The sequence below is a fragment of the Enterobacter cloacae complex sp. IR5384 genome, from assembly GCF_049237265.1.
GTDB lineage: Bacteria > Pseudomonadota > Gammaproteobacteria > Enterobacterales > Enterobacteriaceae > Enterobacter > Enterobacter cloacae.
Genome location: NZ_JBMKHJ010000026.1, coordinates 3,907 through 60,194 on the forward strand (window position 1 = coordinate 3,907; position 56,288 = coordinate 60,194).

Consider the following 56,288-nt stretch of genomic DNA (forward strand, 5'->3'; position numbering starts at 1 on the left):
CCTCACCCTAACCCTCTCCCCATAGGGGAGAGGGGATAAAACAAACCAACCTTACTTCTGGAGAACTCTGTGATGAATAACGATATTTGTCAGCAGATAGAGAATAGTGCGCACTACAGGGAGCTCGTTGATAAACGGCAACGGTTTGCCTTCTTACTTTCCATCATCATGCTGATTATCTACGTCGGCTTTATTCTGCTTATCGCCTTTGCCCCGCACTGGCTGGGTACGCCGCTGCATGAGGGCACCAGCGTCACACGGGGCATCCCGATTGGCATTGGCGTGATTGTGATTTCGTTTGTGCTGACCGGCGTCTACGTCTGGCGCGCGAACGGCGAATTCGATCGTCTTAATAAAGCGGTACTGCGTGAGGTAAAAGCATCATGAAGAGAGTCCTGACGGCGCTTGCCGCCACACTTCCCTTTGCGGCACACGCCGCAGATGCCATTACCGGCGAGGTTCAGCGCCAGCCAACCAACTGGCAGGCGATTATCATGTTCCTGATTTTCGTGGTGCTGACGCTGTATATCACCTGGTGGGCGTCGAAACGCGTCCGTTCCCGTAATGATTACTACACTGCGGGTGGTAATATTACCGGTTTCCAGAACGGGCTGGCGATTGCGGGCGACTTTATGTCTGCCGCGTCTTTCCTTGGGATCTCCGCGCTGGTGTACACCTCCGGCTACGATGGTCTGATCTACTCTCTCGGCTTCCTGGTGGGCTGGCCGATCATTCTGTTCCTGATCGCCGAACGCTTGCGCAACCTGGGGCGTTTCACCTTTGCTGACGTGGCTTCGTATCGCCTGAAGCAGGGTCCGATTCGTATTCTCTCCGCCTGCGGTTCGCTGGTGGTGGTGGCGCTGTATCTGATCGCCCAGATGGTTGGCGCAGGCAAACTGATCGAACTTCTGTTCGGCCTGAACTACCACGTCGCGGTGGTGCTGGTGGGTGTGCTGATGGTGATGTACGTCCTGTTTGGCGGCATGCTGGCAACCACCTGGGTGCAAATTATCAAAGCGGTTCTGCTGCTGTTCGGTGCGAGCTTCATGGCCTTTATGGTGATGAAACACGTCGGCTTTAGCTTCAACAACCTGTTTACCGAAGCGATGGCGGTCCACCCGAAAGGGGAAGCGATCATGAGCCCGGGCGGGCTGGTGAAAGACCCGATATCCGCGCTTTCACTCGGTCTGGGTCTGATGTTTGGTACCGCAGGCTTGCCACATATCCTGATGCGTTTCTTCACCGTGAGCGATGCCCGCGAAGCGCGCAAGAGCGTCTTCTACGCCACCGGGTTTATGGGTTACTTCTACATACTGACCTTTATCATCGGTTTTGGCGCCATCATGCTGGTGGGAGCGAACCCGGCATTTAAAGACGCGGCGGGCGCGCTGATTGGCGGGAATAACATGGCGGCAGTGCATCTGGCGGATGCGGTAGGCGGCAATCTGTTCCTCGGCTTTATCTCAGCCGTGGCCTTTGCCACCATTCTTGCCGTGGTTGCCGGGCTTACGCTTGCCGGAGCATCTGCGGTGTCGCATGACCTGTATGCGAACGTGTTTCGCAAAGGCGCAACCGAGCGTGAAGAGCTCAAAGTCTCCAAAATCACCGTACTGGTTCTGGGTGTGGTGGCGATCCTGCTGGGGATCCTCTTCGAGAAGCAGAACATTGCCTTCATGGTGGGGCTGGCCTTCTCGATTGCGGCGAGCTGTAACTTCCCTATCATCCTGCTCTCCATGTACTGGTCTAAACTGACCACCCGTGGCGCAATGGTAGGCGGCTGGCTGGGGCTGCTGACCGCGGTGATCCTGATGATCCTCGGCCCGACGATTTGGGTGCAGATCCTCGGTCACGAAAAGGCGCTCTTCCCGTATGAGTACCCGGCGCTGTTCTCAATCGCCGTGGCGTTTATCGGTATCTGGATCTTCTCTGCAACCGACAACTCGCCGGAGGGGAACCTGGAGCGTGAGAAATTCCGCGCCCAGTTTATCCGCTCGCAAACCGGCCTGGGCGTGGAACAAGGCCGCGCGCACTGAGTCTTGATCCCCGGCCTTCGGGCCGGGGAGTTCAGAACATCACCCACGCCACCAGCGGCGCAATCAGCACCATCAACACGCCGGAAAGCATCATCACCAGGCTTGCTACAACCCCCTCCTGCTGACCCAACTCATAAGAGCGTGCCGTTCCCGCGCCGTGTGACGCCGCGCCAAATCCCGCCCCTTTTGCCAACCCTTCACGGATAGAAAGCCGCAGAAATAGCATGTCGCCTACCGCCATACCGAAGACACCGGTGACAACCACGAACAGCGCCACCAGATCCGGCTGTCCGCCGAGCGGTTTAGCGGCTGCCAGCGCAAATGGCGTCGTTACCGAGCGCACGGCCAGGCTACGCTGAATTTCATCGGGCAGCGTAAACAGCCGCGCCAGCCAGACGGAGCTACAGACCGCCACCACCGTGGCGGTAATCACCCCAGCGCTGAGCGACATCCAGTGACGTTTAATGATATTCAGGTTGTCGTACACCGGCACCGCAAAGGCGATGGTGGCCGGCCCCAGTAGCCACAGCAACCAGTGGGATTCACCAATGTAGTTTTGCCAGGAGATATGGCCAAAAACCAGCATCAGCACCAGCAGGATCGGCGTGAAGACCAGCGGCATCAGCGGCAGCGCGTGAAAGCGACGATACAGGCGTTTGTTGGCAAAGTAGATAACCAGCGTGGCAATCAGGCACAGCACGCTTATCTGGAAGTTAGTCATATTTTTGCCTGCGGATCTCGAAGCGATAAACCTTGTCCACCACCCAAGCGGTGGCGCCCAGCACCATCAACGTGCTCAGGGCGATGACCGCGAAGATCCGCCAGCCGTCCACCATCAGCAGTTGCGCATAGTTCACCACTGCCACCACGGCAGGAACAAAGAACAGCAACATCTCTGCCAGCAGCCAGCGCGCGCCGGCACGCACCCAACTAAGGGGGATAACGCGGCAGAGAATGAGCGTCAGCATCAACACCATCCCCACCAGGTTGGCAGGCAGCGGCAGATGCAGCCAGCCGACAAGATATTCCGCAAAAACAAACAGTCCCGCGTAGAGCAGTACCTGAACCGGTACCTGGAGTCGTTGCACAACGGCAGGCGTAACACGGCTTAACGCCACGGCCATGGGGGTTTTCCTCAAAAATGAGACGAGGCGCCAGTATAGTGAGCGCACGGTATGGACTGAAATGAATTAAAATCATCGAAGGTATAGTTTCGAGGAATAATCATGGACATAAGAACGCTGCGCTATTTTGTCGAAGTGGTTCGCCAGCAGAGTTTTACCCGCGCAGCGGAGAAGTTATTTGTTACCCAGCCCACCATCAGCAAAATGCTGAAAAACCTCGAAGATGAACTCAACTGCACCCTGCTGATCCGCGACGGACGCAAGCTGTTGCTTACCGATACCGGACGCGTGGTGTTTGAACGTGGTCTGGCGATCCTGGCCGAGTTTCGTCAGCTGGAAGCGGAGCTAGACGATATTAACCACCTGACCAAAGGGGTGCTGCGCCTTGGTATTCCGCCGATGGTCGGGATGATGATGGCCGGGCCGATTAGCCTGTTTCGCCAGCGTTACCCCGGCGTTGAACTCAAAATTTCGGAGTTTGGTGGATTAACCGTCCAGCAGGCCGTAACCAACGGCGAGCTGGACGTCGCCATGACAGCCCTCCCCGTTGAGGAAGAGAGCGGTCTGGCGACGCTTCCGCTCTTTAGCCATCCGCTGTGCGTGCTGGTTCCCCGCTCCGGCGACTGGTTGAAGCGAGATTCAGTGAAACCTGAACTGCTCGGTGAATACCCTCTGCTGATCTACAACGAAGATTTCGCCCTCAGCCGCCAGCTGATGACGCTGTTTAATCAACATAGCGTGAAGCCGCGCATTGCGGTGCGCAGCGGCCAGTGGGATTTCCTGGCAGCGATGGTGCAGGCAGGCGTGGGGATTGCCATTCTGCCGCAGCCGATTTGCGAGCGTCTGGATAAAAACACGCTGCGCTGGATCCCACTCGAAAGCGATTTGCACTGGCAGTTGGGGATGATCTGGCGAGAAGGGATATATTTGTCGCACAGCGCCCAGGCGTGGCTGCAATGTTGTGAGGGATTTTGGGTGCCCTCACCCTAACCCTCTCCCACAGGGAGAGGGAACCGATCGAGCACGTAGGCCCGGTAAGCGCAGCGCCACCGGGCAAAAACAGCGTTACTGATTCTCTATCAACAACGCTTCCAGCAGATCCAGATCGTGCAGCAGCTTTTGCAGCGTCTCGTTGCTGATCTGCCGCGTGGCGCGCAGGTGGTACAGCTCGGCACGCTCGGAGCGCAGCGCCGCCAGACGGAACCGGCGCTCAAGGTTCTCCTCCTGCAGCGAGCTTTCCACATCGTTACGGCCGTCAGCCCGGCGACGCAGATTACCAATCACGCGTGAGCTCACTTCCGTCAGCAGCTGATTGTCGATGTTCTCTTCGGCATCGGCGGCCAGGCGCTCTTCCATTTTCTGAATAGCGACAATCGCCACTTCGGCAGTGGCAGCGCGGGCAATCCGCTCCTCTTTATGCTGCTGCGTGGCGTCCCCGGCGTCGATATGCTGCAGCAAAATCGGCAGCATAATCACACCGACAAACAGTGAGAACAGGATCACGCCCGCCGCCAGGAAGACCAGTTCATAACGCGCCGGGAAGACATCGCCCGTCGGCAACAGCAACGGAATGGAGAGCACACCGGCCAGGGTAATCGCCCCGCGTACCCCCGCAAAGGAGGCAATCAGCAGCTCACGCGTGGTCCACGAACCAAACTCCATCGGCTTTTTCTTCAGGAAGCGCACGCTGAAGTTTTTCATCGTCCACAGCCAGCCGAAGCGCACCAGCATCAGCGCCATGTAGATCAGCACGATGTCGGTAAAGAGCATCCAGACTTCAACGTTCGGATCGGCCTCCGCCGCCACCAGAGAGGATTCCATAATGCCCGGCAGCTGCAGACCCAACAGCAGGAAGACCATGCCGTTGAAGACAAATTCCAGCATTGCCCAGGTACTGTTTGCACGCAGACGCATGGCCAGCGGCGCGCGGCGCATTACGCCGGAGCGGGTAATGGTCATCCCTGCCGCTACCGCTGCCAGAATGCCCGACACGCCAATATGTTCGGCAATCAGATAGGAGGCAAACGGCAGCAGGAACAGCAGTACGATCTGCGTTGCGGGTTCATCACCGCCCCAGCGGCTGAGGAAGCGCAGCGAGCGGCCATACAGCCAGCTCACCACGAAGCCCGCCAGGATACCGCCAATAGCAACCTTGAAGAATTCCAGGGTCGCGCCACCCACGGTAAAGATCATCGTTCCCATTGCGACGGCCACGGCGAACTTCAGGGCAACCAGACCGGAGGCGTCGTTCATCAGCGCCTCTCCCTGTAAGATGCCCATGATTTTCTTCGGAATCCGCCCTTCACCCACAATGCCGGACAGCGCCACGGCATCGGTTGGCGACAGGACTGCGGCCAGCGCAAAAGCGGGTATTAACGGGATCCCCGGAACCACCCAATAGATCAGGAAACCAATCCCGACCACGGTCACGACGACCAGCGCCAATGCCAGACCGAAGATCTCGCGCCCATGTTCCAGAAACTCGCGCGTGGGTGTTTTCCAGCCATCGGCAAACAGCAGTGGCGGGATAAACAGCACGAGGAACAGTTCCGGGTCGAACTCAACGTGCAGGCCAAACGTCGGCCACGCCAGCAGCGCGCCGATGGCAATTTGCATTAATGGCAGGGGGACCTGAAAGGGCAGTACGCGTGTAACCACCCCGGATAATGAGACCACAAGGGTCATGATGAGTATTGTGAAAAAGATTTCCATGCGTTCCCTGTTTGCTGTGTTACTTATGTACTACGGAAGGCGTCGTGCCTTTTATTCTATCTTCCCCAGAGTAACGCAAAAGGCAACGGGATGAGTCCTGAAAATAAAAACGGGCGGCCTGAGCCACCCGTTTTCGCATCAAAGGACAATTTAGATTGCCCAGCCGCCCGCGTAGAACACCACCAGCGCAACGGCGATAACCACGGTACCGATGTTCAGCTTGCGCCACTCACCGGAGACCAGGCGACCAATCACCAGCGACGCGAAGCCGATCATGATGCCGGTCACGATGTTACAGGTCAGCACGATAAATACCGCAGTGATCAGGCCTGACATCGCGTCCACAAAGTCCGCAAAGTCAATTTTCGCCACATTGCTCAACATCAGCAGGCCGACGTACATCAGTGCCGGAGCCGTAGCGTAGGCTGGCACCAGATAAGAGAGCGGCGAGAGGAACAGGATCAGCAGGAACAGCACACCAACGGTAATGGCGGTCAGGCCAGTTTTACCGCCTGCCGCGGTGCCCGCAGCGGACTCGATATAGACCGCAGCCGGAGAAGCGCCTACCAGACCCGAGAAGACGCTGCTCAGGGAGTCGGTGGTCAGCGCTTTGCCACCGTCGATAATCTGACCGTCTTTATCCAGCAGGTTCGCCTGACCGGCCACCGCACGGATGGTACCGGTGGCATCAAACACCGCCGTCATCACCAGCGCCAGCACGCTTGGCAGGATCACCGGGTTCAGCGCGCCGACAATATCCAGGCTGCCAATCAGGGAGTTACCGTTGTCATCGCTCAGCGACGGCATGGCAAAAATACCGGAGAAATGCACGGTCGGATCGAAAATCAGGCCAACAATGGACACACCGATAATGGTCAGCAGAATGCCGCCTGGGACTTTCAATTTTTCCAGACCAATAATCACCGCCAGGCCAATCAGGGACATGATCACCGGGAAGCTGGCGAAGTGACCCAGCGCCACCGGCAGACCGTCCAGCGGGTTCTTAATGACCAGACCCACGCCGTTGGCGGCAATCAGCAGCAGAAACAGCCCGATACCGATACCGGTGCCGTGTGCTACGCCGTGCGGCAGGTTGCGCAAAATCCAGCTACGAATGCCGGTTGCCGAGATAATGGTGAACAGCACGCCCATCAGGAAGACGGCGCCCAGGGCAACCGGTACGCTGATGTGTTGGCCCAGCACCAGGCTAAACGCGGTGAAGGCGGTCAAGGAAATGGCACAGCCAATCGCCATCGGCAGATTCGCCCACAGCCCCATTACGATGGAGCCAACACCGGCGACAAGACAGGTTGCAACAAAGACCGCTGCCGGTGGGAAGCCTGCTTTACCGAGCATGCCCGGCACAACGATGACGGAGTACACCATTGCCAGAAACGTTGTCAGACCGGCAACGATTTCCTGGCGCACGGTGCTGCCGCGAGCAGAAATTTTAAAGATGGCGTCAAGTGAACCGCCGGTACGCGCGGATGGCGTAGACATAGAAAACATCCCCTGAGAGTTTTTATAGAAAGTCCGTAAGCGTGGTGGAGACTCCACTGCCAGCAAAACGTCAAATCCTTGTGCTGCGTTTGCGACGAAAAGGGGCGTTACAAAAAAAGCAAACGTTTAGCTCCGCGCTTACAAAACGGGTGGTCAAATTTAGGCAAACGATTATCCAGCCTAATCACCGCCCTTTTCAACTGAACTTTCTCGTTTTTCGCTAAATTTCCCTTATGACGATGAAGAAATAAGCAGAGGATGCGCAAACGTTATCGTTTATGCGCAATGGAGTTACAAATTACGCCTCGCCAGGGATCGTTAACGGCCCACCTTGTTCCAGGGTTCTCTGCCAGGCAGGACGATTTTCGACCTTTTTCTTCCAGGCATGGGTGTGCGGAAGATCCTCGATACCGCCGCGTGCCAGCAGGGCAAAAATCGGGAAACTCATCTGAATATCGGCCATGCTGAGAGTCTCTCCGGCAAACCAGCTATTTTCAGCCAGGTGAGATTCAATAAAACGCGCGTGGGTTTCGAGCTGCAGGTTGAGATAGGCCTTTTGCACGCCCTGACCCAGCGCTTTCCCCAGCGTTCGTATTCCAAACGGCACGGGCGGTTTACCGAGGCTGCTAAATACCAGCTTCATTAACAGCAGCGGCATAAGAGAACCTTCTGCATAGTGTAGCCAGAAGCGGTATTGCACCTTATGGGCAGGATCCAGCGGCTTAAGCTGCGATTCTGCGTCGTAGGTTTCCTGCAGATACTCCAGAATGGCACCGGATTCAGCAAGGATCAGCCCGTTGTCTTCAATGACCGGAGACTTGCCCAACGGATGCACGCGTTTAAGGGACTCGGGAGCCAGCATCGTTTTTTCGCGCTGGTAGTGAACAATCTCATAGGGCAGAGAAAGTTCTTCCAGAGCCCAGATCACGCGGTGTGAGCGCGACTGGTTAAGGTGATGTACCGTGAGCATAGTGGTCTCCTGTTATTCATACTTTTTAACTATAGAAAATTGAACAACATCGCGAAAAATATTCGCCAAAAAAGCGGCCCCGGTGACTGGCGAAAAAGCGGCCCTTACATAGAATTAAAGTGTCAGCACAAACCGGAACCTCCTCAACCAGCTCGACATGAGGGGTGCTGATGTCGGGGGAAACCCTCCCGTGAGCCAGCGGGATAGAGAGAAAGACAAAGACCGGAAAAAACTAAAGCGCCCTTATGTGGCGCTTTAGTTCTTTATTATGCTTTTTGCTGGATGGCGCAGCCGCCACCCGGCAAACAGATCTCAATCTTCTTCCAGCAGCCGCGCCCCCGTCCCCTGTTCGCCCAGTTTGTCACCGGGGTTGCGTAACGGGCAATCGCTGCGCGACAAACAGCCGCAACCGATGCACCCGTCCAGTTCGTCACGCAGCGCCACCAGCGTATGAATACGCCGGTCCAGCTCCTCTCGCCACTGGGATGACAGCTCTTTCCACTCTTTCGGGCTCAGCGTGTGGCCTTCCGGTAACACGCCGAACGCCTCACCGATGGTGGCCAGGGGAATTCCGATTCGTTGCGCAATTTTAATAATCGCCACATAGCGGAGCACGTCACGGGTGTAGCGCCGCTGGTTTCCGGCGTTACGAATGCTTTTGATTAACCCTTTACTTTCATAGAAGTGGAGCGCCGATACTGCCACACCGCTTCGCTTAGCCACTTCACCCGGGGTCAAAAGCGCTTTTATTCTCGGCAATCTCTTTTCCATAAAACCTCTTTACCTCAAGTTAACTTGAGGAATTATACTCCCCCACAGAGAAAACGACGAATCAACCAGGAAAGTTGTATCTACAGAGGGCAACCTTATGTCGCATCAGCAAATTATTCAGACACTTATTGAATGGATTGATGAACATATCGACCAACCGTTGAACATTGATGTGGTCGCGAAAAAGTCGGGCTATTCGAAATGGTATTTACAGAGAATGTTCCGGACCGTAATGCACCAGACGCTGGGTGAGTACATTCGTCAGCGCAGGTTACTGCTGGCGGCGCAGGCGTTACGCTCTACGCAGCGGCCTATTTTTGATATCGCGATGGATCTGGGGTATGTGTCGCAACAAACCTTTTCCCGCGTGTTTCGCCGCGAGTTTGACCGCACGCCAAGCGATTACCGTCACCAGTTGAATTAAGGTTTATCAGTGCAAAGGTTGCTGCTGCCAGGTCATAAACTCCTGGGGCGGCATCGCTTTCGCGAAGTGCCATCCCTGACAGAACTGTACGCCGCGCTTCAACAACCAGCTTACCTGCTCGGCAGTTTCTACCCCTTCCGCAATGGTTTTGAGCCGCAGGCTCTGCGCCATCTCGATAATATGCTCGGCGATAAGATGGCTGGTGCTGTTGGTGGTTAGGGTGTCGATAAAGGATTTGTCGATTTTCAGAATATCGACATTCAGCGAGTAGAGATTATGCAGGTTCGAGTAACCTGTACCAAAATCGTCGATTGCCACTTCATAACCCGCCTGACGAAAAGCCTGGATAACCGGCGTAGTTTTCGGCACATCAATAAAACCGCGCTCCGTCACTTCGATTTTGATCTGCTGCGCACGTACGGCATAGTGCCGCGCCTTGTCGGAAATCATGGCGATCAGCCGCGAAGAGTGAAAATCCGTCGCCGACAGGTTGATCGAAATATAGAGGTCAGGATGCGCGGCCAGGAAATGGCCCAGATCGCTGAAGACCTCTTCTACAACATAATCCGTAATGCGTTCGCTCATCCCCTCTTTTTCCGCCAGCGGGATGAATTCCGCCGGGCTCATGACAGGCCCGTTAAAACCAGGCCAGCGTAACAACGCCTCTGCCCCCACGCACTGATTATTCTTGATATCGATGATTGGCTGATAATGGACACAAAGCTGACGTTTATTCAGCGCCCGATGCAGCAATCGTCCTGGGGAGTTCAGCTCACGGTGGGTGCGCGACCAGACCAGCAAAATAATGATGCTACAGATCATTCCCAGCGGCAGCGTCAACGTCGCCTGATGGTAGAGCGTTTCATAGAAGCGTTTATTCGACGTTGAAACGATGGCGGCAATCGGACGTTTATCCGATTTTACCACCGTATAAAAACGGTCATCATTTTGAAATACCACGTCCTTATCCCGAATCATCGAGTTTAATAAAGAAACGTTGGCTTTCTGACTGACGGAAAAGAAGGCATTCGTTACCGTATCGTACACGCCCCATGAGAGAGAGTGATCGGTGGACATCACTTCACTGTACGAGAGCGGATTAACCACCACGACATAATTCCCGCGCTGCATATATGTCATTTTATAGCCAGTGAAAAATGGCGTATCACGGTAATAATAGATAGCGATATCGGGTTTTCGGATGTAATTAGCGGGGGAGATCGCGTAAGGCCGATCCGGGGTAAAAATGGATGAACAACGAAAATTCTGGCCTTCGGCATAAATTAAATCAGCGATGAACAGACGGCCGCGAACCACGTTCAACATATATTGCCGATGTGACGGCGTACAAACTTTACCCTGATATTTTTCCGCTTCGGCCCGGGCCAGATCAACCTGTTCAATAACCAGTTCAGTTTTGTCTAAAGCCAGTTCAGCAAATGTGCGTAACTGCGCGCTTGTTTCCGACACCGCTCTTAGCTGGGCAAACCATAGCGCAAGCATCACCGGCAGCATAACTACCATGATGATCCCTACCACTCTGAGCATCTTGCGCCGCGCGCTACGATTCATTTCCCGCCCTATATCCCTGCATGTTGTACGCCTGTAGTAATGAAGGCCGGATGCTTTGATAAACAGGTGATTACGTTGCATGAATCATGCGAAGTTAGCAACTGACTTTTAGTATTAAAAATCTTAAATTTCGTTATGACGATAATATTTGTCCGTAAGCTAAACTAAAAGTATTCGTTCCGTTTCTATTAAGGGAAATATTTATCCAGCCTGAACGGGTGTAATTTGATCAATGTTTTATAAACGTTCTGCTATTACCACATTATTTCCAGGATCAGCAGAGAATAAGGCTTCATTTATAAAAAGGCATCGCTGGGAACGCCGTTGCCCTCCTCTACTCGGCCAAAGGAGGTTGCTCCCGGCACGTGGTGGGTTCGCATCCGCCGATGTCGAAGGCAACCCCATCCTGCCGCCTCTCTTTTTCAGCGTAATAAAATCCCCAATCTGCTCGCACAGGCACTGGCGAATAAATCAACAAATGTGATATAGTTCACACATATCATGTAACGAGAAACACTGTTTCATTCAGTTCGTCTGTTTTGGAGAGGATGGGTTTTATGGCAACCATTACGACCAGCATGGTTCTCCTGCGCTGGCCTTTGTTGAGTGCGGTACTGATGTTTTTAGCCAGCACGCTGAACATTCAGTTTCGTAAATCTGACTACGCGGGTCTTGCGGTCATCAGTACGCTGTTAGGACTGGGCGCGGCTTGCTGGTTTGCAACGGGTCTGCTTGGTATCACCCTGCTGGATATTGCCGCCGTCTGGGAAAATATTAAAGTAGTGATGGTTGAGGCAATGAGCCATACGCCACCAGACTGGCCGATGGTGATTACCTGATACCTGACTGAATAAAAAACCCAGACCGATGTCTGGGTTTTTTTATTTTGCATATCCGTGAATCAGAACGGAATATCGTCGTCGAAGTCCATTGGCGGTTCGTTAGACGGTGCCGGTGCGGACTGCTGCTGCGGGCGAGACTGCGCGCCGCCGCTGAACTGGTTGCCGCCCTGTGGCTGCTGAGGCTGGCCCCAACCGCCCTGCTGCTTGCCGCCACCTGCTGGAGCGCCACCGCCCTGACGGCCACCCAGCATCTGCATGGTGCCGCCAACGTTTACCACCACTTCAGTGGTGTACTTTTCCTGACCGGATTGATCGGTCCATTTGCGGGTACGCAGCTGGCCTTCAATATACACCTGAGAGCCTTTACGCAGATACTCACCGGCCACTTCTGCCAGTTTGCCAAACAGCACAACGCGGTGCCATTCGGTCTGCTCTTTCATCTCACCGGTTGCTTTGTCACGCCAGGATTCGGAAGTAGCCAGCGTAATGTTGGCAACTGCGCCACCACTCGGCATGTAGCGTACTTCCGGGTCCTGGCCCAGATTACCGACGAGAATCACCTTGTTTACGCCTCTGCTGGCCATGTTCGTGTCTCCTGAATACGTTTCTTAATAGTGTAAACGCGCGAGTGTACCATTTCCACGCGTCAATTTGCATAGTTGCGTGGCGGGTTCAGAAATCTCTCGCGAACTCGGCATTGTTACACAGCTAATCAGAAAATGCATTCCAATACTGTATATTCAAACAGGTTAAATTGTGTCATAATTAGCCGTTTCTGACAGCCGTTTGTCCTTCAAACAAACCAGGCAATCCGTGTTCCAACCGGGAAAGGTGAATGGATAAGATCGAAGTTCGGGGCGCCCGCACCCACAATCTCAAGAATATCAACCTCATAATCCCTCGCGACAAACTCATCGTCGTGACCGGGCTTTCGGGGTCTGGCAAATCCTCACTGGCTTTCGACACTCTGTATGCCGAAGGACAGCGCCGTTACGTTGAATCACTCTCTGCGTATGCGCGCCAGTTCCTGTCATTGATGGAAAAACCGGATGTAGACCATATCGAGGGGCTTTCGCCTGCTATCTCTATTGAGCAGAAGTCCACCTCCCACAACCCGCGTTCAACGGTCGGTACCATTACCGAAATTCATGACTACCTGCGTCTGCTGTATGCCCGCGTAGGTGAGCCGCGCTGCCCGGATCACGACGTGCCGCTGGCGGCGCAGACCGTGAGCCAGATGGTGGATAACGTGCTGTCGCAGCCAGAAGGCAAACGCCTGATGCTGCTTGCCCCAATCATTAAAGAGCGTAAGGGCGAGCACACCAAAACGCTGGAAAACCTGGCAAGCCAGGGGTATATCCGCGCCCGTATCGACGGCGAGGTATGTGACCTGTCCGATCCCCCGAAGCTGGAGCTGCAGAAAAAACACACCATCGAAGTGGTGATTGACCGCTTTAAAGTGCGTGACGATCTGGCGACCCGTCTGGCGGAATCCTTTGAAACTGCGCTGGAACTCTCTGGCGGTACGGCGGTGGTCTCCGATATGGACGACCCGAACGCGGAAGAACTGCTCTTCTCCGCCAACTTTGCCTGCCCGATTTGCGGCTACAGCATGCGTGAGCTGGAGCCACGTCTGTTCTCCTTTAACAACCCGGCGGGAGCCTGCCCGACGTGTGACGGCCTGGGCGTACAGCAGTATTTTGACCCGGACCGCGTGATCCAGAACCCGGAACTGTCGCTGGCTGGCGGTGCTATCCGTGGCTGGGATAAGCGTAATTTTTACTACTTCCAGATGCTTAAATCGCTGGCAGAGCACTATAAGTTCGACGTGGAAGCGCCGTGGGCCAGCCTGAGCCCGAACGTGCACAAAGTGATCCTGTTCGGTTCCGGTAAAGAGAACATCGAGTTCAAATACATGAACGATCGCGGCGATACCTCCGTGCGTCGCCACCCGTTCGAAGGGGTGCTGCACAACATGGAGCGCCGCTACAAAGAGACCGAATCCAGCGCGGTGCGCGAGGAGCTGGCGAAGTTCATCAGCAACCGCTCCTGCGCCACCTGTGAGGGCACGCGTCTGCGTCGCGAAGCGCGCCACGTGTTTGTCGAAAACACGGCGTTGCCGACCATCTCAGACATGAGCATCGGTCACGCAATGGACTTCTTCAACAACCTGAAGCTCTCCGGCCAGCGTGCGAAGATTGCCGAAAAAGTGCTGAAAGAGATCGGCGACCGTCTGAAATTCCTGGTGAACGTCGGCCTGAACTACCTGACGCTTTCCCGCTCCGCAGAGACGCTGTCCGGCGGTGAAGCCCAGCGTATCCGTCTGGCCAGCCAGATTGGCGCGGGCCTGGTGGGCGTCATGTATGTCCTGGACGAGCCGTCCATCGGCCTGCACCAGCGCGACAACGAGCGTCTGCTCGGAACGCTTATTCATCTGCGTAACCTCGGCAACACGGTGATTGTGGTCGAGCACGACGAAGATGCGATCCGTGCTGCCGACCATGTGATCGACATCGGCCCGGGCGCGGGCGTGCACGGCGGCCAGGTGGTCGCGGAAGGTACTCTGAAAGACATCATGGCGGTGCCAGAGTCGTTAACCGGCCAGTACATGAGCGGCAAGCGCAAAATTGAAGTGCCGAAACAGCGCGTGGCGGCGAACCCGGAAAAAGTGCTGAAGCTCACCGGCGCTCGCGGCAACAACCTGAAAGACGTGACGCTGACGCTGCCCGTCGGGCTGTTTACCTGTATCACTGGCGTATCCGGTTCCGGTAAGTCGACGCTGATCAACGATACGCTGTTCCCGATTGCGCAGACGGCGCTGAACGGCGCGACGCTGGCCGAACCTGCACCGTACCGCGACATTCAGGGGCTGGAGCATTTCGATAAAGTTATCGACATCGACCAAAGCCCGATTGGCCGTACGCCACGTTCCAACCCGGCGACCTATACCGGCGTCTTCACGCCCGTCCGTGAACTCTTCGCCGGTGTACCGGAAGCGCGTTCGCGCGGCTACACGCCAGGACGTTTCAGCTTTAACGTTCGCGGCGGCCGCTGTGAAGCCTGTCAGGGCGACGGCGTGATCAAGGTTGAGATGCACTTCCTGCCGGATATCTACGTGCCGTGCGACCAGTGCAAAGGCAAACGCTATAACCGTGAAACGCTGGAGATTAAGTACAAAGGCAAGACCATCCACGAAGTGCTGGACATGACCATCGAAGAGGCGCGCGAGTTCTTTGATGCCGTTCCTGCGCTGGCGCGTAAGCTGCAGACGCTGATGGACGTAGGCCTGACCTACATTCGTCTGGGGCAGTCAGCGACCACGCTCTCTGGAGGTGAAGCGCAGCGCGTGAAGCTGGCGCGTGAGCTATCCAAACGCGGAACCGGGCAGACACTGTACATTCTCGATGAGCCGACCACCGGTCTGCACTTTGCAGATATCCAGCAATTGCTCGACGTTCTGCATCAGCTTCGCGATCAGGGCAACACCATTGTGGTCATTGAGCACAACCTGGACGTGATTAAAACCGCGGACTGGATTGTCGATCTCGGCCCGGAAGGCGGCAGCGGCGGCGGTGAAATCCTCGTCTCCGGTACGCCAGAGACCGTTGCAGAGTGCGAAGCCTCGCACACCGCGCGCTTCCTTAAACCGTTGCTGTAATTGTCACACGGAGAGTTGCTGTCGGGTCGCTTCCGGCAGCAGCTCAACCGCCTGCTGATAAGACGCGTCCACCAGGTAGTAAATCTGCGACCCCGGGAGTGAACCGTCGAGATAGACCGTACTCCAGTGCGCTTTGTTCAGATGTTTGCTCGGCCGGACGTCGTCGTGCTGCTGACGTAATAGCTCCGCCAGCTCCGGGCTGGTTTTAAGCGACGCCGCCGGGCGGCCTTCCACCTCTTTCACCATCGCAAACAACACATCTCCCACTTTAATCTGCGTGGCTTTCCAGTCGCTGTGAACGCTCTGCTCCGCGCCTGGCTTACTCATGCAGTACTGCAGTAGCTCCGAAATTGTCATCTTTATTCCCCTTGTAGCGTTGCGATAATTTTACGCGAACCACCGTGAATGCGATGTTCTCCCAGCCAGATCCCTTGCCATGTTCCCAGCAGAAGCCGCCCGTTGTGTACCGGCAGCATTAGCGATACGCCCAGCAGAGAAGATTTGATATGCGAAGGCATGTCGTCCGCCCCCTCATAGTCATGCTCGTAGGAGGCGTTGTCCGGAACGGTTTTCAGAAAATGCCGCTCCATATCAGACCGGACGGTGGGATCGCAATTTTCATTAAGCGTGAGAGAGGCCGACGTGTGCTGAAGCAGCAGATGCAGCAAACCCGTTTTGACGCGCGACAGATCGCGGATCTGCCCGATAACTTCATCCGTCACCAGGTGAAATCCGCGAGGTTTAGCGCTTAAGGTCAGGGTTTGTTGGTACCACATGTGCTGCTCCGTTATGAAAGTGAATCTTTCTAAGTGTGCAGCAAGAAGACGAAAGGTAAAACCCGCAGCGACGAGATTTGATTAAAAAAGAGCCAAACTCGCCGCCAACGATTTAATACTCTGAGTTCACAATGACCTCTTCGCCAAACTTCCCGGCCATTGGCAGCGGGCGATAGGTCGAGTTTGAGGCGCGTAACACCCTGATCCCTCTGGCTCCCACATCACGCGCGGCGCTGATATCGTTGTCTGAATCACCGTAGAAGACTTTGATATGTTTCTGCTCCAGCCACTGGGTTTTGGTGTTTTGTCCCGGTTTGTCACCCGCGAAAATCACCGGGTTCATGCTGGCCGCCGGGATCAGGAAATCATCCTGCAGGGTTTTAGAGACGGTTTCCGTTTTGGTCTGACTGCGTCCGGTAACGAAGTAGATGCTGTCGCCGCGTTTTACATGCATGGCGATAAGCGCGCGGGCCACCTCTTTCGGGATGCTGAATTCGTCCCAGCCGTTGTTCATCTTTTCCCAAAATTCCGGGTTTTTCAGATACGCTTCGCTGTCCGGTGAGTATGTTTTTTTACCGCGCCAGAACCCGGGGCTGGAGAAGAGGACGGTATCGTCAATATCAAAGCCCACAGCCATTGGCGGGCGGCCCATCAGGCTGTTTTCAATCTGGGCTACAGAGACCCAGTGAATGGGGGCTTGTTCAGCCAGAATAGCGGCGGTAGTGCCGGTGTAAAGCGGCGTCGGTGCGGAAGCGCGCGCGACGACCGTACTGTTAAGCGAGAACAATAAGCAGGCGGCGCTGAGCGCCAGTGTGATCTTGCGCATATTTTCCCCTGAATATTCAGTTTGTTATCGTTTTAATTTGAGCGACTGGTCAAAAATCTATCCGACCATAACCCCAGCGGGAGATGAAGGGAAGGAGTTTTTGCTTATGAGGTTGGATAAAAAGAAGAAGATCACAGAATGCCGGGCAACCTGTTTGTGCGGCCTGATGCCCTCATCCCGGCCCTCTCCCACGGGGAGAGGGAGGGTGAGTAAGTACTTACATTACTGCAGCAAATGCCTGCGCCACGCGATGAACGTTGCTGGCATTCAGACCCGCCACGCACATACGTCCGCTGGCAATCAGGTAGACGCCGAACTCTTCGCGCAGACGTTCAACCTGTGCGGCGCTCAGCCCGGTATAGCTAAACATCCCGCGCTGTTTAAGCAGATAGTCGAAGTTATGCCCCGGTACGGCCTCTTTCAGCACGTTAACCAACTCCTGACGCATCGACAGAATACGCTTACGCATGGATTCCACTTCTGCAAGCCAGCTGGCTTTTAGCTGTTCGTCTCCCAGCACGGTCGCCACCACTTGCGCGCCAAAGTTTGGCGGGCTGGAGTAGATGCGGCGCACGGTCGCCTTCAGTTGCCCCAGTACGCGACCTGCCGCTTCGGCGTCTTCGCACACCACAGAGAGGCCACCCACGCGCTCGCCGTACAGGGAGAAGATTTTTGAAAACGAGTTGCTGACCAGAACAGGCAGACCAGCGCTGGCCACGGCACGGATGGCATAGGCATCTTCTTCCATCCCTGCGCCAAAGCCCTGATAGGCGATGTCGAGGAAGGGGATCAGGTTGCGCGCTTTCAGCACCTCAATCACCGCATCCCACTGGGTGTTGGTGAGATCTGCCCCGGTCGGGTTGTGGCAGCACGGGTGCAGCAGCACTATGCTGCGCTCTGGCAGGGTATTCAGTTTTTCCAGCAGCGCGTCAACGCGCACGCCGTTGGTTTCACTGTCGAACCATGGATAGGTCGCCACCTTAAAGCCAGCACCCTCAAAAATCGCCACGTGGTTTTCCCAGGTGGGATCGCTGACCCATACCCCTGAATCCGGGAAGTATTTTTTCAGGAAGTCCGCACCCACTTTAAGCGCGCCTGAACCGCCCAGGGTCTGGATGGTTGCCACACGTTTTTGTGCGAGCACCGCGTGATCGGCACCAAACAGCAGCGGCGCGATGGCGTTACGGTAAGTATTGAGCCCTTCCATCGGCAGATAAAGAGAAGCACCGTGCGGGGCGGCGTTAAGACGCGCTTCCGCTTCAGCAACGGCTTTCAACTGAGGAATAATGCCGTCCTCGTTGTAATACAGACCAATGCTGAGATTCACTTTGTCGCTGCGAGGATCTTCTTTGAAACGCTCCATTAAGGAGAGAATGGGGTCGCCGGCGTAGGCGTCAACTTTCTGAAACACGCGATGGTTCTCCGGAATTCGATGAGGCAGGGAATTCAACAATAAACCGGATATGACAGAAGATCGAGCGTTTAACCTGTTCCATGCCGGGTCAGGCAACGCTGCCCCCCGGCATTCACAGCAGTTTAATCGATGTACTTCATTGCCACCCTTGATGTCAGGCGCGTTATAAGTTCGTAAGCACTCACTTTCGTGATTTCCGCGATGCGTTCGACGGGCAAACCGTCACCCCACATCACCACATCGTCGCCCGCTTTATCCTGGGCATCGGGGCCAAGATCTACGCAAATCATGTCCATCGCCACGCGACCGACAATCTTCACTTCGCGGCCATTGACCAGAACCGGCGTACCGGACGGCGCAGCACGTGGATAACCGTCGCCATACCCCATCGCCACCACACCCAGCCGGGTGTCACGCTCACTGGTCCAGGTGCCGCCGTAACCCACCGGTTCCCCCGCCTTGTGCTCACGCACCGCAATCAGCTTAGACACCAGGGACATCACCGGCTGGAAGCCAAAGTCCGGCCCCCAGGGTCTGTTCTCCAGCGGTGATACGCCGTAAAGAATAATCCCCGGACGCGCCCAGTCGAAGTGCGACTGCGGCCACAGCAGAATGCCACCGGAGGCCGCGATAGAGCGCATCCCCGGCTTGCCTTCGCAGAAGGTGTTAAAGATGTCGAGTTGTTGTTCAGTAGCGCCGCAGTCAGGCTCATCAGCCCGGGCAAAATGGCTGACAATATTTACCGGCTGGCGGACATTTTTGCACTGGCACAGACGCTGATAAAACGCCTGCGCGTGTTCCGGACGTACACCCAGACGGTGCATGCCCGTGTCGAGCTTCATCCAGACGGTGACTGGCTCGCTCAGCTCAGCGGTTTCGAGGGCGGAAAGCTGTTCTTCGTTGTGTACCGCCGTGTGCAGATGCTGGTCTACAATGGTCGGCAGGTCTGCAGCCTCAAAAAAGCCTTCGAGCAGCAAAATCGGTTGGGTGATCCCCCCTGCGCGCAGGCGGAGGGCTTCTTCAAGACGGGCAACGCCAAAGGCGTCGGCATCGGGGAGCGTTCGCGCGGTCTCAAGAAGACCGTGTCCGTAAGCGTTCGCTTTCACGACTGCAACAAGTTTACTGGCAGGAGCCAGTTCACGCAGACGTTGCAGGTTGTGTCGCAGAGCGCGGCGGTTAATCACAACAGTTGCCGCTTGCATTTGATTTCCTTAGAAATTACTCATCATCATATTGAGGACCGGCATAGTTGTCGAAACGCGACCACTGTCCGTTAAAGGTCAGACGTACCGTACCGATAGGGCCGTTACGTTGTTTACCGATAATAATTTCGGCGATCCCTTTCAGGTCGCTGTTCTCGTGATAAACCTCATCACGGTAGATGAACATGATTAAGTCGGCATCCTGCTCGATGGAGCCGGATTCACGCAGGTCGGAGTTGACCGGGCGTTTGTCGGCACGTTGTTCCAGGGAGCGGTTAAGCTGCGAGAGCGCCACGACAGGCACATGCAGCTCTTTGGCTAATGCCTTGAGCGAGCGGGAAATTTCCGCAATCTCCAGCGTACGGTTATCGGAGAGCGACGGCACGCGCATCAGCTGAAGGTAGTCGATCATGATAAGGCCAATACCGCCATGCTCGCGGGCGATACGGCGCGCACGGGAGCGCACTTCTGTCGGCGTCAGGCCGGAGGAGTCATCGATATAGATGTTACGTTTTTCCAGCAGGATCCCCATGGTGCCGGAGATACGCGCCCAGTCCTCATCGTCGAGCTGACCGGTACGGATACGGGTCTGATCCACACGAGAAAGCGACGCCAGAGAACGCATCATGATTTGCTCAGATGGCATCTCCAGACTGAAGATTAAGACCGGTTTATCCTGCAACATCGCCGCGTTTTCGACGAGGTTCATCGCAAAGGTGGTTTTACCCATCGACGGACGCGCGGCGACGATAATCAAATCCGACGGCTGCAGGCCTGCGGTTTTCTTATTGAGATCGTCATAGCCGGTGTTAACTCCGGTTACGCCATCGTGCGGCTGCTGGAAGAGCTGTTCAATACGGGCGACGGTGGCATCGAGCACATCGGCGATGTTTTTCGGGCCTTCGTCTTTATTGGCGCGACTTTCAGCGATTTTAAAGACGCGGGATTCCGCGAGATCGAGCAGGTCTTCGCTGGTGCGACCCTGCGGATCAAAGCCCGCTTCGGCGATTTCATTCGCGACCGAGATCATCTCACGAACAACGGCGCGTTCGCGAACGATGTCCGCATAAGCGCTAATGTTCGCTGCACTTGGCGTGTTTTTCGACAGTTCTGCTAAATAAGCAAAACCGCCAACGCTGTCCAGTTGCCCCTGCCGCTCCAGCGATTCCGCGAGCGTAATCAGGTCAATCGGGCTACCGGACTCCTGCAGGCGCGCCATTTCGGTGAAGATGTGGCGGTGCGGGCGGGTGTAGAAATCGTCGGACACGACGCGCTCGGCGACGTCGTCCCAGCGCTCGTTATCCAGCATTAAACCGCCCAACACCGACTGTTCCGCTTCAATCGAGTGCGGCGGGACTTTTAACCCGGCGACCTGAAAATCACGCTCACGAGGTTCAGTCTGTTTGTTGAAGGGTTTGTTTCCTGCCATAGTGAATGGAGTTACCGAGATAAAGAGTGGGTCGAAAGATTACCACATTCTGGAGGAAGCATGGCAACACGTATTGAATTTCACAAGCATGGTGGCCCTGACGTACTCAACGCGGTGGAGTTTACCCCCGCCGCGCCTGGCGAAAATGAAGTGCAGGTTGAAAATAAAGCCATCGGCATTAACTACATCGACACCTATATTCGCGGCGGTCTTTATCCACCGCCGTCACTGCCGAGCGGTCTGGGTACCGAGGCGGCGGGCGTGGTCAGCAAAGTGGGCAGCGCCGTTAAGCATGTTAAAGAAGGCGATCGCGTGGTGTATGCGCAATCGGCGCTGGGCGCTTACAGCTCCGTGCACAACGTTCCGGCAGACAAAGTTGCCCTCCTGCCCAATGCCATTTCGTTTGAACAGGCCGCGGCCTCCTTCCTTAAAGGGCTGACGGTCTATTATCTGCTGCGCAAAACCTATGAAATCAAACCCGACGAGCAGTTCCTGTTCCATGCGGCTGCGGGCGGCGTAGGGCTCATCGCCTGCCAGTGGGCCAAAGCGTTAGGCGCAAAACTGATCGGCACCGTGGGGAGCGCGCAAAAAGCCCAGCGCGCGCTGCAGGCCGGCGCCTGGCAGGTGATTAACTACCGGGAAGAGAGCATCGTTGAACGCTTAAAAGAGGTAACCGGCGGCAAAAAAGTGCGCGTGGTATATGACTCGGTAGGGAAAGATACCTGGGAAGCGTCTCTGGACTGCCTGCAGCGCCGCGGTCTGATGGTGAGCTTCGGTAACGCGTCAGGCGCGGTGACCGGTGTGAATCTGGGTATTCTGAACCAGAAAGGCTCGCTGTATGTCACTCGTCCATCCCTGCAGGGCTACATCACCAATCGCGAAGAGTTGCTCGAAGCCAGTAACGAACTGTTCTCGCTGATTGCCAGCGGGGTCATCAAAGTGGATGTGGCAGATGCGCAGAAGTACGCGCTAAGCGATGCGCAACGTGCGCATGAGGTGCTGGAGAGCCGGTCAACGCAGGGGTCAAGCCTGTTAATTCCCTGATCCCATAAAAGAAATTGGGCTTCCCTGAGGAAGCCCTTTCTTTTTTTAGTTCGGCTGTATGTAGGGTACAGCTCGATGAATTCTTTAGCGGCAGCCATAGTGACAGATTCGATAAGTAAATCCTATTCCGTTCTAAGCAATGCCGCCGGAAAAGTTGCAGGTATGTGACGAACCCCTCAATACCTTAGTAACGAAAGCGGTTATTACGCTGATAAGTGGGCAGTTTTGGTGATTTAATCGCCCGTATAACCCACACCACCGCAACGGCCAGCAGCAGCCACGGCAGAAGTTTGATCGTCAGGGCAAATAATCCGCCAATAAACATGACCACTGTCGCCACCACAAGCGCTGCCAGAATGCCGAGCAGCGACACGCCGGTGGCTAACAGCATGACAAAAAAGCCAATCACAAAAAGCAGTTCCAGCATGGTTCTCTCCCATGAGTTCCCGAATGATGTCGCAATCATTACAAGATCCATGCCAACTCTAACGTGTTGTTATAAAAGCAAAACGCCCCGCAAGGCTGTGCGGGGCGTGGTGAATTTGACGAATTTTTAGCGAGATTTATCGTTTATCTGCAACCAGGCGTAGCGCCTGTTCCAGCACTTCGATATCCGCGCCAGCTTTATGCGCGTTCTCGCTCAGATAGCGACGCCACTGGCGTGCGCCCGGGATCCCCTGGAACAGGCCAAGCATATGACGCGTGATATGGCCAAGGTAAGTGCCGTTACTCAGCTCACGTTCAATGTACGGATACATGGCCCGCACTACGGCAACCGGGTCAGTGTCTGCGCCTTCATCGCCGAAGATCTCGCGATCGACCGTCCTCAGAATACCCGGATTCTGATATGCCTCGCGACCGACCATCACGCCATCCATATGCGCCAGATGTGTTTTGGCCTCGTCGAGCGACTTGATACCACCGTTGATCGACATGGTCAGGTGCGGGAAGTCCCGCTTCAGTTGATACACACGCGGGTAGTCCAGCGGCGGAATTTCGCGGTTCTCTTTCGGGCTAAGGCCAGAGAGCCAGGCTTTACGCGCATGGATGATAAACATCTCGCACTCGCCCTTTCCGGCAACCGTATTGATGAAATCACACAAGAATTCGTAGCTGTCCTGGTCATCAATACCGATACGGGTCTTCACCGTCACCGGAATGGAGACCACATCACGCATCGCCTTGATGCAGTCCGCTACCAGCTGTGCGTTCCCCATCAGACAGGCGCCGAACATGCCGTTTTGCACGCGATCGGACGGACAGCCAACGTTAAGGTTAATTTCGTCGTAGCCACGTTCTTCAGCCAGCTTCGCACAGTGCGCCAGCGCAGCCGGATCGCTGCCACCCAGCTGCAGGGCAACCGGATGCTCTTCTTCGCTGTACGCCAGATAGTCGCCCTTACCGTGAATAATTGCACCGGTGGTGACCATTTCGGTGTACAGCAGCGTATGGCGGGAGAGCTGGCGCAGGAAATAGCGGCAGTGTCTGTCCGTCCAGTCGAGCATGGGCGCAATGGAGAAACGGTGTGCGGGAAAGGCAGTCTGGTGTTCTGACGACATGGCGAAGTTTTAAGCATCTGGTGGAAAAGGGGCGCTACTATAGCATAAAGAAAAGCCGGAGGCGCAACGCCTCCGGTGCCCTTTAGAACGTCATACTTAACTGTGCCCCTGCACCCCAGGTTTCATCTTCACCGTAGAGCCCCATCAGGTCGACGTGGACCGTGTTAAACGGTGCAAAACCAACACCACCGGTAAAGACGTTACTGTCATTCCCTTTCATATCGGCACGATAACCCGCCCGCACGGCCAGCCAGCTCAGCGGCGTCACTTCCGCACCCACGCCAACATACTGCGAGGTATCTTCGCTTTTAAAGCCTTTGGTTTCTGTCAGATCGCCATCGGCGGTCAGGGTCACCAGATCGTTGTGCCAGGCGGCACCGGCCGTCACCAGCGGACGGATTTGATAGGTGTCTTTATAGCTCACCACTTCCCCCGTGCGCCCGTTGCGGATGCGAATGTCCTTGGTGTCAATATCGCGCGACATCAGGTTTTGCCCGCTCACCCCGACCGTCCAGTGCTCGCCGAAATCGGCCGCGATACCGGCATCCACGTTAAAGCCGGTATCGTCTTTCCGGTAGCGGCTGTCGTTCCACTTGTTACTGTCGTAATCGTAAATTGAGGTGGTGTAGTTGTAGATCCAGGTTTTCTGCAGTTTTGGCGTGACGCCAAGGGAAACCGGGACGCCACCCAGATCGAACTGACGGGCAATGGCAACACCATAATCGGAGACAATTGCCGCCCGGCCAGACGCCGTAGAGTTAAGGTTTTTTGTGATTTGATCGGTACCGTTTAGCGCCGCATCCAGTGCCACGCCCGCCGCCACCGCATCGCTGTTTTGGATACTGCGCAGGTAATCAATATCTTGCTGATCGATGGAAGAGCTGACGCGCCCGTGGGCATAGCCTTTCGCCATAAAGGCCACGGAGAGCACATCGTTAGGGATACTCACCGCAATCCCCGCGCCTGCCGTAGCGCGTGCGGTTTTGCCTTTGAGATAGTCCAGTTCATCGGCAAGATCTTTTGCCGCTCCCTGGAACTGATCGATTGAGCCCAGCGGGTTGGTAATCACTTCGATGGGGGTCAGGCTATCAACCACATCCTTATAGTGATTGATTTTATCGTTGATGGTATCAATCTCATCCTGAAGATTGTCTTCATCCGTCACCTGCACGCCGACGGACGGTAAAATAACCGTCACATCATCGTCCGGTTTCGCCTTTGCCAACAACGCAGGGTTGATTAACGCCCCGCTGCCATAGCTGCCCGAAGCGACGCCCGTGCCACCCATTGCGTCGCTACGTGATTCTGTCCAGGTATTGGCTGCTCCCGCCTGATTTGCCATAAACAGGGAGACAGCGATGCTAACCACCGAAAATTTAAAATGTTTTTTCACAGTATGCTCGTCTTATTGTCGTTAATAACATCACCCTGTTTGTTATCACCCAAACAGGAACGAACTATTGCTGTGAATAAGTACAAAAAGACCCGCTATTTCCTTAAGTAAAACTCCGGACAGGCCTGTTGTTATTTGTGACGGCCCTCAATATTTATAGAAGAGGAAATTATTTTTTCCCAGGTTTTCCATCGTGCGGCCCAAAGAACTGAGGGGGATGATCAACCCAGCGATCTTCACGCGTGGCGGCATACTCCGGGTTAAGCGGATAGTAGATTCGGTTGTGCTTCTTGTTAGCCTCGCCAACAACCAGTAATCGCACCTCTTCTTCGGTGTTATTAATAAAGGTATGGCAGACGCCGGTGCCAGCAGGAAACCCTACGCTGTCGCCGGGTTCAAGCTTCCACAAATAGCCGTTAATCCAGGCTTCCGGATACCCTTCCAGCACATAGATGAACTCTTCTTCGTCGCTTTCCGCGTGGGGATAGGAGGTTCGACGCCCGGGCGGCAAACGCTCGTGGTGAATACCGATTCGCCTGAGCCCCAGGTGACGAGCCAGCGGTGCACCGATGGAGAAAAGCTCGTTGCTGTCGGGATAGGTTGAATTATCTGGCTCTTCCACGTCTCGCCAGTGCCGAATACAGTCAGGTTTTTTCATCATTAATTTCCCGGTTTGCGATGGGTCAGGTATAGCACAGCCTGGCGGATCTCGGCGTTTTTACCAGAACATGGTAAAGTGAGGGTTTTCCAGCCTATAACATCCGAGGTGCTAAATGGATAAGTCCACAAAAGAGCTGTTAGCGCAGGCAGAGAAGCTGTGCGCGCAACGCAATGTGCGCCTGACTCCGCAGCGCCTTGAAGTCTTGCGTCTGATGACCCTGCAGCAGGGCGCCATCAGCGCATACGACCTGCTCGACCTGCTGCGCGAAAGCGAGCCACAGGCTAAACCGCCTACGGTCTATCGTGCGCTAGATTTTCTGCTGGAACAAGGGTTTGTACATAAGGTCGAATCCACAAACAGTTATGTGTTGTGTCATCTTTTTGACCAGCCAACCCATACGTCGGCCATGTTTATCTGCGACCGTTGTGGCGTGGTGAAAGAAGAAGGGGCGGAAGGCGTAGAAGATATTATGCATACGCTGGCGGCCAGAATGGGCTTTGCTTTGCGCCATAACGTCATTGAAGCACACGGATTATGCTCTGCGTGTGTAGAAGTGGAGGCCTGTCGGCATCAGGACGCGTGCCACCATGACCACTCTATCCTCGTAAAGAAAAAGCCGCGTTAACAGCCAAAACAAAGGCGGCCCATGGCCGCCCTCAGGGAGTACTTCCTTGTACTGTCGGGTATCACACGGTTACCAACGGTAGTCGTTGCGTTTTTCCCAGTCGCCGACCTCTTTTTCCGCCTGGTCTTTCTCGTAACCGTAGCGTTCCTGAATTTTACCGACAAGCTGATCGCGTTTACCTTCGATGACCGTCATATCGTCATCCGTCAGCTTACCCCACTGTTCTTTCGCTTTACCTTTGAACTGCTTCCAGTTGCCGCCGATTTCGTCTTTATTCATCATCGTGTCCTCTTAGTTAAGCGTCGGGTCGTAACGTCCGTTACGTTCTTTTCTGCTGGACGTGATAATAATTGTAGTTAAGGATTCGGCAGTTGATTTCATATTCGGAATCTTTAACCGTCACGATATATCGTTGCGGGAAGGAAGCCAGGTATTGTTTTGCCAGTGCCGGTGCCAGATAAAGCCCAGTGACAGGCCCCGCAACGCGAGAAAGACCGCCAGGGAGAGCCATAAACCATGGTTACCCAGCCAGGGGAGCGTGAGCAGCGTCAGGGCAAAACCAGCCGCCGCCACCGCCATGCTGTTACGCATCTCCGCTCCTCGCGTCGCGCCGATAAACATACCGTCCAGCAGATAGCACCAGACCCCCACCACCGGCAAAATGACCTGCCAGATAAGGTAATGGCTTGCCAGCTCGCGCAGTGCAGGAAGGGAGGTGAGTAACGCAATAATCTGTTCGCCAAAACAGGCGTAAATCAGCGCGAACGCCAGCGCCACCAGCCCCGACTGTCGACAGGCCGCCCGCCAGACATCCCGCAACTGACCACTTTCACGTGCGCCGTATGCCTGGCCGGAATGCGCTTCCACAGCATAGGCAAAGCCATCCAGTGCATAGGCGGTAAAGGTCAGCAGCGTCATCAGAACGGCATTCACCGCGACGATATCTGGCCCAAGCCGGGCGCCAAAGACTGTCAGTGCGCCGAAACAGAGCTGCAGCAGCAGTGAGCGCAGCATAATGTCGCGATTAAGCGCCAACAGGGTGCGGATATTGCCTCGCCATGCACTCTTGAGCAGAGCAAGGGAAATCCCCCGCATGACCAGCACTTGCCAGACCATCCACAGACCAAGGATAAACGTCCCGTATTCGGCAATCGCCGTCGCCAGTGCCGCACCCTGCACGTTCATGTGCAGGCCCATCACCAGCCAGAGATCGAGCACGATGTTGAGGAGGTTGCCTACCACCAGCAGGATTACGGGCGCGCGGGCATACTGCACGCCGAGTAACCACCCCAGCAGAACCAGATTGGCCAGCGACGCGGGCGCGCTGAGCCAGCGAATTTCAAGGAAGCGTCGTGCCTGCTCCAGTACCGCCTCGCTGCCGCCAACGATATGCAGCGCCAGATCAATCAGTGGGGTACGTAATATAGCGATTAACGCGCCTGCCCCAAGCGCCAGAATTAACGGCTGAACCAGCGCGCGCGCCAGACGCAAAGGATTTTTAGCACCGTACGCCTGCGCCGTAAGCCCGGTGGTACTCATGCGCAAAAAGAGCAGGAGCATAAAAAGGAAGCTGGTCGCCGTCGCGCCAATCGCCACGCCGCCCAGATAGATGGGTGAATCAAGGTGACCAATAACTGCCGTATCCACCAGCCCCAGCAGAGGAACGGTGATATTGGAAAAAATCATCGGCAGTGCAAGACGCCACAATGCCTTATCGGATGCCGTAAGCAGTGACATGAAAAAATACCGGGAGTGGATAAAGAATCAGGCCACGGCAGATCCGTAGCCTGTCAGGATGAGATTACAGCCATTCTCCGTTGCGAATGACCCCTACCGCCAGCCCCTCGATAGAGAAGTTTTGTTCGCGGAGGTCTACCACAATCGGGGAAAACTCGTTGTTTTCCGGCAGCAGCTGAACCGTATTACCTTGCTTTTTCAGGCGTTTAACGGTGACTTCATCATCGATGCGTGCCACCACAACCTGGCCGTTACGCACGTCTTGCGTTTTATGCACCGCAAGCAGATCGCCGTCAAGAATACCGATGTCTTTCATGGACATACCGCTTACACGCAGCAGGAAATCCGCGCTCGGCTTGAACATGCCCGGATCAACCTGATAGTGGCCTTCAATATGCTGTTGCGCCAGCAGAGGTTCACCTGCCGCGACGCGCCCCACCAGCGGAATGCCCGTCTCTTCTTCCACCAGCAGGCGGATACCGCGTGAAGCACCCGATACAATCTCAATTACGCCTTTACGCGCCAGCGCTTTCAGGTGTTCCTCGGCAGCGTTCGGAGAACGGAAGCCCAGACGCTGCGCGATTTCCGCACGCGTGGGTGGCATACCCGTCTGGCCGATATGATCCCGAATGAGATCAAACACCTCTTGCTGCCTGGTCGTTAACGCTTTCATTCCGCCCCCTGGGTGTATATACAGTTATGCTGTGAGTATATACAGTCAAAGGCGATTTTGGAACCAAAAACTGCACAAAAAACCAGGGACTTAATTATTCCTCGAGGCTCATCGGAAATGTGACCAAAGCAGCGTGACCCAGGTGATGACCGCAGTGATAATCGCCAGCAACACGGCAGCAGAGCCCATGTCTTTTGCCCGGCCAGAAAGTTCGTGGAAATCAGAGCCAATACGGTCCACAACGGCCTCAATAGCGCTATTAATAATTTCCACTATCATCACCAACAGCACGGAGCCGATCAGAAGCACGCGGGTAATGGCATCAACATCAAGGAAACAGGCGATAATCACCGCGACAATCGCGGCGACACCCTCCTGGCGAAACGCGGCTTCGTTGACCCATGCGGCGCGAAAACCTTTCCAGGAATAGCCAGCAGCTTTAATGATACGGGTTAACCCAGTGGTATTATTGGCCATTAAAAGAACCTTTTATTTGAAATAGCGTCAATAACAGGAGGCGCAACGTGTTGCGCTGTAGCCTGAAGTATGACGGGTAACAACAGTAATTTCGCGCGCTTTCTGTTATCCTTGCGCCGAAATTGCATTATTAACCAGAGGCTTTACATCGTTTATGTCTGGCTGGCCACGAATTTACTACAAATTACTTAATTTACCATTAAGCGTCCTGGTAAAAAGTAAGTCTATCCCAGCAGAACCCGCGCTGGAATTGGGGCTCGATACGTCGCGCCCTATTATGTATGTTTTGCCTTATAACTCGAAGGCAGACTTGCTGACGCTTCGCGCCCAGTGTCTGGCGCATGATTTACCTGACCCGCTTGAACCGTTAGAAGTCGACGGTACGCTGTTGCCGCGATACGTGTTCATTCACGGTGGGCCACGCGTGTTTACCTATTACACGCCAAAAGAAGAGTCCATTAAGCTGTTCCACGACTATCTCGACCTGCATCGCAGCAATCCCGATCTGGATGTGCAGATGGTGCCGGTGTCGGTGATGTTTGGTCGTCGTCCGGGCCGCGAAAAAGGGGAAGAGAACCCACCGTTACGCATGCTTAATGGCATCCAGAAATTCTTCGCCGTCTCCTGGCTGGGGCGCGACAGCTTTGTGCGCTTCTCCCCTTCCGTCTCGCTGCGCCGGATGGCCGACGAGCACGGCACCGATAAGATCATCGCGCAAAAACTGGCGCGCGTGGCGCGCATGCATTTCGCTCGTCAGCGTCTGGCCGCCGTTGGCCCTCGCCTTCCGGCGCGTCAGGATCTCTTCAACAAGCTGCTGGCTTCCAAAGCGATCGCCCGTGCTGTTGAAGACGAAGCGCGCAGTAAAAAGATTTCTCATGAAAAAGCACAGCAGAACGCCATTGCGCTGATGGAAGAGATTGCCGCGAACTTCTCCTATGAGATGATCCGTCTTTCTGACCGCATCCTGGGCTTTACATGGAACCGCCTCTATCAGGGCATTAACGTCCATAACGCCGAGCGCGTTCGCCAACTGGCGCATGACGGGCATGAAATTGTTTATGTGCCCTGCCACCGCAGCCACATGGACTACCTGCTCCTCTCGTATGTGCTCTATCACCAGGGGCTGGTGCCACCGCACATCGCAGCCGGTATCAACCTGAACTTCTGGCCAGCAGGCCCGATTTTCCGCCGCCTGGGGGCGTTCTTCATTCGTCGTACCTTTAAGGGCAACAAGCTCTACTCCACCGTGTTCCGTGAATATCTGGGCGAGCTGTTCAGCCGCGGTTATTCCGTTGAGTACTTCGTGGAGGGGGGACGTTCACGAACCGGCCGTCTGCTGGATCCGAAAACCGGCACGCTGTCGATGACCATCCAGGCGATGCTGCGCGGCGGCACTCGTCCCATCACGCTGGTGCCCATTTACATTGGCTATGAGCACGTCATGGAAGTGGGGACTTACGCCAAAGAGCTGCGCGGGGCGACTAAAGAGAAAGAGAGTCTACCGCAGATGCTGCGCGGGCTGAGCAAGCTACGCAATCTTGGTCAGGGCTACGTAAACTTCGGCGAGCCGATGCCGTTGATGACGTATCTGAACAACCATGTTCCCGATTGGCGCGAGTCTATCGATCCTATCGAAGCGGTGCGTCCAGCCTGGCTGACGCCAACGGTTAACGGTATCGCGGCTGAGCTGATGGTGCGTATTAACAACGCCGGTGCCGCAAACGCCATGAACCTCTGCTGTACGGCGCTGCTGGCGTCACGTCAACGCTCGCTGACCCGTGAACAGCTTACGGAGCAGCTGGATTGCTATCTTGACCTGATGCGCAACGTTCCCTACTCGGTGGATTCAACGACGCCTGCCAGCACGGCGAGCGAGCTGATCGACCATGCGCTGCAGATGAACAAGTTTGAAGTCGAGAAAGATACGATTGGCGACATCATCATTCTCCCGCGCGAACAGGCGGTGCTGATGACCTACTATCGTAACAATATCGCGCATATGCTGATGCTGCCGTCGCTGATGGCGGCGATCATTACTCAGCATCGCCGTATTTCTCGTCAGGAGCTGCTGCGTCATGTAGAGACGCTCTATCCGATGCTGAAAGCAGAGCTGTTCCTGCGCTGGAGCAAGGATGAGCTGGCGATTGAGCTGGATAAAATGACCGAGGAGCTGCGTCGTCAGGGGCTGATTACCGTTGTTAACGACGAGCTGCATATCAATCCGTCACGCTCCCGTACGCTGCAACTGCTGGCGGCGGGTGCGCGTGAAACGCTGCAGCGCTACGCTATCACCTTCTGGCTGCTGAGCGCGAACCCATCCATTAACCGCGGTACGCTGGAGAAAGAGAGCCGGACGCTTGCACAGCGCCTTTCCGTTCTGCACGGCATCAACGCCCCGGAATTCTTCGACAAAGCGGTCTTCAGTTCACTGGTACTGACGCTGCGTGATGAAGGGTTCATTAGCGACACGGGCGATGCCGAGCCGGAAGAGACGCTGAAGGTGTATCAGATGCTGGCAGAGCTGATTACCTCCGACGTGCGTTTGACGATTGAGAGTGCGACGCAGGGCGAGTGATGTGAAAAAGCCGGGTGGCGGCTTCGCCTTACCCGGCTCACAATCTGATCCTTCATATCATGCAGGCCCGGTAAACTTCAGCGTCACCGGGCTTTTTTTCAGCCAAAATAGCTCATCGCCAGCCCCAGGAACAGCACCAGGCCCACGTAGTTATTATTCATAAACGCTTTAAAACAGGCGTCACGCTCACGCTTTGCGATCAGCTTTTGCTGATAAGCAAACAGCAGCCCCGCCACCAGCACTGACCAGTAAAACTCCCAGTTGAGCCCGTTCAGGCGGCCAATCGCCACCATCAGCGCCAGCACGGCGACCTGCAGGATACCGATAATCAGCTTGTCGTGACGACCAAACAGAATGGCGGTCGATTTAATGCCAATTTTCAGATCGTCATCGCGGTCAACCATCGCATATTGCGTGTCATAAGCCACGGCCCAGAGAATGTTCGCCAGGAACATCAGCCAGCAGCTCAGCGGTACCGACTCGCTGACCGCCGCAAACGCCATTGGGATCGACCAGCCAAACGCCGCGCCGAGCACCACCTGCGGCAGATGGGTATAGCGTTTCATAAACGGATAGACCCATGCCAGCGCGAGAGCCGCAACGGAAAGCAGGATGGTCATGGTGTTGAGGGTTAACACCAGCAGGAAGGAGAGCAGCACCAGCACGATGAACAGCACACGGGCCTCTTTCTCTGTGACCTGCCCGCTGGGTAACGGACGATTGGCTGTCCGTTTCACATGTCCGTCGAATTTACGATCGGCGTAGTCATTGACCACACAGCCCGCCGCACGCATCAGCCAGACACCGGCCACAAACACGCCCAGGATCCACAGCGGTGGAACGCCCGGCGTCGCCACCCATAGCGCCCATAATGTCGGCCACAACAGCAGTAGCGCGCCGATGGGTTTATCGGTACGCATTAAGCGGTGATAGGCCAGCAGCTTGTTCTGCGTCAGGCTCCACTCCATTTTTTTCTTCCTCTCAGTACAACGGCGATGCCGGTAAAAAAAGCTCCGTCAGTATTAACGGTTTACCGCTCAGGCGAAGACGGGAACGACGTCCCCACAGTTCGGCATCGCGTCCAATTTCAATAAAATCACGGGTAAGTTCAGACGAGGTAAAAAGATACCGCCCGAGCGGGGTATTTCCCAGCCGTTGCAGTGCCAGCTCTGGCCCGGAAAGGGTGGATTCAGGCACCACGGTTCGTCCGGCGAGCCACGGCTCACCATCCGCGCAGAGCAGAATTTCACGCAACCAGTAGCGTTCTTCTTTTGGTAACAGCGGCAGCTCACTGGCAATGTCAGCGGAGGTGACAAACCCTTCCTGAATCATCGTCACCGTAACCGTCTTGCCCTGTTGCTCAAAACGTTTAGTCATGGAATCTTCCAGCAGCAACCAGTCAAGCTGCTGCGGGTCAAGCGCAGGTATTTGGTCGAAATAGCGCAGCGAACGCAGTTGCGTTAGCGCAGGGTGTGACATGCCGGACTCTCCGATACATAACGTAATGGCATTGTATCGCAGAAAAGCGCATTGAGGGCGGTCAAACGTTATTTAGCGATCACTATCGCAACAATGGTGCAACAGCGCGAGCGGCACGAAAAAAAGTGCGCCCACTCAGGCGCACTAAACTACTAACAAATCAGCACTGTGGGGAAACGGTTACCCCTTGCCTTTTACACTGCTGATAAAGGTGGAACGGGCAGTGGTTGAACCTAAACGTTCGGCTTCATCAAGCAGTTTCAGCGCTTTATCGACATCGCCGCGCTTCACCGCCTGCTTAATGGCGTTGTTGAAGTATTCTTCGGTGTCGTTCAGTACCGGCTCAGCTTTCTTCGCCGGAGCTGGGGCTGCGGTCGCGGCTGCCGTAGCCGCTGGCGCGGTATAAACAGGTGCAGCGGTATTCCCCACAGTCACCGGACCTGGACCAGACGAGCCAAACAGTGGGCCAACGAGTACGCTGGAAGCGCTGTTGGTGGAAACTTTCAGTTTGACCAGGCCATCAGTGGTATGGCGGGCAAGCGGATCCGGAATATCCGGGACAGAGTTACCGGTGCCTTTGGCATAAGCTTTCGCCGGGTCAACCAGCTTTGTTGTCTGCTGCAAATCTTTCTCTGTTGTGAATACCAGCACGTAAATCTTTTGCTGACCCAGAGCAGGCGTCAGGCGCATAACGCCTTCCAGGCGGTCCGCACTCATCACGCCCGGTTCCTGATAGCTAAAATAGTCGCTCGGGAAGAACGCCGATGGCGTCATGTTTTGATCGAGGATCAGGACGTTTGGCGCAAACACACTGGTCTGTTTATTCACTTCGCTGGTCAGCGTCAGGGTCAATTCACCAATGTTCGCCGGTACGCTATAAGCCGCAACAGGGCCAGAAATCCCCGGCACGTTCAGTTGTTGGCCACCCATAGAGAGCTGAGTCGACTGCGTTTTGGATTGATCAACCGGCGTCCATGTCAGTTGCTGGAGTGCCGCTGCCGGGATAGCGGGCGCAGCACTGGTATTTTGTGGCACGAAATTCACGTCTGCAAAGGAGACGGCCGGAACACAGGCTAACAGCCCCGCAGAGAGGCACAGCGCGACGAGACTTTTCTTCATTTTCATTGTTATTACCTCTGATAGCGTGAGCACTGCGGTGGCCAGGCAATAGCGCGCAGCACCCTAAGGAGAGAGGGGCTTGCGCCCCTCTTTTCAGGTCATTACGTCAGGTCTAACGAATTACCACCAGATTTCCATCTGGGCGCCGAAGGTCCATTCATCGTTGTCGCCACGGCTGAAGGTACGTGCAGAAGTGTCGTTATACGCGACGCCAGGGGTGTAGCCTGCAGCCTGATCGCTGCCGCTATTTGCATAACCCCATTTCTCATCCCACTTCGCGTAAGTTGCGAAGACACGGATAGCCGGACGGGACCAGATGCTGTCGCCTGCCTGCCATTGTTGTGCCAGGGTGATTTTGTACTGGCTGTTCTTCTCGTCAGTTTTCTGAGATTTGACGTTGTCGTAGCCCACTTCAAGCAGGGTGCTCATGATTGGCGTCCATTTGAACATCGGACGAACACCCACAGTCCACCACTCGGTACCGTTGTTGTTGTCACGATCGATGTTCTGGTACATACCGACGTACATCAGGTCCCAACGGTCTGCCAGGGTGATTGCACCGTGGTCCAGCACACGCCACATGGAGCCATCGTTATCAACGCTACCGCCCTGTGGAATACCTTTGCCGTTAGAGGTCATGGAATCCGTACCGTACTGCAGTACGAACTTGTTGAAGCCCTTCATCATGCTCTGGGTGTGTTCAGCAGTGAACAACCAGCCATCTTTAGAAGCGCCAGGCTGCAGGTAGTAGTCGTCAGGAATGTTGGTGTGACCATAGTCAACGCCCAGCTCCAGCGTACCGCCCGGGTTGGTTTCCAGACCGGCTAAACGCACGTCGAAGACGTCGTTAGGTACAACGTTGTCATAAACACGGTCGCCGTTGGCATCACGATCGGCGAAGGTTGCAGAACCGCCTGATTCAGAAGAGCGGGTAGCTGCCAGAGAGAGTTTACCAAAGCCCAGATCGATGTTTTCAATACCGGCACCAGGACCTGAGATGTCCCAGTAGTAGAAGTCGATCATGTGGACGTCATGACGCTGATAGAAGCGCTTACCGGCCCAGATGGTGGAGCCTGGCAGCCACTCAATCAGGTTTTTACCCTGCACGTTAGCTTCACGGAAGGCCGGGCTGGTGGATTCCCAGTCGTTCTGCTGAGAAACGGAATACGCTACGTTAGTGTCGAAATAGAAGCTCTTGTCGCCCTCTTTCCACACTTCCTGGCCCAGTTTCAGCTCAGCGTACGTCTCACATTCGTTACCGAGACGGTATTTACTTTGAGCACCGGTTGCCTGGAAACATTGTTGTTCACCGCCACTCCCGGTCCAGCCAATGCCGGAACGAGCATAACCTTTAAAGTCTACAGCGCCTGCCTGGGCAGACATAATGCCTGCCGCAATGGCGAGTGCCAGAGGGACTTTGCGCAGAGTAATCATCATTCTATCTCCTGAGATCATTGCTTTTCTTTGAACACTTGACCTGTCGGTTTCGTGTCTTCTTTTGGGATTGCTTAAACGCCTGGCTCTTTGTGCAGCCGACGACATGCAGTGCCATCCTCGCGGAACAGATGGCAACGCTCTGGCGGCAAACCGATAGCGAATGTGGCACCCTCTTCTACCAACACCACGTCATTCTGGCGGTAGACCAGGTTCTGACGGATGGCGGGGATCTGGATATGAATCTGTGTTTCGTGACCAAGTTGTTCGACGACCTGAACTTCACCTTCCAGCGTCACATCGGCGATGTGGCTCGGCAGTAAATGCTCAGGACGAATACCGAGGGACATGTTGGCCCCCACCTGTACGTTGGCGCTGTCGACCGGCAGCCAGACTTGCTGACGGTTTGGCAACTCCACCTGTACCTGTTCAATGGCTGTCGCCGTGACTTTGACGGGCAGGAAGTTCATCTTTGGCGAGCCAATAAAGCCCGCAACAAAGCGGTCTGCCGGATAGTGATACAGCTCCAGCGGTTTACCCACCTGTGCCACGCGGCCTGCGTCCAGCACCACAATTTTGTCGGCCAGCGTCATCGCTTCGACCTGATCGTGGGTGACGTAAATCATCGTGCGGCCAAGACGTTTATGCAGACGGGAGATTTCGATACGCATCTGGACGCGCAGCGCGGCATCCAGGTTAGAAAGCGGTTCATCCAGCAGGAAGACGCGTGGTTCGGCAACCAGCGTACGGCCAATCGCGACGCGCTGGCGCTGACCACCGGAAAGCGCCTTCGGTTTACGCTCCAGCAGGTGTGCCAGCTGTAACACTTCCGCCACCTGCGTGACGCGCTGGTTAATCACCTCTTTTTTCGCCCCCGCCAGCTTCAGGCCAAAGGACATGTTCTCGGCGACGGAGAGATGGGGATAAAGTGCATAAGACTGGAACACCATGCCAACGCCACGTTCGGCAGGCGGAATGTCGTTCATTCGGGTATCACCAATCAGCAAATCACCGCTGGTGATGGTTTCAAGACCGGCAATCATACGCAGCAGAGTTGATTTACCGCAGCCAGATGGGCCAACAAACACCACGAATTCACCTTCGTGGATGTCGAGATTGATGTCTTTTGACACCACTACGTCGCCCCAGGCTTTCGTTACATTACGCAGCTGTACGCTCGCCATGCCCTTCTCCCTTCGTTACAACCTGTCACCGACAGAAACATTCAAGATAAGTTCACTATGGGGTATCCATTACTTTCGCGAATCCTCCACCCCCCGGCTTTTTTATGGGGGAGGAGGCGGGAGGATGAGAGAGCAGGCTCTGCGACCGCAGCTGGCGGGCTGAGGCAAAATTCGTGAAGCCACCTGCAAAATTCAGCGTGTTTTTATGTGCGCCAGCACTCATAACTTAAATTTATGCAACACAGATCACACAAACCGGGGGTGGGGCGTAGGGGTTGGGAGGATGGAAAGAGGATGTCAAATAAGGAGACTGAGTGACGTTGAACCACCTTATGTATCCACGAGCACATCACCAAAAAAGGATGGCAGATATGAAGATCAAGACTGGCGCACGCGTTTTCGCATTGTCCGCCCTTGCAGCAATGATGATTTCCGCACCGGCTCTCGCCAAAATTGAAGAAGGTAAGCTGGTTATCTGGATTAACGGCGACAAAGGCTATAACGGCCTGGCCGAAGTGGGTAAAAAATTCGAAAAAGACACCGGTATCAAAGTCACCGTAGAACACCCGGACAAGCTGGAAGAGAAATTCCCGCAGGTTGCGGCAACCGGTGACGGCCCGGACATCATCTTCTGGGCGCATGACCGTTTCGGGGGTTATGCACAATCCGGCCTGCTGGCGGAAGTCACGCCTGATAAAGCCTTCCAGGACAAACTGTTCCCGTTCACCTGGGACGCCGTTCGCTATAACGGCAAGCTGATCGCTTATCCCATTGCAGTGGAAGCCCTGTCTCTGATTTATAACAAAGACCTGGTGCCTAACCCGCCGAAAACCTGGGAAGAGATCCCGAAACTGGATAAAGAGCTGAAAGCGAAAGGTAAGAGCGCGCTGATGTTCAACCTGCAGGAGCCGTACTTCACCTGGCCGCTGATTGCTGCCGATGGCGGTTACGCGTTCAAGTTTGAAAACGGCAAATATGACGTCAAAGACGTGGGCGTGGACAATGCGGGTGCGAAAGCGGGTCTGACCTTCCTGGTCGATCTGATCAAGAACAAACACATGAACGCGGATACCGATTACTCCATCGCGGAAGCGGCGTTCAACAAAGGCGAAACCGCGATGACCATCAACGGTCCGTGGGCCTGGACCAACATCGACAAGAGCAAAATCAACTATGGCGTGACGCTGCTGCCAACATTCAACGGCAAGCCGTCTAAACCGTTCGTCGGCGTGCTGAGCGCAGGTATCAACGCCGCCAGCCCGAACAAAGAGCTGGCGAAAGAGTTCCTCGAAAACTACCTGCTGACCGATCAGGGTCTGGATGAAGTGAACAAGGACAAACCGCTGGGTGCCGTTGCGCTGAAATCCTTCCAGGATCAGCTGGCAAAAGACCCACGCATCGCGGCAACCATGGATAACGCCCAGAAAGGCGAAATCATGCCGAACATCCCACAGATGGCCGCGTTCTGGTATGCCACCCGTACTGCGGTAATTAACGCCGCAAGCGGTCGTCAGACTGTCGATGCCGCGCTGAAAGATGCGCAGGGTCGTATTACTAAGTAATGCCGTAGTCCCCTCTCCCCCAGGAGAGGGAGAAAAGATCAAACGTTGTAGAGGAAGAACCCCATGGATGTCATTAAAAAGAAACATTGGTGGCAAAGCGACGTGCTGAAGTGGTCAGCGATCGGTCTGCTCTGTCTGCTGGTGGGTTACCTTGTTGTTTTAATGTACGTACAAGGGGAATATCTGTTCGCCATCATGACGCTGATTTTAAGCTCTGCTGGCCTGTATATTTTCGCCAACCGTAAGGCATATGCCTGGCGTTATGTCTATCCGGGCGTGGCCGGGATGGGGCTGTTTGTCCTGTTCCCGCTGATCTGTACTATCGCTATCGCATTCACTAACTACAGCAGCACCAACCAGCTCGCGCAAGAGCGCGCCACTCAGGTGCTTCTGGACCGTTCTTATCAGGCAGGCAAGACCTTCAACTTTGGTTTGTATCCTGCGGGTGACGAATGGAAATTAGCACTGACTGACGGCGAGAGCGGCAAAACCTATATTTCCGACGCTTTCAAATTTGGCGGCGAGCAGAAGCTGGCCTTAAAAGAGGCCCCTGCCCTGCCGGAAGGCGAACGCGCTAACCTGCGTATCATTACCCAGAACCGTCAGGCGCTGACTCAGCTCACCGCCGTGCTGCCAGATGAAAGCAAAGTGACCATGAGCTCGCTGCGCCAGTTTTCCGGCACGCAGCCACTCTATACCCTGGCGGATGACGGCACGCTGACGAATAACCAGAGCGGCGTGAAGTACCGTCCGAACAACGATATTGGTTTCTATCAGTCTGTAAACGCCGACGGCAGCTGGGGCGATGACAAACTCAGCCCGGGCTATACCGTGACTATCGGCTGGGACAACTTTACCCGCGTGTTTACCGACGAAGGGATCCAGAAGCCGTTCTTTGCTATCTTCGTCTGGACGGTGGTCTTCTCCGTATTGACGGTACTCCTGACCGTTGCCGTGGGTATGGTGCTGGCCTGCCTCGTGCAGTGGGAAGCCCTGAAAGGCAAAGCGATCTACCGCGTGCTGCTGATCCTGCCGTATGCCGTACCGTCGTTTATCTCAATTCTGATTTTCAAAGGGCTGTTTAACCAGAGCTTCGGTGAAATCAACATGATGCTGAGCGCGCTGTTCGGCATCAAACCGGCCTGGTTCAGCGACCCGACCACCGCCCGTTCGATGATTATCATCGTCAACACCTGGCTGGGTTATCCGTACATGATGATCCTGTGCATGGGCCTGCTGAAGGCTATCCCGGACGACCTGTATGAAGCCTCGGCAATGGATGGCGCGGGTCCGTTCCAGAACTTCTTTAAAATTACGCTGCCGCTGCTCATCAAACCGCTGACTCCGTTGATGATTGCCAGCTTTGCCTTCAACTTTAACAACTTCGTGCTGATTCAGTTGTTGACCAACGGTGGCCCGGATCGTCTCGGTACCACCACGCCAGCCGGCTATACCGACCTGCTTGTGAGCTACACCTATCGCATCGCCTTTGAAGGCGGCGGCGGTCAGGACTTTGGTCTGGCGGCAGCGATTGCCACCCTGATCTTCCTGCTGGTTGGCGCGCTGGCGATAGTGAACCTGAAAGCCACACGTATGAAATTTGACTAAGGAGGGCATCGATCATGGCTATGGTACAACCCAAATCTCAGAAACTGCGCCTCCTGGCGACACATTTAGGGCTGCTGATTTTTATTGCGGCGATCATGTTCCCGCTGCTGATGGTCATCGCCATCTCCCTGCGTTCGGGTAACTTCGCTACCGGCAGCCTGATCCCGGACGAAATCTCCTGGGAGCACTGGAAGCTTGCGCTGGGCTTCAGCGTGGAGCATGCCGATGGCCGCGTTACGCCGCCGCCGTTCCCGGTACTGCTGTGGCTGTGGAACTCGGTTAAAGTGGCCACCATCACCGCGATCGGCATCGTGACGCTCTCCACCACCTGTGCGTACGCCTTCGCCCGTATGAAGTTCCCGGGCAAGGCTTCACTGCTGAAAGGGATGCTGATTTTCCAGATGTTCCCGGCAGTACTGTCTCTGGTCGCGTTGTATGCCTTGTTTGACCGCCTGGGGCAGTATGTGCCGTTTATCGGCCTGAACACCCACGGCGGCGTGATCTTCGCCTATCTTGGCGGCATCGCCCTGCATGTGTGGACCATCAAAGGCTATTTCGAAACCATCGACGGCTCGCTGGAAGAAGCGGCGGCGCTGGATGGCGCGACACCATGGCAGGCGTTCCGTCTGGTTCTGCTGCCGCTGTCGGTGCCTATCCTGGCGGTGGTATTTATCCTGTCGTTTATCGCCGCCATCACCGAAGTGCCGGTTGCGTCTCTGTTACTGCGTGATGTGAATAGTTACACCCTGGCCGTGGGTATGCAGCAATACCTCAACCCGCAAAACTACCTGTGGGGCGACTTTGCCGCGGCGGCCGTACTCTCTGCCATCCCGATTACAGTGGTGTTCCTGCTGGCGCAGCGCTGGCTGGTCAACGGCCTGACGGCGGGCGGTGTGAAAGGTTAAGTTTCATCTGTTATGCCACTGCAACCCTCAACTTTAGACGTATTGTATTAACCCAACTTGTGACTGTTGTTAGGCGCTCTTCGGAGCGCCATTTTTTTATGGGTCAGACACGCACAAAGTCAGTCTCAAAGTTAAAGGTATGCCAGAGATGGCGGGCGCAGGAGTATTCAAACAGCTTGCCGTTATCGAGAAATGCCGTCTGCTCCACCTGAATAAGCGTGGTGGGTTCGGTCAGCTCCAGCCATACTCTTTCCTGCTCGCTGGCGTTTCGCCCGGTGACTTTCATATGTGCGCTATGGACGGTACACCCCAGCTCATGGGTAATGTACGCGTAAATGGAATACTGAACATGGCTCAGAGCCAGACGAGGAAACAGCGCGACAGGCATCCAGGTGTACTCCACGATGGAAGGGATCTCCGCTATGACGCGTACCCTGTGGATTTCATGCACCAGTTCACCCTCAGGGATTTGCAATTTTTGCGCGATATCGGCAGAGGCAGGCACGGCGGTATATAACTGCACGCGAGTGGTGAGGGTTTTCCCCTGAGTGGCGCAGCGCTGCGCGGTGCCTATCAGGTGTGAGTTGCTTGCCGCAGAAACCTGGCGCTTAACAAACGAGCCTAGCCCACGCTTGCGCAGCACCAGTCCCTCGCGGACGAGCAAATCCAGCGCTTTAGTGATGGTTAGCTCGCTACATCCAAATTCAGCGGCGAGCCTTGCCCCTTCGGGCAATTTTTTGTCGGGAGCATAGATGCCCACCATAATGCGCCGCCGCACTTCATGGTAGATCTCCATATACTTAGGCATAACGCTCTCCGCAAACGGCCCCTTACAGGGCCGACTCAAATTAACGAGACAGGGATGCAGCCATACGCACCCAGGTGTGCCGTCGGCCACGGATAGCGAGGGATAAGGCATTCAGCGCTTCCGGGTCGGCCATGCCTGCCATCCCTGCGTCGCCAAAATTATGCATGTCGCTACCGCAACGTTTACTGGCCAGGCCAATGTCGCGCACCGTAGCACAATCCGCACCTTCCTGACTACTGCTCAGCGTGGTGATGGCAAGCCCTCCCAGCGACTGCACTGCCTGCGCAATGTGGCTGACGCGTCCTTCCGATGCCCCCCGGCATCCGCCTGGTGCCGAAAAGATAGCGCCATCTGCGCCTGCACTGATATAGCCAGCATACTCCTGGGGTTGCGCCAGCCCGGAATTATAAAATTTCGCGGCCAGAATCAGCTTATCGGTTTGCGCCCTGAGCGCTGCTATCGCCTGACACATACGCCCGGCCGTCACCCCGGGCTTGTCATAGCCGGTCAGGCAGTAAAAATCCGCATGCCGCACTGCCTCCAGATGCGCAGGCAGAAAAGCGCCGGGGCTGGAGAGATCGTCTGCGGGCAGGACTTCAAAATTGACGCCTGTTAAACGCCCCGTCAGACATTTCACCTGGCTGACAGGATCGGCGCCAAAACGTTCTTCTCCGCCGTTCAATGCGGGCCGCTGAAAATGGATCCCCTTGAGCAGCAGAAGGTCGGCGCCAAACGCGCACAACAATTCCGCATTCGTCACCTCTGCAAACAGCGGGGGCGCCTGCACGGCAATTTCGGCCATAATGACGCGCCCTTCGCTGGCGCTGATGGCATCTCGTAAGCTATCGCCGGTAATGGGGCCACGAAAGTCGCTGGCCCGGCAATTCAGAAGCCGTTTCATCTTTACACCTCCTCTTCGAGAGAAACGATGGCAGGTGTTGGCTGTTGAAATGCCTTTTGCAAAATGTCGAGATTGGTTAACGCTTCATGCTCGCTGACATAGTTGGCCTTGCCTGAGGAGAGTGTGTCGTAAAGCGCGTCATAAACGCGTCCGTAGTCGCCGGGTACCGCCGACAGTTCCTCCCGGACAGAACATCCTGCGTCATCGATATACTCCAGCACCGCGCATTCACGATCTTCACCAAACCCTGGTTCCCCAGGCATAATGCCCGCCTTCAGGCTGGTTTCCTGCTGGTCGATACCATAGCGAATAAACGAGCCTCGCGTACCGTGTACCGTGAATCTCGGCGCGGGTATTTTCACCAGATGGCTGGTTTTCACGATCGCGGTCGTCTTCGGGTAATAGAGGTGAACGGTGAAGGCGTCGTCAGGGTTGAGCGGGTTTCTCTGGCGCTGAAGATGGTACCCGACCTGCTGCGGACGCCCCAGCAGGGCGATAATTTGATCGAGCGTATGCACGCCAAGGCCATAAAACGCGCCGTCGAAATAACTGCCGGGACAGGTTTCCGACGCCGGGCGAAAATAGTCAAAATGGCTTTCGATCTCGACAATTTCCCCCAGTTTACCGCTCTCAATCGCCTGTTTCATGGTCAAATAACAGCTATCAAAACGTCGGTTTTGAAACGGAGAGACGGTTAAGCCCTTTTCCCTCGCCAGAGCTAACAGCGTTTTCGCTTCTTCTGGGGTGGTTGTAAAAGGTTTCTCGACCAGCACGTTTTTGCCGTGTGCCAGACATAGCCGGGCATACTCAAAATGGCTATCAGGATGGGTGCAGATAACCACCAGCTGAAGCGTATTGTCTTCCAGAATATCCTGCAGCCGGGAGGTAAAACAGATGTGTTGATAGTGCGGCTGCGCTTCAACCTCTGGCTTACGCGCAATATCATAAATACGCTTTACGTTGTATTTATCCTTGCGGCATAAAACATAAGGGAGATGATAGCGCGTGGCGCTTTTACCAAAGCCAATATAGGCGCAGTTAATCATACGGATTCCTTTTTAAAGTATGGCAGGGCGGCATGAATTACCGCCGCTCCATCAAGTTTGCTGAAGTGCTGAGGGTCAAGGGGGATCACCGGGCAGTGGTGATTGATATCCTGAAGAATGGTTTCCTGGAGATACGCGATTTGCGGACCCAGCAAAATAAGCTGGGCGTTTTTATATTCATCGACCAGTTTACCTGCATTCACGGCATACACGTTGAGCGTACAATTCTGGCTTTCGCAATATTTTCGCATTTTGCTGGCCATCAAAGAGGTCGACATGCCTTCATTGCAGGCCAGAATAATGGTTTTCCCATCCAACCGATGAATATCATTGTCCTCCTGCGGCGTTATTTCTGACTCAGAGGCGAGAGTATTAATTATCGTTTCATTGCTGCGTTTGATTAACGAACGCTCATAGGCGGTTAAAAAAGGTAAATAGACTACGACCCCAAGCGCTAATAGCAGGATCTGCAAAATGACATTACGAAAATCACCGCCGGATCCGAGCCAGCCAGAAATAAGCGGAGGCACTGACCAGGGAACGTAGGCAACAATTTTTGAGACCCACCCCCAGGCGGTTGCAAAGTACGCGATCGTAAAATTAATTTGCGGATAAAGGATAAAAGGAATCATCATTAACGGGTTGTAGAGTACCGGGAAACCAAAAATGACCGGCTCGTTAATATTAAAAATGCCTGGGGCAATCACCGTTCTGGAAAAGTTACGGTGGCTGGACATATGGCTTCGAACAAACACTGCCAGAAGCAGGGCCAGTGTGCTCCCGGTTCCTCCCATATGACCATACAGATCGCGAAATGGCAGAACGATAATATGGGGTGGGATCTGCCCGCTGGCAAAGGCGGACATGTTTTCCTGCATCGCTACCAGCAAGGGAGGTTCAAGAATGGGATTAATAATCCCACCCGGATGTATCCCCAACGAAAAGAGAAGATTTGTCAGGGTCGTTAACACCAGAAAACCGGATAAATTAGTCGTTAAATGTACCAGCGGCGCCTGGATGAGATGCTGAATCAGCGCCGGGATTTCAGTATGAAGGAAAAGATTAACGCTAAATGCAACCAGCGCGAAAATAGCGACGGTTAGCATAATTGAAAACATCGACTGGAAGGATTGCACCACCATGGAAGGCACATCATCTCCTAGCCGGATCTGTAATTTTTTATTTTTCGAAATCCATAAAAAAAGATTTGTTGATAACACCGCCGTCAGTATTGCCAGAAAGACACCGCCAGCATTGGTACTGCCATAGGAGACCATTCCGGTAAGCCGAACCTGCTGACCATCGGCCAGGGTTTGCACGGTTTCAATGGGCATTAATGCATAAAACACCGCCAGCGCAACCATAGCGGGAATGACTGGCGTAGGGTGTTTTTTCTTACTGGCAATATGATACGCAATTAATATCACCAGCATCAGCGATAAAATATTCATTGTACCGTTAAGTACGCGCTCGCCAATATTGCGTAGCTGTACCAGGGTGTCAGTGGATAACAGACCGCTCAATATGCCTTTCGGATCGAGAAAAACATAATTAAGCATAATGAAGAGTCCAGCCAGGACAAGGAACGGAACAGTAATAATAAAACTGTCCCGTAGACTTCGAAGATGGACTTCTGATGCCAGCTTTTGCGAGACGTCAGTTATCCGCTCCAGTATTGAAGAGTGGGCCATGCAAATCACCTGTCGAATAGATTAAGTATGTGGCAGTTAATTTCAGTACCGCGTATGCCTGAACTGCCACACATTTAAAACTATATAGTTTTAAATTAAATCTATATAGATCACATTTTGACCGTATCTCTTCCGCGTCAGAGCGCCTATTCGCGCTTCAACCGCTTCGAATTACACAACCAGAGCGTGATCACCAGCAGCAGGATCGCCGCCGAGTAGATCAGCACATCAAGGGGAGATTTATGATCGACGATGATCAGCCGCACTATCGCGGTGATCCCAATGTAGACAAAATAGCGCAGCGGGAAGTGAAAGCCTGACTGGAAATACTTCACAATCAGGGCGATAAATTCAAAGTAGAGAAAGTAGACCACCAGGCCTTCCACCAGCGCATATTTGCTGGTTTGCTCGGGGGCGAACAGTACATCCGCCAGATGCACCGTCTCTTTACCCAAAAAGACGACCAGGATCAGGCCAAGGCTCAGCAGACCGAGGTTGAGCACGGTCTGGAGGATAGTTGAGATGAACTCAACGCGCGGGCGAGTCAGGGATGTCATACAGCACCTCATTCTCCAGGGCGAGGTTCCTGTATAACGCAAAAATGTGACGTGGATCTATATTTTTTAATTATGTTTTATGTACGGAGGTAACGAATGGAGCGCAGACCTACCGGGGTTCGCAACGTAACCTGTGGTGAAAATGTCACCCTGTATGAGCCCTGCAATCTCTATGACTGCGTGCTTGGCAACGGTGTGTTTATCGGCCCGTTTGTTGAAATTCAGGGCAATACGCGCATTGGCGACGAGAGCAAAATTCAGTCCCACACCTTCATTTGCGAGTACGTCACCCTGGGCGAACGCTGTTTCATTGGCCATGGGGTGATGTTTGCAAACGATATGTTTCGCGACGGCAAACCCAATGCTGACCGGAACAGCTGGGGACGCATTACTGTGGGAAATGATGTGTCGATAGGCAGCGGGGCGACCATCCTGGCGGTCTCCATCTGCGACGGGGTGGTGATTGGTGCGGGGAGCGTGGTGACCAAATCCATCACCGAGAAAGGCGTTTATGCGGGAAACCCGGCGAAGCTGCTGCGCCGTCTTTGATTCGCCCGGTGGCGCTGCGCTTACCGGGCCTACAAAATCGTAGGCCGGGCAAACGCAGTGCCGCCCGGCGTGAAGCATCAGCGGAAGTTAATGTTCTTATCGCTGGTCATGTCATACAGCTGGAACTTACGACCCAGCTGCTGGCCCCCGTCGCGCGTCAGCGGCGTCCAGCCAATGGCCGCACGGCTGCGGGTTGGACCGGATGAGAACAGATCCAGCGGAATCGACACATACACCCCTTTGGTGAAGTCCCCTTCCCCGTATTCGTCCGGCGAGACGTTGGTGATGGTGGCGTAACCACCCACCACCACTCCGCTGTCGAAGTGTTTGGAGATATCCAGCGTGCCGCCCTTATCGCCCGCCAGGTACTGGCCCACGCTGGCTTTCACCAGCACGTCCTGGGCGAACGACGGCGTCCAGTAGGCCGTAAGGTGGCCGGTTTTCACGCTATAGTCGGTGAACTTCATCATGTCCTGCGCGCTGCGCCAGTCACGCTGTTTAACGTAGTTGGCATCAATACCAAACGCCCAGTTGCTGTCCACCGGACGATAAAGCACTTCCGCCCCCGCGCCGCCATACATGGTTTCCAGATAACCGCCGTAGACCTGGCCGTAGAAGCCATTGCCGAAGTACTGGAAGTAGTTGGCCTGCAGGTTGTTTACGTAGGCATCGTTCTGCACGTACTCACGCACGCGGGTACGCACGCGCGGCAGCTTCGAGTCGTTCGGCGGGTTAGTGTAGTTGAACTTGTCGTAGTTGTTGGCAATGTTGCCAAACAGGCTGCCGGTGGTCAGCAGGTGGTCGGTCACCCACAGATCCGCCGTTGCCATCACGCCCAACTGGTACATGTAGAAGTTTTCCGGCCCGCCGACAGACTGGTTTAGCACCGGGTCGATGTGGAAATCGAAGCGCGATTTATCGATATACCAGCCCTGCTCGGTCATCTCCGGCACGATTGGCTCAACGCGTTTTTGTACCAGCTCGGTTTCATGCCCCAGCGGCTCGCCCTCCAGATGGCGCTTCAGGCTGGCCACGTCCGTTTCCGTCGTCACCTGCGGCAGGTTCAGGCGGTTCTCCGTTACGCGGATCGTGCGGATCCCCTCCGGCAGATCGTTCATGATAATCCGGTTGGCACGTTCGATCCCTTCTCGCGAGTCGCGGTATTTCACCTGCTCACCGGTCACGTACAGCGTATCGCCTTTCACCTGGATTTTCGGATCCGCCAGACCGGCGTTGTACTTCAGCAGCGTCAGCTGGTTGGCCACCACGGAGTGCTGCAGAATGGCATCCTGCGGCTCCGGCTGGTACGCAGGCCGCGCGTTGTCGTTATAGTGCGGCCGCATGTCGTTAAAGTTAGTACGCAGCGTAAAGCCAAACATCACGGTGTTGCCGCGCTCGTAGCTGAGGTTAACGTCGGCCCAATCGGTGACGCGGTAAATGGCGCCGACGTTAAACTTGCTCTTTTGCTCAATCTTTCCGGCGAACTCTTGCGAGTAGTCGTTACCTTCATACTCCAGCTTCAGGCGCAGCGGCTGCCACGGCGTCTGATACTCCACGCCGCCAAACAGGGCAGCCGGGCCGTGGAACATCTGGTCACCGTTAATGGAACCCGCTTTCTGATAGCTGTTGTCGCGATAGCAGAATTTGTCGCTGTAGGTGCAGAACGGGTTTTTCACGTTGCCGCTGGTGCCGAGATAGCCCCAGCCAAGCCCCAGCGAGAAGTCAAATGGCCCCCAGGCCTTACTGGCGACAATGTACTCCGCGTCGAACAGGCCGGTACCGCCGATATCTTTGGCCCCCACGGAAACCTGCGGCATCCAGTAGCTCTCTTCCCACAGGCGCAGTTTGAGATCGAAGGCTTTATCTTTGTAGGTCTGATCGCCCGAAAACGCGTCCACGCTGCTGTACTGTTTCGTTCGTACGTCGGTGTAGCGCAGCGTGGTTTCGAGCCATGGGAACAGCTGTACGGATGCAGAATAGTAGCGGTACTGGTCGTTATCACGATAGTTAAGGCTAATTTCCCCTTCTCGCGCCATACGCGCGGTAGGGGTTTGCAGTAAACCGACGCCACCGAAGTCTGACTGAGACGGGCCAATGGGTGCCGGATATGTTTCTGCATGACAGGCGGCACTCACACACAGTGCCAGCATGCTATAGAGATAGGTCTTTTTCATTATTCCGGTATCCGCTGTGTCAGGGAATGAAGGATATCGGCATTCAGCCCGTCATATGCCTTCGTCCAGAAATGGTCGGCAAAACCGACAAAAATGATGCTGCCTGGCATGGGTTCGACATGCCGCTTGTTCCAGTAGGCAACCGGCGCCTTTTGCGTGTTCCCGTCAGGATAAATCACCCAGGCGTAGCTGTTATCCGCACCACTCAGCAGGCTCTGCTCGTCGAGATAGCTCGCCACGTCGCGGCCGGGAGTAAACGGTTTTTTACCCGGGCTGCTGATAAGCCCCATCACCGTGATGGTGGAAGGCTGCGCCGGGAGCCAGAGCGTGTAATCTCCCTCCAGGGCCGGATTACCTTTTTCCGTCACGCGGACTTCATCCGGATCGAGATTGATGTTTTGTCTTCCGGTAACCTTCAGCGCCAGAAGCTGCTGACGAAGGCTGTTAATGGCTGCCGCATCGTCGCCGTCTTCCTGCTCTGCTAATCCCGTTAATCTGGCGAGCAGCGCCTTGTGCTTTTGTTTCGCCGCCACCGTTGCCTGCCGCTCAGCGATCACCGCACCTGTCCACCAGCTGTTTGCCAGCCTTGGCTGGCCGACGAGATCAATCAGGTGGCCGGCGTTCGTTAACGTTTTGGGCTGCGTGCTGTCCGGCGTGTAGACCTTCACCGTCCCGGCAGACCAGGCGAGCGGTGTGGCAAAGCTTGCGATCAGCGCAACGCGAATAAGTGTTTTCATGATTTCGCGGCCTTGATCAGCGTGGTTTTAACCGGGAAGAATCCGGCACCCAAATATTGCAGGGACTGACGGATCTGCCCTTCATCATCCACCCAGAAACGGTTATGCCAGGTTGCCCGATCGGTCGTGACCTCTTCATCCAGTACGCGAACCCGGGTTTCGTCGCTGCCTACCTTGACGCTGTCCGTACCGTCCCAGCGGAAGGTAGAGCGGGCAGTGGCGTAACGCACCTGCTTGTGTTCCGTCCAGCCCATTGTCCGCGTCCAGCTTGCCCCGTCGGTGATCTGGTTCGGTTTGCTGAGCGGATCGGCCGCAAGGTTGTTGACCTCAAGAAGGTTGTCACCACCGAGCAGGGTTTTCACAATACGGCTATGCTGCGTCACGATGGTGGCCTGATCCTGCGTCACCCATTTCTGCTGCCCGTTTTCATCGAAAGCGAGCACCACAAACAGTTGCGGACCATCGTTGAGCTGCATGTACTGGCTGGCATATGGCATGTTCTGAAGTTCATCATCGGTCAAATGCACACCCGGCGTACCGAATATGCTGTCCCACAGTGAGTTGCCCAGCCCTTTGGTGGTGGCCGAGCATGCCTGCAACAGCAGGCAAATCAGGATGATTGCAGGTCGCTTCACGACTCTTCTCCGAAGGGGCGAAATAACCACACCGAAGTGTGGTTATGATTAAAACACCCGGAATTACTGGGTGCTGGTCGTCGTAGTGGTCGTGGTTCCGGTATTGGAGCCATCACCGCCACCGGTTGCCGCCAGCGCGACACCCACGGCTGAACTTACGGTGCTGGTGCTGGCCGCGGTAGAACTCCCCGCAGACGCAGACGTCGCTGCCGACCCTGCTGCTTCCCCGACCTGGACCGGAGCTGCATAGACAGATGTCGCCGCAAGTGCAGATATGGCAAAAATGCCATACAGTACTTTCTTCATAACAATTTCCCTTCAATGAATGAATGGAGATTTGCCCGAAAAGAAATTCAGGCGGATTCGAGTATACACAACTAAAGCAGAGGGTTTGCCGTACTGATAAATAGAGGAAGGGTTTTCGGACTATTGGATAAATGTGAAGTATAAGAATAATTAACTAATAAATTATTTATTTAAAATCAAATAGATATAATTACATAAGGCGAAAGTAACTCTCCGTATAATCCTAAAATAAACCGCACTCATTAACGGGTTAAAAGGTATTTTCGGATAAAACTCATAACGGGAATTTGAGTTAAATAACAGACATCAGGAATTGTCTGATAAAAAAATGCCGGCATATCGCCGGCACGTTTTTATGACGATTTAATTACGCGCGCCATGCTTTATAACGGTTAATCAAACCATTTGTCGAGCTGTCGTGGCTGCTGATCGCTTTGTCATCACCCAGTTCAGGCAGAATACGGTTCGCCAGCTGTTTACCCAGCTCAACGCCCCACTGATCGAAGGTGAAGATGTTCAGGATTGCGCCCTGCGTGAAGATCTTATGCTCATACAGAGCAATCAGCGCACCCAGGCTGAACGGCGTGATTTCACGCAGCAGGATGGAGTTGGTTGGACGGTTGCCTTCGAACACTTTGAACGGCACAACGTGTTCCAGGGTGGCCGGATCTTTACCCTGGTCACGGTATTCCTGCTCTACCACCTCGCGGGATTTACCAAACGCCAGCGCTTCGGTCTGAGCAAAGAAGTTAGACAGCAGTTTAGGATGGTGATCAGACAGTGGATTATGGGTGATAGCCGGGGCGATGAAATCGCACGGTACCATTTTGGTCCCCTGGTGAATCAGCTGGTAGAACGCGTGCTGACCGTTGGTGCCTGGCTCACCCCAGATGATTGGGCCAGTCTGGTAATCCACCGCGTTGCCGTTACGGTCAACGTATTTACCGTTGGATTCCATATTGCCCTGCTGGAAGTAGGCCGCGAAGCGGTGCATGTACTGGTCGTACGGCAGGATCGCTTCGGTCTCTGCGCCGAAGAAGTTGTTGTACCAGATACCGATCAGCGCCAGCAGCACCGGCAGGTTTTTCTCAGGTGCGGTGGTGGAGAAGTGTTTGTCCATCGCGTGCGCGCCGGAGAGCAGCTCAACAAAGTTGTCGAAGCCCACGGAGAGAATGATAGACAGGCCGATCGCAGACCACAGAGAGTAGCGGCCACCGACCCAGTCCCAGAACTCGAACATGTTCGCGGTGTCGATACCGAACTCGCCAACCGCTTTACCGTTGGTGGACAGCGCAGCGAAGTGTTTCGCCACGTGTTTGTTGTCACCTGCGGTTTTCAGGAACCAGTCGCGCGCGCTGTGGGCGTTGGTCATGGTTTCCTGGGTGGTGAAGGTTTTAGAAGCCACCAGGAACAGTGTAGTTTCCGGGTTCACGTTCTTCAGCACTTCGGCGATGTGGGTACCATCGACGTTGGAGACAAAGTGCATGTTGAGATGATTTTTGTATGGACGCAGCGCTTCAGTCACCATGAACGGGCCGAGGTCAGAACCGCCGATACCGATGTTCACCACGTCGGTGATGGCTTTGCCGGTGTAGCCTTTCCAGCTTCCGGAGATGATTGCTTCAGAGAAGGCTTTCATCTTTTCCAGCACCGCGTTCACTTCCGGCATCACATCTTTGCCGTCAACGATAATTGGCGTATTGCTACGGTTACGCAGAGCCACGTGCAGCACGGCACGGTCTTCGGTACGGTTGATCTTCTCACCGGAGAACATGGATTTGATGGCGTCTGCCAGTTCCGTCTCTTTCGCCAGATCCTGCAGTTTCGCCAGCGTCTCTTCGGTGATGCGGTTTTTGGAGAAATCCACCAGCATCAGATCATCGAAGGTCGCGGAGAATTTGTTGAACCGATCGGCATCTTTCGCGAACAGCTCCGCGATGGTGACGTCTTTCATTTCATCAAAATGTTTTTGTAGTGCCTGCCAGGCAGCGGTCTGCGTTGGGTTGATGTTTTTCATTAGCAATACTCTTCTGATTTGAGAATTGTGACTGCGGTCGATTGTAGCGCCTGCAAATAAAAATTGTGATGGTTTTTATGCCATTGCCCTGGCCTGCATCAAACGCAGGTGAAAAGACCCGAAAAGTATAGCTGCTGACGCGCCCACCCGTGGCGGCGAAATGTCGGTCAAAATCGGGGAAAACGAAGCATAAAATATGGCCCTGTTATAAGTCCTGTTTCTCAGGGGTACCCCCCCATGAAAAATCCGCATAATCCCGGCATTGACAGGACCTCCCCCACATTTTATTTATAGGGCCGTATTTTGCGCCTGCACCTGTTTTCGTTTCATTCTTGTGCCATGGTCGCTTTATTCATTCCCTGACACGAGGTTGTTATGACGAGTTTTGTGGTCGCCAAGTTTGGCGGCACCAGTGTGGCAGATTACGATGCCATGAACCGCAGCGCCGATGTGGTGCTGGCCGATCCGAATACCCGCCTGGTAGTGCTTTCTGCCTCTGCTGGCGTGACGAACCTGCTGGTTTCTCTGTCTGAAGGGCTGGAGGCCACCGAGCGCTTCGTTAAGCTGGACGCACTGCGCAAAATTCAGTTCGATATCCTTGAACGTCTGCAGAACCCGAACGTGATCCGTGAAGAAGTGGAGCGTCTGCTGGAAAATATCACCACGCTGGCAGAAGCGGCTTCTCTGGCCACCTCCACCGCCCTGACCGATGAGCTGGTCAGCCACGGTGAGCTCATGTCCACCCTGCTGTTTGTTGAAATCATGCGTGAACGTAACGTTCAGGCACAGTGGTTCGACGTGCGTAAAATCATGCGCACCAGCGATCGCTTTGGCCGCGCCGAGCCGGACGTGGAAGCGCTGGCCGAGCTGACCAATCAGCAGCTGGTCCCGCGCCTGGATGAGGGGATCGTGATCACCCAGGGCTTTATCGGCAGCGAAGCCAAAGGACGCACCACCACGCTTGGCCGTGGCGGCAGTGATTACACCGCGGCGCTGCTGGGTGAAGCGCTGCATGCGACCCGTGTGGATATCTGGACTGACGTCCCGGGGATTTACACCACCGATCCACGCGTCGTCTCTGCGGCAAAACGTATTGATGTGATTGCGTTTGAAGAAGCGGCGGAAATGGCGACCTTCGGTGCCAAAGTGCTGCACCCGGCAACGCTGCTGCCTGCCGTGCGTAGTGATATCCCGGTCTTCGTCGGTTCAAGTAAAGATCCGAAAGCGGGCGGTACGCTGGTGTGCAAGAAAACCGAAAATCCACCGCTGTTCCGCGCGCTGGCCCTGCGCCGTAAGCAAACGCTGGTTACGCTGCACAGCCATAATATGCTGCACTCGCGCGGCTTCCTGGCGGAAGTGTTTGGCATCCTGGCGCGTCATAACATCTCCGTGGATCTGATCACCACCTCCGAAGTAAGTATCGCACTGACGCTGGACACCACCGGTTCAACCTCAACGGGTGACACTCTGCTGACGCAGTCGCTGCTGATTGAGCTGTCAGAACTGTGCCGCGTGGAAGTAGAAGAAAACCTGGCGCTGGTAGCCATCATCGGCAATAAGCTGTCGCGCGCGTGTGGCGTGGGCAAAGAGGTCTTCGGTGTGCTCGACCCGTTCAATATCCGCATGATTTGCTACGGTGCCTCCAGCTACAACCTCTGCTTCCTGGTGCCTGCTGAGCAGGCAGAACAAGTGGTGCAGAAACTTCATCAGAATTTGTTTGAATAAAATTCATTAGCACGATAAACAATATCTATAAGCCGGGCACAGACCCGGCTTTTTTATAACTAAACAACACGACAATACTGCAAGGAATATCTATGTTATCCGCCATCACCCGGCTGTTCCCGTTATGGGCGCTGCTGCTCTCCATACTCGCGTATTACACCCCCACTACGTTCACGGGCATTGGTCCGTGGGTGACCACGTTGCTGATGCTGATTATGTTCGGCATGGGTGTGCATCTAAAAATCGACGACTTTAAACGCGTGCTCTCGCGCCCGGCCCCGGTTGCTGCAGGGATTTTCCTGCACTACCTGGTGATGCCCCTTGCGGCCTGGCTGCTGGCAATGGCCTTTAAGATGCCACCCGACCTCTCCGCCGGGATGGTGCTGGTGGGCAGCGTGGCCAGCGGAACCGCCTCCAATGTCATGATCTATCTGGCAAAAGGCGATGTGGCGCTCTCCGTAACCATCTCTTCGGTATCCACGCTGGTGGGTGTGATTGCCACGCCGCTGCTAACACGCCTGTACGTTGACGCCCATATTCAGGTGGACGTGATGGGAATGCTGCTGAGCATTTTGCAAATCGTGGTGATTCCGATCGCGTTGGGCCTTGTCATTCACCACCTGTTCCCGCGCGTGGTAAAAGCCGTTGAGCCCTATCTGCCTGCGTTTTCGATGGTCTGTATTCTGGCCATCATCAGCGCCGTGGTGGCCGGTTCTGCGTCGCACATTGCATCCGTGGGCTTTGTCGTGATTATCGCGATAGTGTTGCATAACACCATTGGCCTGCTGGGCGGATACTGGGGCGGGAAACTGTTTGGCTTCGATGAATCCACCTGCCGGACGCTGGCAATTGAGGTAGGGATGCAGAACTCCGGTCTGGCAGCGGCACTCGGGAAAATTTACTTCTCGCCGCTGGCGGCTCTGCCTGGTGCGCTCTTCTCGGTCTGGCATAACCTGTCCGGTTCGCTGCTGGCGGGATACTGGTCCGGCAAACCGATAGAAGAAAAACCACAGAAAACAGATGAATATCGTCTTTAACAGTCGGGTGGCGCTACGCTAACCCGACCTACACTCTCCGCAGGCGCAAGCCGGGGAAAAAAGGGGCTTAACGCCCCTTCTTTTTACGTCCCGGTTGCGTAAAGCGTTTACCCGCGGGCTTGCCTCGCCCTTTCTCTTCCGACTGCGGTGCTTTCACGACCGGGCGTTTAATCGCCTGAGTTTTCGGTTTGGCTTTGGCCTTCGGCTTTGCTTCAGACGAGGAGTTCTCGATAAGTTTGAACAGCTCAATCAGCTCGTCGTCCGTTAAGTCACGCCACTCGCCCAGCGGAATACCGGACAGGCTGACGTTCATGATGCGCGTGCGTTCCAGCTTCGTCACTTCATAACCGAAGTATTCGCACATACGGCGGATCTGACGATTCAGGCCCTGCACCAGGGTAATGCGGAACGCGAACGGCGCTTCTTTCTTCACCTTACACTTTTTCGTGACGGTACCGAGGATGGGTACACCGGCGCCCATGCCGCGAATAAATTCGTCCGTGACCGGCTTATTCACCGTCACGATATACTCTTTCTCGTGGTCATTCCCGGCACGCAGAATCTTATTCACCAGATCGCCGTGGTTAGTGAGGAAAATCAGCCCCTGCGAGTCTTTATCCAGACGGCCAATCGGGAAGATACGGCTACTGTGGTTAACGAAATCAACGATGTTGTCCCGCTCGCCATCTTCTGTGGTGCTGACAATCCCAACCGGTTTATTCAACGCGATAAACACCAGGTCTTCTGCATCACGCGGTTCGATGAGCTGACCATTCACTTTGACCACGTCGCCAGGCATCACCTGGTCACCAATAGT

At 54.9% G+C, this 56,288-nt stretch carries 53 protein-coding genes and 1 pseudogene (1 of these 54 running past the window's edge); 15 read left to right on the forward strand and 39 right to left on the reverse strand.

The genetic code is table 11. From position 1 onward, the window contains the following. Window positions 1-72 precede the first annotated feature (72 nt). Together ACOTX3_RS18465 and actP are read left to right on the forward strand one after the other, a co-directional pair. The gene (locus ACOTX3_RS18465) at window positions 73-387 is read left to right on the forward strand and encodes a DUF485 domain-containing protein (protein WP_013095080.1); all 315 of its coding nucleotides are present in this window, start codon (window positions 73-75) and stop codon (window positions 385-387) included. After that, a complete protein-coding gene (gene actP / locus ACOTX3_RS18470; protein ID WP_058678450.1) occupies window positions 384-2,033 on the forward strand; it encodes a cation/acetate symporter ActP in 1,650 nt (549 codons plus the stop codon). The genes ACOTX3_RS18465 and actP overlap by 4 nt, the downstream gene beginning before the upstream one ends. A 31-nt stretch (window positions 2,034-2,064) precedes the next feature. Here the strand turns inward: actP and ACOTX3_RS18475 are convergent, their stop codons facing one another. Together ACOTX3_RS18475 and ACOTX3_RS18480 are read right to left on the reverse strand one after the other, a co-directional pair. Beyond that, entirely contained in the window at window positions 2,065-2,754 is a 690-nt protein-coding gene (locus ACOTX3_RS18475; RefSeq protein ID WP_013095078.1) for an LrgB family protein, read from the reverse strand. Then, complete coding sequence (locus ACOTX3_RS18480) at window positions 2,747-3,157, reverse strand: CidA/LrgA family protein (protein WP_058678451.1); 411 nt, start codon at window positions 3,155-3,157, stop codon at window positions 2,747-2,749. The genes ACOTX3_RS18475 and ACOTX3_RS18480 overlap by 8 nt, the downstream gene beginning before the upstream one ends. A gap of 102 nt (window positions 3,158-3,259) precedes the next feature. Here ACOTX3_RS18480 and ACOTX3_RS18485 point away from each other — a divergent pair, with 102 nt between their 5' ends. Continuing rightward, on the forward strand, window positions 3,260-4,147 hold the full coding sequence (locus ACOTX3_RS18485; RefSeq protein ID WP_013095076.1) for a LysR family transcriptional regulator: 888 nt from the start codon (window positions 3,260-3,262) through the stop codon (window positions 4,145-4,147). Window positions 4,148-4,222: 75 nt separating this feature from the next. Here ACOTX3_RS18485 and ACOTX3_RS18490 read toward each other — a convergent pair whose 3' ends face one another. The 4 genes from ACOTX3_RS18490 to soxR all read right to left on the reverse strand — a co-directional run bounded on the left by ACOTX3_RS18490 (window position 4,223) and on the right by soxR (window position 9,110). After that, complete coding sequence (locus ACOTX3_RS18490; RefSeq protein ID WP_013095075.1) at window positions 4,223-5,869, reverse strand: Na+/H+ antiporter; 1,647 nt, start codon at window positions 5,867-5,869, stop codon at window positions 4,223-4,225. 150 nt (window positions 5,870-6,019) lie between these two features. Further along, the gene (ghxP, locus tag ACOTX3_RS18495; RefSeq protein ID WP_013095074.1) at window positions 6,020-7,369 is read right to left on the reverse strand and encodes a guanine/hypoxanthine transporter GhxP; all 1,350 of its coding nucleotides are present in this window, start codon (window positions 7,367-7,369) and stop codon (window positions 6,020-6,022) included. 298 nt (window positions 7,370-7,667) lie between these two features. Then, window positions 7,668-8,339 (reverse strand): glutathione S-transferase family protein, encoded by a 672-nt coding sequence (locus tag ACOTX3_RS18500; protein WP_058678452.1) that lies wholly within the window; start codon window positions 8,337-8,339, stop codon window positions 7,668-7,670. 312 nt (window positions 8,340-8,651) lie between these two features. Next, entirely contained in the window at window positions 8,652-9,110 is a 459-nt protein-coding gene (soxR, locus tag ACOTX3_RS18505; protein ID WP_013095072.1) for a redox-sensitive transcriptional activator SoxR, read from the reverse strand. 97 nt (window positions 9,111-9,207) lie between these two features. On the opposite strand from soxR, the gene soxS reads away from it, so the two are divergent. Then, window positions 9,208-9,534: a superoxide response transcriptional regulator SoxS gene (soxS, locus tag ACOTX3_RS18510; protein ID WP_013095071.1), complete on the forward strand. Its 327-nt coding sequence runs from the start codon at window positions 9,208-9,210 to the stop codon at window positions 9,532-9,534. A 6-nt stretch (window positions 9,535-9,540) separates the two neighbouring features. Here the strand turns inward: soxS and ACOTX3_RS18515 are convergent, their stop codons facing one another. Then, window positions 9,541-11,106: an EAL domain-containing protein gene (locus tag ACOTX3_RS18515; RefSeq protein WP_058678453.1), complete on the reverse strand. Its 1,566-nt coding sequence runs from the start codon at window positions 11,104-11,106 to the stop codon at window positions 9,541-9,543. Between the two features lie 557 nt (window positions 11,107-11,663). Between ACOTX3_RS18515 and ACOTX3_RS18520 the strand changes: the two genes are divergently transcribed. Beyond that, window positions 11,664-11,945: a YjcB family protein gene (locus ACOTX3_RS18520; RefSeq protein ID WP_008503385.1), complete on the forward strand. Its 282-nt coding sequence runs from the start codon at window positions 11,664-11,666 to the stop codon at window positions 11,943-11,945. A gap of 62 nt (window positions 11,946-12,007) precedes the next feature. On the opposite strand, the gene ssb1 is transcribed toward ACOTX3_RS18520, so the two are convergent. After that, a complete protein-coding gene (gene ssb1 / locus ACOTX3_RS18525) occupies window positions 12,008-12,532 on the reverse strand; it encodes a single-stranded DNA-binding protein SSB1 (RefSeq protein ID WP_284557662.1) in 525 nt (174 codons plus the stop codon). Window positions 12,533-12,783: 251 nt separating this feature from the next. Between ssb1 and uvrA the strand changes: the two genes are divergently transcribed. Continuing rightward, window positions 12,784-15,606, forward strand: coding sequence for an excinuclease ABC subunit UvrA (gene uvrA, locus ACOTX3_RS18530; protein ID WP_013095069.1), 2,823 nt, complete (start codon window positions 12,784-12,786; stop codon window positions 15,604-15,606). Window positions 15,607-15,609: 3 nt separating this feature from the next. Here uvrA and ACOTX3_RS18535 read toward each other — a convergent pair whose 3' ends face one another. The 6 genes from ACOTX3_RS18535 to dnaB all read right to left on the reverse strand — a co-directional run bounded on the left by ACOTX3_RS18535 (window position 15,610) and on the right by dnaB (window position 21,253). Beyond that, window positions 15,610-15,963 (reverse strand): MmcQ/YjbR family DNA-binding protein, encoded by a 354-nt coding sequence (locus ACOTX3_RS18535; protein ID WP_013095068.1) that lies wholly within the window; start codon window positions 15,961-15,963, stop codon window positions 15,610-15,612. A gap of 2 nt (window positions 15,964-15,965) precedes the next feature. Next, on the reverse strand, window positions 15,966-16,382 hold the full coding sequence (locus tag ACOTX3_RS18540; protein WP_013095067.1) for a secondary thiamine-phosphate synthase enzyme YjbQ: 417 nt from the start codon (window positions 16,380-16,382) through the stop codon (window positions 15,966-15,968). 112 nt (window positions 16,383-16,494) lie between these two features. Further along, entirely contained in the window at window positions 16,495-17,208 is a 714-nt protein-coding gene (gene aphA, locus ACOTX3_RS18545; RefSeq protein WP_013095066.1) for an acid phosphatase AphA, read from the reverse strand. Window positions 17,209-17,425: 217 nt separating this feature from the next. Further along, on the reverse strand, window positions 17,426-18,619 hold the full coding sequence (gene tyrB, locus ACOTX3_RS18550) for an aromatic amino acid transaminase (RefSeq protein WP_029882661.1): 1,194 nt from the start codon (window positions 18,617-18,619) through the stop codon (window positions 17,426-17,428). A gap of 125 nt (window positions 18,620-18,744) precedes the next feature. Continuing rightward, the gene (gene alr / locus ACOTX3_RS18555; protein WP_058678454.1) at window positions 18,745-19,824 is read right to left on the reverse strand and encodes an alanine racemase; all 1,080 of its coding nucleotides are present in this window, start codon (window positions 19,822-19,824) and stop codon (window positions 18,745-18,747) included. Between the two features lie 16 nt (window positions 19,825-19,840). After that, the gene (gene dnaB / locus ACOTX3_RS18560; protein ID WP_013095063.1) at window positions 19,841-21,253 is read right to left on the reverse strand and encodes a replicative DNA helicase; all 1,413 of its coding nucleotides are present in this window, start codon (window positions 21,251-21,253) and stop codon (window positions 19,841-19,843) included. 60 nt (window positions 21,254-21,313) lie between these two features. Here dnaB and ACOTX3_RS18565 point away from each other — a divergent pair, with 60 nt between their 5' ends. Further along, window positions 21,314-22,297, forward strand: a complete 984-nt coding sequence (locus ACOTX3_RS18565) for a quinone oxidoreductase (protein WP_013095062.1) — start codon at window positions 21,314-21,316, stop codon at window positions 22,295-22,297. 184 nt (window positions 22,298-22,481) lie between these two features. Here ACOTX3_RS18565 and pspG read toward each other — a convergent pair whose 3' ends face one another. From pspG to ACOTX3_RS18585, 4 genes are all read right to left on the reverse strand, one after another. Beyond that, window positions 22,482-22,724 (reverse strand): envelope stress response protein PspG, encoded by a 243-nt coding sequence (pspG, locus tag ACOTX3_RS18570; protein ID WP_013095061.1) that lies wholly within the window; start codon window positions 22,722-22,724, stop codon window positions 22,482-22,484. A 136-nt stretch (window positions 22,725-22,860) separates the two neighbouring features. Then, the gene (gene dusA, locus ACOTX3_RS18575; RefSeq protein WP_058678455.1) at window positions 22,861-23,856 is read right to left on the reverse strand and encodes a tRNA dihydrouridine(20/20a) synthase DusA; all 996 of its coding nucleotides are present in this window, start codon (window positions 23,854-23,856) and stop codon (window positions 22,861-22,863) included. A gap of 82 nt (window positions 23,857-23,938) precedes the next feature. Continuing rightward, complete coding sequence (gene traF / locus ACOTX3_RS18580) at window positions 23,939-25,198, reverse strand: conjugal transfer protein TraF (RefSeq protein WP_155687126.1); 1,260 nt, start codon at window positions 25,196-25,198, stop codon at window positions 23,939-23,941. A gap of 220 nt (window positions 25,199-25,418) precedes the next feature. Next, window positions 25,419-25,907, reverse strand: a complete 489-nt coding sequence (locus ACOTX3_RS18585; protein ID WP_023620296.1) for a cupin domain-containing protein — start codon at window positions 25,905-25,907, stop codon at window positions 25,419-25,421. A 115-nt stretch (window positions 25,908-26,022) separates the two neighbouring features. On the opposite strand from ACOTX3_RS18585, the gene zur reads away from it, so the two are divergent. Then, complete coding sequence (gene zur / locus ACOTX3_RS18590) at window positions 26,023-26,535, forward strand: zinc uptake transcriptional repressor Zur (RefSeq protein WP_013095057.1); 513 nt, start codon at window positions 26,023-26,025, stop codon at window positions 26,533-26,535. A gap of 69 nt (window positions 26,536-26,604) precedes the next feature. Here zur and ACOTX3_RS18595 read toward each other — a convergent pair whose 3' ends face one another. The 5 genes and pseudogenes from ACOTX3_RS18595 to ACOTX3_RS18615 form a co-directional block, all read right to left on the reverse strand. Continuing rightward, window positions 26,605-26,814: a CsbD family protein gene (locus ACOTX3_RS18595; RefSeq protein ID WP_020686626.1), complete on the reverse strand. Its 210-nt coding sequence runs from the start codon at window positions 26,812-26,814 to the stop codon at window positions 26,605-26,607. Between the two features lie 49 nt (window positions 26,815-26,863). Further along, window positions 26,864-26,938, reverse strand: a pseudogene (locus tag ACOTX3_RS18600) (hypothetical protein); the annotation flags it as partial. Next, on the reverse strand, window positions 26,935-28,272 hold the full coding sequence (dinF, locus tag ACOTX3_RS18605; protein ID WP_058678456.1) for an MATE family efflux transporter DinF: 1,338 nt from the start codon (window positions 28,270-28,272) through the stop codon (window positions 26,935-26,937). The gene dinF and the pseudogene ACOTX3_RS18600, both read right to left, overlap by 4 nt. 64 nt (window positions 28,273-28,336) lie before the next feature. Beyond that, window positions 28,337-28,945: a transcriptional repressor LexA gene (gene lexA / locus ACOTX3_RS18610; protein WP_013095053.1), complete on the reverse strand. Its 609-nt coding sequence runs from the start codon at window positions 28,943-28,945 to the stop codon at window positions 28,337-28,339. A 108-nt stretch (window positions 28,946-29,053) separates the two neighbouring features. After that, entirely contained in the window at window positions 29,054-29,422 is a 369-nt protein-coding gene (locus tag ACOTX3_RS18615; protein WP_023620295.1) for a diacylglycerol kinase, read from the reverse strand. Between the two features lie 154 nt (window positions 29,423-29,576). Between ACOTX3_RS18615 and plsB the strand changes: the two genes are divergently transcribed. Continuing rightward, window positions 29,577-31,997, forward strand: a complete 2,421-nt coding sequence (gene plsB, locus ACOTX3_RS18620) for a glycerol-3-phosphate 1-O-acyltransferase PlsB (RefSeq protein WP_013095051.1) — start codon at window positions 29,577-29,579, stop codon at window positions 31,995-31,997. Window positions 31,998-32,095: 98 nt separating this feature from the next. On the opposite strand, the gene ubiA is transcribed toward plsB, so the two are convergent. The 5 genes from ubiA to malK form a co-directional block, all read right to left on the reverse strand. Then, window positions 32,096-32,965, reverse strand: coding sequence for a 4-hydroxybenzoate octaprenyltransferase (gene ubiA, locus ACOTX3_RS18625; RefSeq protein ID WP_013095050.1), 870 nt, complete (start codon window positions 32,963-32,965; stop codon window positions 32,096-32,098). A gap of 13 nt (window positions 32,966-32,978) precedes the next feature. Then, entirely contained in the window at window positions 32,979-33,476 is a 498-nt protein-coding gene (gene ubiC, locus ACOTX3_RS18630) for a chorismate lyase (RefSeq protein WP_013095049.1), read from the reverse strand. Window positions 33,477-33,656: 180 nt separating this feature from the next. Next, window positions 33,657-34,601, reverse strand: coding sequence for a maltose operon protein MalM (malM, locus tag ACOTX3_RS18635; protein ID WP_023622494.1), 945 nt, complete (start codon window positions 34,599-34,601; stop codon window positions 33,657-33,659). Between the two features lie 114 nt (window positions 34,602-34,715). Beyond that, entirely contained in the window at window positions 34,716-36,032 is a 1,317-nt protein-coding gene (locus ACOTX3_RS18640; protein WP_058678457.1) for a maltoporin, read from the reverse strand. Window positions 36,033-36,103: 71 nt separating this feature from the next. Further along, window positions 36,104-37,213, reverse strand: coding sequence for a maltose/maltodextrin ABC transporter ATP-binding protein MalK (malK, locus tag ACOTX3_RS18645; protein WP_008500080.1), 1,110 nt, complete (start codon window positions 37,211-37,213; stop codon window positions 36,104-36,106). Between the two features lie 371 nt (window positions 37,214-37,584). Between malK and malE the strand changes: the two genes are divergently transcribed. The 3 genes from malE (at window position 37,585) to malG (ending at window position 41,288) form a co-directional block, all read left to right on the forward strand. Further along, window positions 37,585-38,775, forward strand: coding sequence for a maltose/maltodextrin ABC transporter substrate-binding protein MalE (malE, locus tag ACOTX3_RS18650; protein WP_014830274.1), 1,191 nt, complete (start codon window positions 37,585-37,587; stop codon window positions 38,773-38,775). A 63-nt stretch (window positions 38,776-38,838) separates the two neighbouring features. After that, entirely contained in the window at window positions 38,839-40,383 is a 1,545-nt protein-coding gene (gene malF, locus ACOTX3_RS18655) for a maltose ABC transporter permease MalF (protein ID WP_020686620.1), read from the forward strand. 14 nt (window positions 40,384-40,397) lie between these two features. Beyond that, window positions 40,398-41,288, forward strand: coding sequence for a maltose ABC transporter permease MalG (malG, locus tag ACOTX3_RS18660; protein WP_013095043.1), 891 nt, complete (start codon window positions 40,398-40,400; stop codon window positions 41,286-41,288). A 103-nt stretch (window positions 41,289-41,391) separates the two neighbouring features. Here the strand turns inward: malG and ACOTX3_RS18665 are convergent, their stop codons facing one another. The 5 genes from ACOTX3_RS18665 to psiE all read right to left on the reverse strand — a co-directional run bounded on the left by ACOTX3_RS18665 (window position 41,392) and on the right by psiE (window position 46,291). Next, the gene (locus tag ACOTX3_RS18665; RefSeq protein ID WP_058678458.1) at window positions 41,392-42,096 is read right to left on the reverse strand and encodes a GntR family transcriptional regulator; all 705 of its coding nucleotides are present in this window, start codon (window positions 42,094-42,096) and stop codon (window positions 41,392-41,394) included. Between the two features lie 40 nt (window positions 42,097-42,136). Continuing rightward, entirely contained in the window at window positions 42,137-42,997 is an 861-nt protein-coding gene (locus ACOTX3_RS18670; protein WP_058678459.1) for a hypothetical protein, read from the reverse strand. Window positions 42,998-42,999: 2 nt separating this feature from the next. Next, window positions 43,000-44,043: an oxidoreductase gene (locus ACOTX3_RS18675; protein WP_058678460.1), complete on the reverse strand. Its 1,044-nt coding sequence runs from the start codon at window positions 44,041-44,043 to the stop codon at window positions 43,000-43,002. Next, window positions 44,040-45,734: a PTS transporter subunit EIIC gene (locus ACOTX3_RS18680; protein WP_058678461.1), complete on the reverse strand. Its 1,695-nt coding sequence runs from the start codon at window positions 45,732-45,734 to the stop codon at window positions 44,040-44,042. The genes ACOTX3_RS18675 and ACOTX3_RS18680 overlap by 4 nt, the downstream gene beginning before the upstream one ends. A 146-nt stretch (window positions 45,735-45,880) precedes the next feature. Then, entirely contained in the window at window positions 45,881-46,291 is a 411-nt protein-coding gene (gene psiE, locus ACOTX3_RS18685; RefSeq protein WP_000202963.1) for a phosphate-starvation-inducible protein PsiE, read from the reverse strand. A 96-nt stretch (window positions 46,292-46,387) separates the two neighbouring features. Here psiE and ACOTX3_RS18690 point away from each other — a divergent pair, with 96 nt between their 5' ends. Continuing rightward, a complete protein-coding gene (locus ACOTX3_RS18690) occupies window positions 46,388-46,840 on the forward strand; it encodes an acyltransferase (RefSeq protein WP_029882649.1) in 453 nt (150 codons plus the stop codon). A 77-nt stretch (window positions 46,841-46,917) separates the two neighbouring features. Here the strand turns inward: ACOTX3_RS18690 and ACOTX3_RS18695 are convergent, their stop codons facing one another. The 5 genes from ACOTX3_RS18695 to pgi form a co-directional block, all read right to left on the reverse strand. Further along, on the reverse strand, window positions 46,918-49,014 hold the full coding sequence (locus ACOTX3_RS18695) for a YjbH domain-containing protein (protein ID WP_058678462.1): 2,097 nt from the start codon (window positions 49,012-49,014) through the stop codon (window positions 46,918-46,920). Beyond that, a complete protein-coding gene (locus ACOTX3_RS18700; protein WP_072205083.1) occupies window positions 49,014-49,751 on the reverse strand; it encodes a capsule biosynthesis GfcC family protein in 738 nt (245 codons plus the stop codon). Before ACOTX3_RS18700 ends, ACOTX3_RS18695 begins: the two co-directional genes overlap by 1 nt. After that, window positions 49,748-50,386 (reverse strand): YjbF family lipoprotein, encoded by a 639-nt coding sequence (locus tag ACOTX3_RS18705; RefSeq protein ID WP_048970926.1) that lies wholly within the window; start codon window positions 50,384-50,386, stop codon window positions 49,748-49,750. Before ACOTX3_RS18705 ends, ACOTX3_RS18700 begins: the two co-directional genes overlap by 4 nt. Window positions 50,387-50,449: 63 nt before the next feature. After that, a complete protein-coding gene (gene yjbE, locus ACOTX3_RS18710) occupies window positions 50,450-50,692 on the reverse strand; it encodes an exopolysaccharide production protein YjbE (RefSeq protein WP_013095034.1) in 243 nt (80 codons plus the stop codon). Window positions 50,693-51,059: 367 nt separating this feature from the next. Beyond that, on the reverse strand, window positions 51,060-52,709 hold the full coding sequence (pgi, locus tag ACOTX3_RS18715; RefSeq protein WP_020686615.1) for a glucose-6-phosphate isomerase: 1,650 nt from the start codon (window positions 52,707-52,709) through the stop codon (window positions 51,060-51,062). A gap of 375 nt (window positions 52,710-53,084) precedes the next feature. Between pgi and lysC the strand changes: the two genes are divergently transcribed. Together lysC and panS are read left to right on the forward strand one after the other, a co-directional pair. Next, window positions 53,085-54,434, forward strand: a complete 1,350-nt coding sequence (lysC, locus tag ACOTX3_RS18720) for a lysine-sensitive aspartokinase 3 (RefSeq protein ID WP_013095032.1) — start codon at window positions 53,085-53,087, stop codon at window positions 54,432-54,434. A gap of 92 nt (window positions 54,435-54,526) precedes the next feature. Further along, the gene (gene panS, locus ACOTX3_RS18725; RefSeq protein WP_013095031.1) at window positions 54,527-55,471 is read left to right on the forward strand and encodes a ketopantoate/pantoate/pantothenate transporter PanS; all 945 of its coding nucleotides are present in this window, start codon (window positions 54,527-54,529) and stop codon (window positions 55,469-55,471) included. A gap of 67 nt (window positions 55,472-55,538) precedes the next feature. On the opposite strand, the gene rluF is transcribed toward panS, so the two are convergent. Further along, window positions 55,539-56,288, reverse strand: partial view of a 23S rRNA pseudouridine(2604) synthase RluF gene (gene rluF / locus ACOTX3_RS18730; protein ID WP_023621411.1) — the 3' portion only. Its footprint extends 120 nt past the window's final position; only the last 750 of its 870 coding nucleotides appear in the window; its start codon lies beyond the right edge, outside the window; its stop codon occupies window positions 55,539-55,541.

What these genes read in the sequence shown, in the direction of transcription:
- ACOTX3_RS18465 (WP_013095080.1), top strand. Translation starts at nt 73, where the DNA reads ATGAATAACGATATTTGTCAGCAGATAGAGAATAGTGCGCACTACAGG.
- actP (WP_058678450.1), top strand. Translation starts at nt 384, where the DNA reads ATGAAGAGAGTCCTGACGGCGCTTGCCGCCACACTTCCCTTTGCGGCA.
- ACOTX3_RS18475 (WP_013095078.1), bottom strand. Translation starts at nt 2,754, where the DNA reads ATGACTAACTTCCAGATAAGCGTGCTGTGCCTGATTGCCACGCTGGTT.
- ACOTX3_RS18480 (WP_058678451.1), bottom strand. Translation starts at nt 3,157, where the DNA reads ATGGCCGTGGCGTTAAGCCGTGTTACGCCTGCCGTTGTGCAACGACTC.
- ACOTX3_RS18485 (WP_013095076.1), top strand. Translation starts at nt 3,260, where the DNA reads ATGGACATAAGAACGCTGCGCTATTTTGTCGAAGTGGTTCGCCAGCAG.
- ACOTX3_RS18490 (WP_013095075.1), bottom strand. Translation starts at nt 5,869, where the DNA reads ATGGAAATCTTTTTCACAATACTCATCATGACCCTTGTGGTCTCATTA.
- ghxP (WP_013095074.1), bottom strand. Translation starts at nt 7,369, where the DNA reads ATGTCTACGCCATCCGCGCGTACCGGCGGTTCACTTGACGCCATCTTT.
- ACOTX3_RS18500 (WP_058678452.1), bottom strand. Translation starts at nt 8,339, where the DNA reads ATGCTCACGGTACATCACCTTAACCAGTCGCGCTCACACCGCGTGATC.
- soxR (WP_013095072.1), bottom strand. Translation starts at nt 9,110, where the DNA reads ATGGAAAAGAGATTGCCGAGAATAAAAGCGCTTTTGACCCCGGGTGAA.
- soxS (WP_013095071.1), top strand. Translation starts at nt 9,208, where the DNA reads ATGTCGCATCAGCAAATTATTCAGACACTTATTGAATGGATTGATGAA.
- ACOTX3_RS18515 (WP_058678453.1), bottom strand. Translation starts at nt 11,106, where the DNA reads ATGAATCGTAGCGCGCGGCGCAAGATGCTCAGAGTGGTAGGGATCATC.
- ACOTX3_RS18520 (WP_008503385.1), top strand. Translation starts at nt 11,664, where the DNA reads ATGGCAACCATTACGACCAGCATGGTTCTCCTGCGCTGGCCTTTGTTG.
- ssb1 (WP_284557662.1), bottom strand. Translation starts at nt 12,532, where the DNA reads ATGGCCAGCAGAGGCGTAAACAAGGTGATTCTCGTCGGTAATCTGGGC.
- uvrA (WP_013095069.1), top strand. Translation starts at nt 12,784, where the DNA reads ATGGATAAGATCGAAGTTCGGGGCGCCCGCACCCACAATCTCAAGAAT.
- ACOTX3_RS18535 (WP_013095068.1), bottom strand. Translation starts at nt 15,963, where the DNA reads ATGACAATTTCGGAGCTACTGCAGTACTGCATGAGTAAGCCAGGCGCG.
- ACOTX3_RS18540 (WP_013095067.1), bottom strand. Translation starts at nt 16,382, where the DNA reads ATGTGGTACCAACAAACCCTGACCTTAAGCGCTAAACCTCGCGGATTT.
- aphA (WP_013095066.1), bottom strand. Translation starts at nt 17,208, where the DNA reads ATGCGCAAGATCACACTGGCGCTCAGCGCCGCCTGCTTATTGTTCTCG.
- alr (WP_058678454.1), bottom strand. Translation starts at nt 19,824, where the DNA reads ATGCAAGCGGCAACTGTTGTGATTAACCGCCGCGCTCTGCGACACAAC.
- dnaB (WP_013095063.1), bottom strand. Translation starts at nt 21,253, where the DNA reads ATGGCAGGAAACAAACCCTTCAACAAACAGACTGAACCTCGTGAGCGT.
- ACOTX3_RS18565 (WP_013095062.1), top strand. Translation starts at nt 21,314, where the DNA reads ATGGCAACACGTATTGAATTTCACAAGCATGGTGGCCCTGACGTACTC.
- pspG (WP_013095061.1), bottom strand. Translation starts at nt 22,724, where the DNA reads ATGCTGGAACTGCTTTTTGTGATTGGCTTTTTTGTCATGCTGTTAGCC.
- dusA (WP_058678455.1), bottom strand. Translation starts at nt 23,856, where the DNA reads ATGTCGTCAGAACACCAGACTGCCTTTCCCGCACACCGTTTCTCCATT.
- traF (WP_155687126.1), bottom strand. Translation starts at nt 25,198, where the DNA reads ATGGCAAATCAGGCGGGAGCAGCCAATACCTGGACAGAATCACGTAGC.
- ACOTX3_RS18585 (WP_023620296.1), bottom strand. Translation starts at nt 25,907, where the DNA reads ATGAAAAAACCTGACTGTATTCGGCACTGGCGAGACGTGGAAGAGCCA.
- zur (WP_013095057.1), top strand. Translation starts at nt 26,023, where the DNA reads ATGGATAAGTCCACAAAAGAGCTGTTAGCGCAGGCAGAGAAGCTGTGC.
- ACOTX3_RS18595 (WP_020686626.1), bottom strand. Translation starts at nt 26,814, where the DNA reads ATGAATAAAGACGAAATCGGCGGCAACTGGAAGCAGTTCAAAGGTAAA.
- dinF (WP_058678456.1), bottom strand. Translation starts at nt 28,272, where the DNA reads ATGTCACTGCTTACGGCATCCGATAAGGCATTGTGGCGTCTTGCACTG.
- lexA (WP_013095053.1), bottom strand. Translation starts at nt 28,945, where the DNA reads ATGAAAGCGTTAACGACCAGGCAGCAAGAGGTGTTTGATCTCATTCGG.
- ACOTX3_RS18615 (WP_023620295.1), bottom strand. Translation starts at nt 29,422, where the DNA reads ATGGCCAATAATACCACTGGGTTAACCCGTATCATTAAAGCTGCTGGC.
- plsB (WP_013095051.1), top strand. Translation starts at nt 29,577, where the DNA reads ATGTCTGGCTGGCCACGAATTTACTACAAATTACTTAATTTACCATTA.
- ubiA (WP_013095050.1), bottom strand. Translation starts at nt 32,965, where the DNA reads ATGGAGTGGAGCCTGACGCAGAACAAGCTGCTGGCCTATCACCGCTTA.
- ubiC (WP_013095049.1), bottom strand. Translation starts at nt 33,476, where the DNA reads ATGTCACACCCTGCGCTAACGCAACTGCGTTCGCTGCGCTATTTCGAC.
- malM (WP_023622494.1), bottom strand. Translation starts at nt 34,601, where the DNA reads ATGAAAATGAAGAAAAGTCTCGTCGCGCTGTGCCTCTCTGCGGGGCTG.
- ACOTX3_RS18640 (WP_058678457.1), bottom strand. Translation starts at nt 36,032, where the DNA reads ATGATGATTACTCTGCGCAAAGTCCCTCTGGCACTCGCCATTGCGGCA.
- malK (WP_008500080.1), bottom strand. Translation starts at nt 37,213, where the DNA reads ATGGCGAGCGTACAGCTGCGTAATGTAACGAAAGCCTGGGGCGACGTA.
- malE (WP_014830274.1), top strand. Translation starts at nt 37,585, where the DNA reads ATGAAGATCAAGACTGGCGCACGCGTTTTCGCATTGTCCGCCCTTGCA.
- malF (WP_020686620.1), top strand. Translation starts at nt 38,839, where the DNA reads ATGGATGTCATTAAAAAGAAACATTGGTGGCAAAGCGACGTGCTGAAG.
- malG (WP_013095043.1), top strand. Translation starts at nt 40,398, where the DNA reads ATGGCTATGGTACAACCCAAATCTCAGAAACTGCGCCTCCTGGCGACA.
- ACOTX3_RS18665 (WP_058678458.1), bottom strand. Translation starts at nt 42,096, where the DNA reads ATGCCTAAGTATATGGAGATCTACCATGAAGTGCGGCGGCGCATTATG.
- ACOTX3_RS18670 (WP_058678459.1), bottom strand. Translation starts at nt 42,997, where the DNA reads ATGAAACGGCTTCTGAATTGCCGGGCCAGCGACTTTCGTGGCCCCATT.
- ACOTX3_RS18675 (WP_058678460.1), bottom strand. Translation starts at nt 44,043, where the DNA reads ATGATTAACTGCGCCTATATTGGCTTTGGTAAAAGCGCCACGCGCTAT.
- ACOTX3_RS18680 (WP_058678461.1), bottom strand. Translation starts at nt 45,734, where the DNA reads ATGGCCCACTCTTCAATACTGGAGCGGATAACTGACGTCTCGCAAAAG.
- psiE (WP_000202963.1), bottom strand. Translation starts at nt 46,291, where the DNA reads ATGACATCCCTGACTCGCCCGCGCGTTGAGTTCATCTCAACTATCCTC.
- ACOTX3_RS18690 (WP_029882649.1), top strand. Translation starts at nt 46,388, where the DNA reads ATGGAGCGCAGACCTACCGGGGTTCGCAACGTAACCTGTGGTGAAAAT.
- ACOTX3_RS18695 (WP_058678462.1), bottom strand. Translation starts at nt 49,014, where the DNA reads ATGAAAAAGACCTATCTCTATAGCATGCTGGCACTGTGTGTGAGTGCC.
- ACOTX3_RS18700 (WP_072205083.1), bottom strand. Translation starts at nt 49,751, where the DNA reads ATGAAAACACTTATTCGCGTTGCGCTGATCGCAAGCTTTGCCACACCG.
- yjbE (WP_013095034.1), bottom strand. Translation starts at nt 50,692, where the DNA reads ATGAAGAAAGTACTGTATGGCATTTTTGCCATATCTGCACTTGCGGCG.
- pgi (WP_020686615.1), bottom strand. Translation starts at nt 52,709, where the DNA reads ATGAAAAACATCAACCCAACGCAGACCGCTGCCTGGCAGGCACTACAA.
- lysC (WP_013095032.1), top strand. Translation starts at nt 53,085, where the DNA reads ATGACGAGTTTTGTGGTCGCCAAGTTTGGCGGCACCAGTGTGGCAGAT.
- panS (WP_013095031.1), top strand. Translation starts at nt 54,527, where the DNA reads ATGTTATCCGCCATCACCCGGCTGTTCCCGTTATGGGCGCTGCTGCTC.